The following is a 46,312-nucleotide window of genomic DNA, read 5'->3' as shown; positions in this document are numbered from 1 at the left end:
CAAAACTTTCTAAATATTCGGGCACAATAGTATTCCATTCCAGTTCTTCTTTTAATTTTTCCGATAAGGCTTCCGAAGCTTCTTTTTCTCCATGGATCATAAAAGTCATTTTAGGTTTACTGACAAATCCTTCTGCCCATTCCATCAACTCTTCCTGATCTGCATGTGCGGATAAACCTTCGATATAATGGATTTTGGCTTTTACAGGGATTTCCATGCCATACATTCTTGAGGTCTCTTCACCTTCAAGGAGTCTCCTCCCCCTGGTGCCTTCTGCCTGGTAGCCGACAAAGATGATGCTGTCCTGTTCATTGGGTAACCGGTGGTAAAGGTGATGAAGTATTCTGCCCCCTGTCGCCATACCGCTGGCAGAAATGATGATGGCATCCCCCCTCAGGTTGTTGAGGGACATTGAGGCCTCTTGACTTTTATAGTAGTGTAGGTTTTTGTGCAGAAAGGGGTTGGCATCTGCCTCATCAATTACAGGACCAAGCCTGTGGTACTGGTGAAAACGTTTATATAATTTGGTCACATCAATAGCCATTGGACTATCTACATAAATAGGGATATCCGGAATCTTGCCTTTTTGCTGCAAACGGTGTAGGTAATATAGAATCATTTGTGTCCTTCCCACCGCAAATGCCGGTATTACTGCTATTCCTCCGTTTCTATAGGTCTCTCTAATGGCACGCCCAAGCTCTTCTACAGGTTTTTGATCTTTCTGTGGTCTATTCCCATAGGTGGACTCCATAAATAAAACATCCGCAAAGGGAATACGGTTGGGCGAATGAAAAATAGGGTCATTGTACCTGCCCAAGTCTCCTGAGAACACCAGTTTTTTCTCCTGATTGGCTCCTCTTACTTTTACTTTCACAATGGCAGCCCCCAAAATATGGCCAGCATTATAAAAGGTGATAGAAATTCGGTCTTCTATCCTTAATTCGGTTTCCAATTCCACTGGCTCCAACAAGGGAAATACTTTTTCAGCATCTTCGGTAGTGTACAAAGGCAGTGGTTTTTCGTGTTTGGAATAACCTTTTTTCTGGGCATACTTTGCATCTTCTTCCTGGAGTTTGCCTGAATCAAGTAATAGAATTTTGACCAGCTCTTCTGTTGGGAAGGTGCAATATATCTTTCCCTTAAAGCCCTCTTTGACCAGTTTGGGCAAATAGCCGCTGTGGTCAATATGGGCATGTGTCAAGATAATGAAATTTATGGTGCTTGGATCAATTGGGAAATCTTCCCAGTTCCTGAGTCGGTAGTCCTTCAATCCCTGAAACAGTCCACAATCTATCATGAACTTCATTTGATCCATTTCTATAAGGTAACGTGAACCTGTCACTGTTTTGGCTCCCCCTAAAAATTTAACTTTTAGCTGCATATTATTTTGGGATATTGTTTTACTAAATGTACAAGATAATTAAAGGTAATCAAGCAAACATAGTTGGGAATTATTTTCTCTTCAACAATAATTGCCCGTCATAATTTACTGCACCTATTTTTTTGAACAAATAACATAAAAAAAGCTGCCACAAATTAAGCGGCAGCTTGGTAGTGTTGGTTTAGTTCATTTGTATTTACTTCATGAAATAGGCATCTCTGAACTTGGCCCTTGAAAGACTGTCTACTTCCGTGGTTTTCCCGTCGTTATTGCAATTCAAGCATAACAAGCCATTTTCATTGAAGACCCAATAGTTCCTACTACTTACGTCTCTACTTCTGTACCCTGCCTTATTTAAAGTATTACGTAAAATCGGCAAGATAGATTTGTCCATCACAAAAGGTTGGTTAAGCGGTATTTCCAGGATTAGAGAGAGATGCTGTCCTCTGAATTTTTCCAATTGATTAAGGTTGATCCCTCTTTCAAGTGTCAGTACAGAATCCGCCATTGAAAAACCATAAGGTATCGCAGCGGCATTATTAAGAGCATCTTCATATCCTTTTCCTCTGGATTTAAAGTCTTGGACAAGCATGATTTCCTTTCCATCTGTTCCTTCAAGTTGCAACTCAACCATTTCGTACATGTTTGAATTTTTGGCTTCACTAACTGCTTTCAATACCAAGGTGCCTTCATTGAACGCAATGGGTGTTTCCACTGTGTGCGTGGCTATCGTTTTAAACTGAGAAACGGTTTTGGGTATTTGGAATCCTGCGACACCGATGCTAAGTAACCATACTCCAAGTACCAATAGGCCAAATCTGCCATTGATGATACTTTTCTTAATGATTACACTGATACCCAGAAGCAGGATGACCAAGCCTGGAATCAATATGGCAAAAGTTATGGCTATGGCCAGGTATAAAGGCACCACATCCTTAATCCATTCAGTAGGGATATCGTATAACTGTACCATGGAACTATCCAGGGGTACTATTTGAAAATATACGCCGAGCAAGATAAGGGGTGTCATAAAAAGACTGACTCCGATAAAGCTGATGATCAAACCGAATATTACTCGGATTACAGCCAGCAAGAATAAACCAAATGGTCCCAGTGCTTCCCCCAATTTATTGAGGACTTTTCCCAAGAATCTAAATGGAGCGAGTAAAACTTTTTTTGTTTGACTTTCTTCTTTTATGGGCAAAGGATTCATGTTTTCTTTGATGGTACTTTCTATGTTATCCAAGGTTATCGCTCCGCCCTTCATTTGAATTCTTTCTGTGATGGATTTTGCCTGGGGAGTTATGATCCATAGGATGATATAGATGACAAAGCCTGCTCCTCCTGCAAAGATCAGTGCGATAAAGAGTAACCTTACCCACAAGACCTCAATGTTAAAGTAGGCTGCCAAGCCACTTGCTACACCACCTAAAGTCCTGTCATCTGGATTTCGGTAAAGTTTTTTAATATGCTTATCCTCGGGTTCATCATAGGAAACAGGCAAAATCACCCATAATATCACATAAGCTATCAATGCCCAAATCCCTAAGGAGAAAGAGAAATTGAAATTCCATGGAAGAAAGTCCCAAGCCGGACGACCAAAATTCAGCTTCCCGCTAAAGAGAAGCAATAGGGCTACCAATCGTGTCCAAAGAGGATCTATTGATAAGTAATGGGCCATTCCTGCACAAACCCCGCCTAAGATTTTTCTATTCTCCAGACGGGTGAGTTTTTTATACCCCTTGCCTTCCTGACCTGGAGGGGTGATGTATTTATAGAAGTCATTTTCCTGATCTACCTTTTCCTGCTGTACCTCTTCTGCCATTTCTTCAGCTTTGAAGTCTGCGATGGTCCCCATTTTTTCGATCAGCCGGGTTACATTTTCAGCAGTGATTACCTGTTTGTTGTTTTTGAGATTGCTCAGAAAAATCTCTGCAATCCGGTTTTCAATGTCTGAAATGATTTCTTGATTGTCTGAATAATGTGAGAAGTGTCTGTTGATGGCTTCCAGATACTTTTTCAAGCTAGCGTAACCATCCTCTTCAATGTGAAAAAGGATGCCGCTGATATTGATGCTTATGGTCTTTTTCATGTTATTTTTGCTTTGAAGTGATTTGTTGGGTGGATTGTACCAGTGAATCCCATGTTGCATTAAGTGTTTCCAGAAATTGCTTTCCTTCTTCAGTAATGGAATAGTATTTCCGAGGAGGTCCGGATTCTGATTCTACCCAACGGTAAGAAACCAGGGAAGCATTTTTCAATCTTTGAAGCAATGGATAGAGTGTTCCCTCTACGACTATCATTTTGGCTTCAGTAAGTTCTTCTATCATATCTGAGGCATATACTTCCCCCCTTTTGATGATATGCAAAATGCAGAACTCCAATAGGCCTTTCCGCATTTGAATCTGGGTGTTTGAAGCGTTCATAGTTAGTTTTTTTCTTATTTGTCTGCTTCTGCTGTGTAGCATAAGCTGTTGTTTTTATGTTTAGATAGAAAAACTATACCAAAGTGTGAAAAGCTACCTTGTATTACAAGCTAAATGGTGTAATAAGGGTACTGATTTTTTTATTTCCTTAGCATAAAACCATGATATCTTTCCAGATTCGCAGTTTTTTCAAAATAAGGGGTAAAATGATTTTTTTTGAGCACCATATACAATTTCAGATTTTGAAAAATTAGGATGTGATCTGAATGGACAGTTACTTGTCCGAAAGCGTACAGTTTGGGATTTGGAGAAGCGTTTATTTTTTCTCAATTTCGACAATAACTTAAGTATTTATTTTTACTTTGCATTGGTGAATTACGCGTAGTACATGTTCATTTTCAGGGTTTTTATCAGTTTTTTATTTTTTCTTCTAAGTGGATGGCTTAGTGCTCAAACTATAGCACCCAAATATTCCAATGAGTTTATGAATATCGGAATAGGGGCAAGGGCTTTGGCCATGGGAGGCGCTCAGGTATCTTCTGTGAGGGATGTGACTGCTTCTTATTGGAATCCTGCCGGTCTCATAGGGGTAAAGCATAAGCATGAGTTTTCTCTTATGCATGCCGAATATTTTGCAGGGATAGCGAAATTTGATTACTTAGGTTATACCACTGCCATTGATGCGGACAATCAGATTGGGGTTTCACTTATTCGTTTTGGGGTAGATGATATTCCAGATACCCGTTTTTTATATGATGCCAATGGGGTTTTGAATTATAATAACATCCAATTTTTCAATGCTGCGGATTATGCCTTATTGCTTTCCTATGCCCGGGATGTGAGCGATGCTTTTAAGCTAGGGGTAAATACAAAAATAATCCATAGAAATGTTGGTAAATTTGCCCAGGCTTGGGGATTTGGCTTGGATGTAGGTGGGATTTATTTGATGGATCAATGGCGTTTTGGTGTAATGCTCAGGGATGTGACGAGTACCTTTAATGCCTGGTTTCACAATGCAGAAATGGTCAGGGACATCTATGCACAAACAGACAATGTGATTCCCGTAAACTCTATAGAACTTACCCTTCCCCGTGCTATTTTTTCAGTCACAAGGGATGTGGAATTTGGGGAGGATATCCGGGTGCAGGGGGTGTTGGACCTTGACTTCACCTTTGATGGTAGGAGGAATACCATATTTAGGACCAATTTGGTGAGTTTTGATCCCCGGCTTGGTCTGGAAGGAGCTTACCGCAATTTAGTGTTTTTGCGGGTTGGTGGAAGTAATGTGCAGAGAATCAAAGACTTTGACAATACATTTTACATGTCCTGGAAACCAAGTTTTGGATTGGGTGTATTTCTGAATGAGAAATTTCAGATTGATTATGCTTTGACCGATATTGGGGGCGTGTCTCAGACACCTTATTCCCATGTGATCAGTGTAAAAGTGAGTTTGCAGGAGTATGATGGAAAGTTTAGGATAAACAAAGGTTGGAACAATTGATATGAACCGGCTGCTATTGACCATACTGATTCCCTTGATTTTGACCGGATTGGCCCAGGCTCAAAATAATTGGATTGATTATAACCTGCCTTATTACAAAATTCCGACGGTACAGGATGGCGTTCATCGTATTTCTTTTGCTGCCCTTTCCAGCGCAGGATTAAACCCCAATGCCATAGATCCAAGAAATATCAGGTTGTATCATAGGGGGGAAGAGGTATCTATTTTTGTGCAGGGAGAGGAAGATGGTCGCTTTGACCCCAATGACTTCATTGATTTTTATGGGAAGAGAAACGATGCAACGTTGGACAGAAAACTTTTTAGAAATCCCAATCACATTGGGAATATCATGTACAACCATCATAATGACAGTACTGCTTTTTTCCTGACAGTTACTCCCGGGACACCTGGAAAAAGGATGGGAAGCAGGCCACAGCCTGATGGTTCAGAGCCTATCTTGGCTCAATATCATACCCAGAACATGGAAGTTTATTTCCAGCAATATAATTTGGGCAGGTTGTATTTCCCTGGAGTCCGCTTGGCAGAATATGAGGAAGGACAAGGATGGATGAGTGCTCCTGTTACCAAAAGTGCGCCTAGAAATATTACCTTTTCTGATCTTGGGCAGATACCGGCTTCAGGCTCGGCTAAACTGGAAATAGGTTTGACCGGCAGGTCTGAAAACCCTCATGTCACTGCCGTACTTGCAGGGCCTACATTGGGCAGTGTTAGAGAATTGGCCAGGTTTGAATACCGGGACTTTAATGTCTTGAACAGGGAAATTGAACTCACAGCGGCAGATTTTGATCCATCCGGGAATATTACGATCAGGGTTACCTCCAATGGTCCGGAGGCAGTAGATAATATTTCTATCGCTTATGTAAGGATCACCTATCCTAAGACTGTACAGAATGGAGACAGGGATGCTGAGCTTTTTATAGTAGAGCCAGGTCAAGAAGCGTTGCAGTTGGGTAATATGCTTGCCAATTACGTAGCCTATGAGATTTCCGACACCAATAACCCTGTTAGAATACCCGTTCAAAAAAGTGGAAATACACTCCGCCTAAAAGCGGCAGCCAATAATTCCAGTAAAGTCTGGCTCGAAAATACCATGAATGTGCGTGCAGTCAGTGGCATCCAAAGAATTCGGTTTAGGGACCTTCTAAATCAACCGGCAGATTTTCTGATTATTTCACATAGAAGCCTGAGAAGACAATCTTCCATACACCCTGATCCGGTCAGGGCTTATGCACAATACCGTGCGTCCAATGAAGGGGGACGTTTTGATACCTTGACCGTTAATATCAGCGAGCTGTATGATCAATTTTCCTACGGTGAGAAGACGCCCCTGGCCATCTTTGAATTTATGAGGGCTTATTATCCGAAATTCCAACCTGAGCATTTATTGTTGATAGGGAGGTCTTTGGGTATGTACAGTACAGTAAGGCAGGATAGGGTTAACTTCTTTTACCGACAAGCTCCTGAGCGTTTTACTTTTCAGGATTTGATTCCCCCGGCAGGCTACCCTTATGCCGATAATAATTATGTGATCGGGCTGGACAGGAGCAACCCATTCGTGCCGGCTTTGGGTTTTGGAAGAATACCTGCCCGAACCCCTCAAGATGTGACGGATTATTTGGAAAAAATAAAAGAAAAAGACGCCTTAGGTGTATCTGAGGATTGGCAGAAAGATATTGTCCACCTCAGTGGCGGGATATCTTCCTTTGAATTGACCAGGTTTTTTAATTTTTTGAATGGGTTTAAAAACATTGCGGAAGGGCCCTTTTTAGGAGGAAATGTGAAAACCTACCGAAAGCGGTCCAATTCTACCGTTGAACTAATTGACATATCTTCAGATGTCAATCGGGGGCTTAGTTTAATTACATTTTTTGGTCATGCAGCTCCCACAGTGATTGATATTGAAATTGGGCTTGCTTCAGACCCCGCTCAGGGGTATAATAACAGGGGTAAATACCCCATGATTTTAATGAATGGTTGTGATGCGGGTAATTCCTTCGGCAACATCCGCACATTTGGGGAGGACTGGATTTTGACACCTTTTAAAGGCGCTTCCAATTTTCTGGCACATGCCAATATAGGCGTGGACATTTATCTGAGAAGGTACTCTGAGTCATTCTATAATAAAGCCTTTGCAGATTCCAGTATGATTTACCGCAGTGTTGGTGAAGTGAGGAAGGAAGCAGAAAAGCTTTTTTATCAAAGATTTGGGACATCGGTGGTCAACAGGTCCCATGCAGAGCAATTGGTTTTGTTAGGTGACCCGGCTGCTAGAATTTTTCCTGCTGACAGAGCAGATTATGCCATAAGAGAAGAAGATGTCAGTTTGGAAGGCTTGGACGGGGAAGAGCTCAATGCCAATGCAGAGTTTCTGAACTTGTCTTTTGCGTTAAGGAATTTGGGAAGGGTGGATCTGGATTCCGTGGAGTTTTCCGTCAACAGACGTCTGCCTGATGGCACATCAATTGATTATCCATTATCCAAGATTGCCCCTGTATTTAGGAGAGATACCATCGAATTTTTAGTACCGAATACGGGCATCAATGCCTTTGGGGAAAATCTTTTTACCATTACCATCAATCCCAGTAGGGTTATTCCCGAAATGACTTATTTAAACAACAGTGTCACTGTAAACAAATTTGTCCCTTTGAGTGGTACTTTAAATATCCTGCCCTATAATTTTGCTATTGTTAATGAAGAGAAAATCCCTTTGACGGCTCAGATATCCGGGAAATCACTAGAGCCAAGAAACTTAGTGTTTCAGATAGATACTGCGGCCAATTTTTCCTCAGCAAGAAGAAGAGAAATCAGGCTTACCACATCCAGTACAGCAACATGGGAAGTAGATCTTTTTCAGAATATTCAGCAGATGGATTCTGTTACTTTTTATTGGAGGACACGCTTTTTGGATCCAAGAGAAGGAGAAAATGATGGTTGGACAGTAAGCAGCTTTAGTTTCATTCAAAATGGACCTGAAGGTTGGACACAACGTGTCATGCCACAAATGGACAGCAATTTGCTGAGCAATTTAGAGATAGATCCTGTAAAAAGGGAATGGAAATTTAAAGATACCAGTCTGGATATCGAAGTGTTTACTTTTGGTAATGATGCGGATAGTTTGACCTTTAGGAATGCGCAGTTTATCCTCGATGGCGTTCCGCAGATCATTGACAGTTTTGTGGATGGAAGTGCCCGTTTGTGTCCAGATGGCTCATTGGGCCTTGTTGCATTTGATCAACGCTCCTTGACACCATACTTAGCCATACCCGTACCGGGATTTGATATTTTAGATGGAAGGAGTTGTGGCAAAGTTCCACAGGTCATTCAGAGTATTAGAAATGCCTGGATTGAAAGACCGGGCCTTAGTGTTGCAGATTATGTGGATGGTGTAAAAGAAGGAGATTATGTGGTATTGTTCACCATTGGGGCTGTTAATTTCAGACAGTGGTCTGATGTGCCTATCCAAAAACTCCGTGAACTGGGAGCCAATGAAGCGGTGCTCAGAAATTTACAAAATGGAGACCCCTACATTCTTTTTGGCAGGAAAGGTATGAGGCCAGGGGAATCCGTAGAAGTTGTTGCCAAGCGCGATATAGAATTGGAGACCAATCAGCAGGCCATCGATTTTGAAACTACCTTAGATGGATATTTTACGGCAGGCAGTATTTTGACGCCAAGAATTGGTCCCTCTTCCGAGTGGAAATTGTTTTTCAATGAATTAAGAAGCCGTGATTGGATCAATGAAGAGCTCACCCACTTTGATGTTTTCGGTGTGAAGGCTAATGGAGAAGAACAGGTGATTTTTTCAAATATTCAGGAAAATCAACTGGATATTTCCAGTGTCAACCCAAGCTTATATCCTTTCCTGAGACTTCGTTATGCCATGGAGGATGAAGAAGCCACTGCTCCTGCTCAATTGGCCAAGTGGCAGGTTAATTATACGGGTGTTCCGGAAGGTGTTTTGGTATTCAAAGGTAAAGAGGAACAGATCAATCTTCAGGAAGGCGAGGAGTCAACATTAGCGTTTGAATTTATAAACCTGGCAAGGTTTGATTTTCTAGACTCAATAGTTGTCGAGTGGACAGTAAGCAATAATACCAGAAGAAAAACTGAAAAATTCAGGAAGAAAATTCCTGCAGTAAAAGCTGGTGAATCCCATGAGTTTACCATTACATTTAACTCCATTGGTTGGGGAGGGAACAATAATTTTGAGGTATTTGCCAATCCAAGGATCATCATGGAGCAAACCTTCAGGAATAACCTGATTGATCTTGGCACCTATTTTATAGTCAATCCGGACAATACAACTTCCATCCTTGATGTAAACTTTGATGGTGTATATATCATGGATGGGGATATTGTATCGCCTACTGTGATGATAACTTCCATGCTAAAGAATGAGAAATCCCTGATATTGAAAAAAGATACTTTGGGAATGGAGTTGTTTCTGAGGAAGCATTGTGATGGGTGCCAGTTTGAGCGGAAAAATTTTTCCAGTCCAAAAATAAGTTGGTCGGAAGCTACCGCCAACAGCAGTTTTAGGGTGGAGCTCAGGCCTGGACCTCTAGAGGACGGTATCTATACGTTTAGGGTGGTGACCGAAGAGTTAGGTGTAGATAAACCCTATGAAATTACTTTTGAGGTAATCAATGAGGCTACCATTACCAATTTTTATCCCTATCCCAATCCTTTTAGTACCTCTGTACGCTTTGTATTCACTGTAACTGGGTCTGAGGTTCCCGATCAGATCAAAATTCAGATCATGACCGTTACAGGAAGAGTCGTAAGGGAAATATTACAGGATGAGCTCGGCCCCTTAAGAATTGGCAACAACATCACCGAATATGCTTGGGATGGGAGAGATGAGTTTGGCGATCAGTTGGCCAACGGGGTTTACATTTACCGGGTGCTTGTGAGGAAAAATGGAGCTTTTGTCGAGCCTAGGGCCACAGCAGGGGATAGGGCCTTTAGGCAAGGTTATGGAAAAATGTATTTGTTGAGATAAAAAAATAACCCGCCAGAAGGCGGGTTATTACTGGATTCAATTTTAAAATCAATTTTCTGATACATCAGAGGAATCTTCTTCAATTTCCTCTTCCAATACTGGAATTTCCTCTTCGGAAGCTTCTTCGATTGTGCTTTCAACTTCCTCAGAAGTCACTTCTTGAGTAGTTTTGGAGCCGCAAGATGCCATGAAGGCCGTTGCAGCGATTGCTAGTGCAAGGATGCTTTTTTTCATTTTTTAGATTGTTTTATGTCTCGTGGACAATTATAAATATCCATAAATTCTATGCCAATTTTTTCATTAGAACAATAAATTTTCACTTTTATTAAAAATAAATAATCAAATCAGCAAAAATATTGTCAATTTGAAAAACTTGATAGCTGTCAATGGTTGTCTGTTCTAAAAAACCTCCAAATCCCCCATATACTCAACAATAAAAGTCCTGCAAAAATCCAACCTTTACCAGTAATTCCTTCAGACTTGATCGCTTCATACATGCTTGAAACCATGGTGCCTGAAAGAAAGACCAGCGTCGTCCTCGGCAACATGCCAATGGTGCCGAAAATGACCAGCTTTTTCCAACCGGAGTGCATGAGTGCAAACAATAAATTGGAAAGTGCAAAGGGAATGATGGGGCTAAGTCTGACAAAGAAAATCAATTCTCCAATGCTGCCTTTTTTTTGATCAAGTAGTGCTTTGGCTTTGGGGTATTTTTCCAGTAGCAAATCCAAGCTGTCTTGTCCCAATCCTTTTCCCCAGCCATACCCTAAAAGCGTGGCCAATGTATAACCTAAAACAAGCCAGGGAAAGGCAGACCAACCCAAAAGAAATCCTGATAGGGCTGCCAGCATGGTAGTGGGCATCAAAGCAAAGCCCATCAAGGCAACTGCTGTAAGCAATGCCAGAGAACCAGTCAAGGGATCATAAAAATTCATTTCAGCTAGAAACTTACTGTTTGTCAAAGCTAGAGGGACAGCCAACATACTGCCCAATGCGGGCATGATGCTTACCCAAAGAATACCTGCAGCCATTTTGGGATTAATCCTGCTAGCTTCTTTGAATTCCTTGAAAATGCCTCTCTTTTTTTCCATCTTTGGGCTGATTTCCTGCAAAGGAAATAAATTTAACAGGATAAAACCCATAAATAAGTTATTATGAAATTCGGAACCAAAGCCATCCATGCGGGAATTGAACCAGATTCTTCTACAGGAGCCATTATGACCCCTATTTTTCAAACTTCCACTTATGTACAAAAGTCACCTGGGGACCATCAGGGGTATGAATATTCAAGAACCCACAATCCCACGAGGACAGCCCTACAGAATAATTTGGCGGCCCTGGAAAATGGAAAATTTGGTTTGTGTTTTTCTTCAGGACTAGGTGCCATCGATGCCATTATCAAATTGCTGAATCCCGGTGATGAGGTAATCAGTACCAATGATCTTTATGGGGGGTCTTACCGGATTTTCACGAAAGTTTTTCAGCGATACGGCATTAAATTTCATTTCATATCTATGGAAAATCCATCAGATATTGAAAATTATGTGAATGCCAATACCAAATTGATCTGGGCTGAGACGCCGACCAACCCTATGATGAATATCATAGACATTGAGCAAATCGGAAAGGTAGCCAAAAAGCATCAGCTATTATTTGCTGTTGATAATACTTTTGCTACACCTTTTCTCCAAAATCCATTGGACCTGGGCGCTGATATGGTGATGCATTCGGTAACCAAATATCTCGGTGGGCATTCTGATGTCGTGATGGGTGCAATTGTAGTCAACGACCAAACACTGGCAGACCAATTGGCATTTATTCAAAATGCCTGTGGGGCTACACCTGGGCCACAGGATTGCTTTTTGGTACTAAGAGGAATTAAAACCCTCCATTTAAGGATGGAACGTCATTGTCAAAACGGGAGAGAAATAGCCCATTTTTTAAAGTCACACCCTAAGGTGGATAAGGTATATTGGCCTGGTTTTGAAAGCCACCCCAATCACGAGGTGGCCAAGAAGCAAATGCGTGATTTTGGAGGGATGATCTCATTTACCATTAAGGGAGATCGGGTTGATGATGCCAAAACTGTTCTTGAAAACCTACATTATTTTTCACTGGCAGAATCATTAGGTGGTGTTGAATCACTGTGCGGACATCCTGCCAGTATGACACATGCCAGCATCCCTAAAGCAGAGCGTGAGAAAGTTGGTCTACTTGATTCTTTGATCCGCTTAAGTGTAGGCATTGAAGATGTGGAGGATTTGAAAGCAGATCTTGATGCTGCACTTGCAAAAGTATAAATTCGGATGTCCCCAAAAGAAGCAGCACCTCCCATTCAGCCCATTATAGATGTACTGATTCCAGCTTATAATGAAGAGGATTCGATTGGGAAGGTAGTACATGATGTGCCAGCAATGGTGCGTCACATTCTTGTAGTCAATAACTGTTCAACAGATGGTACGGCTTCCGTTGCCAAGGCTGCAGGTGCCATTGTGTTGGATGAGCCTCAAATGGGTTATGGTAAAGCCTGCCTAAAGGGAATGGCCTATCTTTCCTCGCTGCCAAAGCCGCCGGATATTTTGGTTTTTTTAGATGGGGATTATAGCGATTACCCTGAACAACTCCCTGATCTCATAGAACCGATTGTCAAAGAAGGCTATGACATGGTGATCGGATCACGGGCGAGAGGTAACAGGGAGAAAGGCGCAATGACCCTGCCTCAAGTTTTTGGAAACTGGTTAGCTACCACACTTTTGAGGTGGATTTATAAAGTTGAATATACTGATTTAGGGCCATTCAGAGCGATTAGGTGGGAAAGGTTGGTGGCTCTCGGAATGGTGGATCAGAATTATGGCTGGACAGTAGAAATGCAGATCAAAGCTGCAAAGGCAGGTTTAAAGACAACTGAGGTGCCCGTTGATTACAAAAAAAGAATTGGTGTTTCCAAGGTCAGTGGTACAGTGAAAGGAGTGTTTGGAGCGGGTTATAAGATTCTTTGGACGATCTGGAAATATTGGTAAGCAGGGAATACTCTAGTTTTTTTCTTAACTTTATAAAACATCCTCAAATGCATGAAACTAATTCCGACTTAATTCAACAATTTAAAGAAAGATATAAGCTGGATGATGCTTTGTTTTTTCCAGATATAGAGGATACTGGCACTCAGTCAAATCCATTTGATTTTTTTGGAGCAGTAATCCAAGGAAGTATGGAAATGAGTGAATTTGGTTTATATACATTGGAGAATACCTTTTGGTGGTTGAGATTTTGTCCGATGCCATTGAATCAGCAAAATCAGGCAGGAGGATTTATCTGAAAGAAAAAAATAGCGCCTATGAATAATCAGCTTATACTATTTTGTCTTGTTGTTTTAGGGATTTTCTCCTGTGGAAGACAAGAAAGACTGGAAGTGGATTTTGAATCTTGGGGGAATTATTGGTTTCAGGGGAAGGCTGAGATCAGCAGTTATGATCTGGTGCAGTATAGATATGGAGAAGCAAGAGAGGGGGAAGCGGTTCTTATCTTTGTGACTGAGGATTTTTCAAGGAAAAAACAAGTCAAGCTGGATCAGCCCAATGAAGCAGGCAGGGATAAGTTAAGTGTTTTGAAAATGAACCAAACCAGGGATTTCCTGACCGGTATTTATCCCTATCACATGATGCTTTCTGCCTTTACCCCAACCAAAGAAGCGAGCTTAGGGGTGAAGTTCAATTTAACCTCTCAGGAATGGTGCGGGCATACTTTTACACAACTGAATTTGAAAAGTGGACAGGATTACAAAGGAAGGCTATATTCTTATTTTGAAGAAGAAGGAGATCAGGAATTTTCTGTGTCAGGTTTGATAGAAGATGATATATGGAATTTGATCAGGATCAATCCCAATCAGGTTCCCACAGGTAATGTTAAAGTGCTGCCATCGATGATTTATCAAAGGTTCAGTCATAAGGAATTTAAGGCCGAAGAGGCATTTATCAGAATTATCGACATCAGCAGGGACAGGAACAGGATGGAGTTGACCTATAGTTCAGGTGAGAGGGTAGTTCATATTGATTTTGAGAAGGAATTTCCTTTTCAAATCATGGCGTGGGAAGAAATCCTGAATACCAAGGAAGGGCAAAAAGAAATTACTACTGCCAAAAGAAAAGGTTTTAAGCAGATTGATTACTGGAACAAAAACAGTTTGGAGGATGAATTCCTTAGGAGAGAATTAAGAATCAATGACTAAGCGTCGTTTTTCTTTTCACTGACCTTCTCAAGATCAAATAAGTCAGACAGGATATCTATCATTTTGTCTGCATCGTCACGTTGGCATGCAGCTCTCAATTGCACCACAGGTACTTTGAGGATTTTTTGCATCATGCTTTTGGTGATTTTATCAATGATAGCAATCTGTTTTTCATCTGCATTTTTCAGGAACCTGGCCATTTCTTCCTGACGGATTTGCTCTAAGGCGTTTTTCAATTTATTGATGGTTGGGGAAACCATCATTTCTTTTTTCCAATTGAAGAAATCATCAATGCTTTCTTCAATGATCTTTTCCACCTGTGGAATAGAAGCCAATCTTTTTTCCAATGTAGCTGATGCCTTACTCCTGATGTTATCCACATTATACAGCAGCACACCAGGTACATCTTCTATGGTGGTTTCAATGCTTCTAGGCACAGAAAGGTCCACAAAGAGCTTATAGCTTGGGATGTCCATGGATTTCACCAAGGCTTTGGTTATAAATGGCTCTGACTTCATGATGGAAGAAACAACCACATCGGCGCTTTTCATGGCTTCAAAGCATTCCTCAAAAGGGATGACATCAAACCCTAATTCATCAGCTAAAGCTTGGGCCTTTGCGAAAGTCCTATTGGTGATGGTTACTTTTGCCTCAGGGATATGCACCATGTTTTTGGCCACATCTTCTCCAATTTCGCCGACACCTATTAATAATACCCTTGGTTGAAAAGTATTTGATGTTAGCTCTTCGATCAACTCAACAGCTGCATAAGATACAGAAGCCGCCCCATCTCTGAATGCAGTTTCCTGTACCACCCTTTTGTTGGTGAAGAAAATGGTATGCATCAACCTGTGAAGGAAGGGACCCGCCATATCCAAATCAGCAGAGGCTTGATAGGCACGCTTTACCTGGTTGGCAATCTGCATATCTCCTACTACCTGTGCTTCCAAGCCCACTGATACTTTGAATAGGTGTTCAATCGCATCTTGATCATCAGACAGCACATTGAAATAATCAATGTAGTCCACCACATTAGTGAGACCTTTTTCTAACCCAATGAGTTTGATAACCTCTGTGCTGATATCAAGTTCATGAGAATAGTAGACTTCAGTCCTGTTACAGGTAGAAAGAATTAAAGTGTCTGTAATGCTGAAAAAATCCTTCAATTTGACCAAAAGCGAATGAATAGAGCTTTCATCTAATGCAATGACCTCCCGTATTTCTACAGGAGCATTTTTGTAAGATAAACTTATTGCTCTAAATCTATTTTGCATTCCAGGCTTCTTTAACGTACAAATTTAATTCAGTTTACGATTCAAAAGAAAATTTTCCCAATCGTATACTCAATTTAAAATCTGTCTAAATAATTTAAGGGTGTTTGTTGGTCATTTAAGGGCACGAATATCGGTAAACTTTGAAAAATTTTCAAATTGTATTAACTTATGAGTCATAGATAAGGTCTATGATGCAAAGCATCAATTTTTATAAACGGCATTTTTATGAAAAGAAATCTGTTTTTCCATCTTAAGGCTTATTTTGGTTTTTCAAGAAGGGAGTCAAAGGGTTTTATATTGGTGATACCTGCACTTGTTATCCTTTATTCCATTCCATCTTTGTATGATTGGTCCCTGCAAAAGCATAGTATTCATTTGTATGAGCATTATGAAAATAAACTGGATAGCCTTTTACAAAACGGCTGGGAGATATCAGAGTATGTGGGTGTACAAAGTTTGATTCAACAAGATTCCAGCAATAAAAAAAGGAATCTTCCAGCTTCCAGGACTGCAGTTCTCAACAAACTGGACTTTAATGAGGCAGATTCCATTGTTTTACAGATAGTGCCTGGAATTGGACAGACTATGGCCGGTAGGATTGTTAAATTCCGGGATAATATGGGAGGGCTACATGACCGTGAGCAACTTTTAGATGTGTATGGTATGAACCCTGAGCTAATGGAAAGAGTCTTTGAATATTTCACATTTAGACCTGGTATTCAGGAAAAAATCAACATTAACCACATGGAAGTTTCAGATTTAGCCCGGCATCCATACATCAGCTATGGAGCAGCTAAGGTAATAGTGGCTTACAGGGAACAGCATGGTCCTTATAAATCCCCAGAAGACCTTCTTGAGATTAAAATATTTAATGAAAATTGGCTGGAGCGCTTGCGTCCCTATTTGGTATTTTAAAAAAAATCAACGCAGCTTACCAATTTGATCAGGCCCGGCCTTGCCCAGAAGCTTACAAAGTATATTCGCAATTATCCGTTTATAATTCTTATTGGTAAAAGTGAAATTACTACCTGAAAATCTAGCATATTTGTGGCATGGCTGTGGACAGGTATACTTATTTGGATACAAGACTTAATTTTCCCGAGATGGAACATCAGCTTAGACAGGAGGATGGAAAATGGAGTGTTTTTGACCCGCTACGTAAGAAATTTTTGGTATTAACTCCCGAAGAATGGGTGAGGCAACATATGATACTTTTTTTGACCCAATTTAAAGGTTATCCAAGAAGTTTGTTTGCACTTGAAAAAGGCCTTCAATACAATAAGCTTCAAAAGCGATTTGATATTCTTATTTTAAACAGGGATGGAAATCCCTTTTTGCTCATTGAATGCAAAGCCCCTGAAGTACCGCTTTCTCAGAAAACTTTGGAACAGGTCTGTATGTATAACAAAAGCATTAATGCTGAATTTATTGGGATCAGTAATGGATTAAAACATGTGTTTTTCAAGCTGGACCGGATTAGTGCCCGTTATGAGCAATTACACGATCTCCCAAAATTTACATAATGAAAATTATGACTTTTGTCATGTATTTCCTTATATTTAGGATATAAGTTTGTAGTTAAATTAATACCAGCCCCTATGAAAGTTCAGCAAAAAAATACCCCTTGCCAACTCTGTATAAGCAGGAAATTTTCTTTGTTTGCAGATGTTTCTGAACCTCACTTATGTCAATTATCTGAATCAAAAAACCTGATTACCCATAAAAAAGGTCAGATTCTTTTTTATGAAGGTACCAAGCCACTGGGTGTTTTTTGTATCAGTGATGGCGTGGTAAAGGTTTATAAAACTGCATCCAACGGTAAGGAACAAATTATAAGGTTGGCTAAGAAGGGAGATTTTTTGGGTTATGCTTCTCTATTAGGAGAGGAAGCTTATTCCAACTCAGCTACCATTGTTGAAGATGCCAATATTTGCTTTGTGCCAAGAGAGAGTTTCCTCAAAGTGCTATCTGAAGATAATGCATTTCATCAGCGGGTTACCAAGGCATTATGCAACGATTTGGGAGTAATGGAAAGTAAGCTTACTGATGCTACCCAAAAGTCCATAAGGGAGCGTTTGGCTTTTACCTTATTAAAGCTTTCTGAAACCTATGGCATAGACGGAAAAGAAGGAGAGAAGATTGATATTGTATTGACAAGGGAAGAAATTGCCGGAATTGTTGGCACTGCCACTGAAACAGTCATCAGGTTGCTTTCTGAATTCAAAAAGGATGAATTGATAGATTTTGAGGGCAAGAAAATAATTGTTATTGATAAAAAAGGCTTGGCAAGACTGTCAGATTTTTATGGTTGAAAATCCAGGTTTTCTGTTTTTTTGATTTCTAGGTGAAAAATGAACAGCATTTACATGCAATCATTTTTTATTCTTTTTGGTTTAATATGTATGAAAATCACGCGATGCCTTTGGATAGTATTGTTTGTATTCGCCTACAAAACCTCTGATGCACAGAGTATGGCTTATAAAACATTACTGAAGGGGGTTTATGATAAAGAATTTCCTTTGGTAAATATTGATGATCAAGATGTCTTAGAGGCTGCTATATTCTTGGATACCAGAGAAAGAGAGGAATACGAAGTCAGTCATTTACAGAATGCACGGTGGGTGGGCTTCAATGAATTTGATTTGAAAAGGGTAAAAGACCTGGATAAGGATAAACCGATAGTAGTTTACTGTTCCATTGGAGCCAGAAGCCAAGAAATTGGTAAGAAACTTAAAGAAGCTGGTTTTCTTAGGGTTTATAATCTTTATGGAGGTATTTTTCATTGGGTCAATGAAGAATTACCCGTTTATACCAATGGACAGTCAACCCAAAAAGTCCATGCTTACAATCGGGCTTGGGGAATTTGGCTCTCTAAGGGTGAAAAAGTATATTGAGTTCCTTCCGAAAAAAAAATAGCCTCACACATGCACTCCCTTCTTGTCGTCTTTTCCATTTTACTCATCAATCTTGCTTGTGGTCGTTCAGACTTAGGTCAAAGTGGAACGGTCGCTCCTTCACATCGAGATTTTGATAAATTGCTTCAGGAATTTGTAAGCATAGATGGTAAAGTTGATTACAAAGGCTTTATGAGGGAAAAAAAGCAGTTGGATGATTATTTGAATGTATTAAGTAAAAATCCACCTGATCGCAAAGTCTGGACCAAAGAAGAGCAATTGGCTTATTGGATCAATGCTTACAATGCTTTTACGATCAAATTGATCATTGATCATTATCCCGTAAAAAGCATCAGGGACATCAAGCCTAAATACCCGGTTCCACTTCTCAACACAGTCTGGCACATAGAATTTTTTGAGATAGGAGGTAAGCCGGCATCATTGGATGAAATAGAGCATAAAATACTGAGAAAAGAATTTGATGAACCCAGGATACATTTTGCCATCAATTGTGCTTCATTTTCCTGTCCCGTCCTGTCCAATGAGGCATTTGTACCCGAAAGGCTTGAATTACAGTTGGAAAAGGCAGCGTTCAATTTTATCAATGACACCAAACGCAACAGCATCAGTGCTGAGAATATCAAGGTTTCTCAGATTTTTTCATGGTTTAAGGAAGATTTTACTCGCAAAGGGGATTTAATTGATTATCTTAACCAATATTCCAAAGTTAAAATCAACAAAAAGGCAAAAATAAGCCATCTTACCTACGATTGGTCACTCAATGAGTAAGCGTAAAATAGTAATAATTGGTAACGGCATTTCCGGAATTACCTGTGCCAGAAATATCAGGAAAAATGATGAACAGGCAGATATCTTGGTGATATCCGGAGAGACTAAATATTTTTATTCCCGAACAGCCCTCATGTATATCTACATGGGGCATATGAAATTTGAACATACAAAACCTTATGAGGACTGGTTTTGGGAAAAAAACCGGATAGACTTACTTCAGGCTTGGATAGAGCTGGTTGACTTTCAGCAAAAAAAGCTCATCTGTCACAATGGCGATACCATTCATTATGATCATCTTATCCTGGCTACCGGTTCTAAACCTGCTATCTTGGATTGGCCTGGTAAGCAGCTGAATGGTGTACAAGGGCTTTATTCTTATCAGGATTTAGAATTGATGGCAGAAAAAACCAAAGGCATAAAAAGTGCCGTGGTAGTAGGAGGAGGATTGATTGGAATAGAAATGGCAGAAATGCTGGCAAGCCGAAAAATCCATGTGACTTTTATTGTCAGGGAATCTAATTTTTGGGATAATGTACTCCCAAAAGAGGAAGCCATGCTCATCAATAAGCATATACGGGAACATGGGATTGACCTACGTCTGTCCACAGAACTGGATGAGATTTTGGACGATGGAAAAGGAAACGTAAAGGCAATCCGAACCAAGAATGGAGATACCGTTTCCTGTGAATTTGTTGGGATTACCATTGGCGTAATACCAAACATTGACTTTTTGAGGGACACAGACCTGGAATTAGGGAAAGGGATTTTGGTGGATACCTATTTCAGAACCAATTTAGCAAATGTTTATGCCATTGGAGACTGTGCTGAATTTAGAGATTCCATTGGTGAAAACAGGAAAAAAATTGAGCAAGTCTGGTATACAGGAAGGATGCATGGAGAGTCCTTGGCCCATAACCTTAGCAGCGCCCGAGTAATGCCATATCAACCTGGTGTATGGTTTAACTCAGCTAAATTTTTTGACATAGAGTATCAGACATATGGTAATGTTCCACCTCAGATAGAAGAAGACTCAGAGACATTTTATTGGGAAGATAAGTCTGGAAAGGTTGCCATTCGGTTCAATTATTTAAAGCATTCAGAATGTTTTCAGGGCGTAAATGCTTTTGGATGGAGGCTGCGACATGAGTTTTTTGATCGGGCAATTTCCGAAAAATGGACCATAGACCGGGTGATTGGGCAGTTGGACAAATCAAGTTTCAACCCGGAATTTTACAAACCTTACCACCGCTTGGTTCTAGACGCATACAATAAGACTAGAGGTAAGGCTGTCAAGTTCAGGAAAACTTCTTTCTTTCATAAACTAATAGGTTCAAGGGCATGAAAAAATTACAGGTATTAGGCTTAGGTCTCTTTATTGTGGGCCTATCCATATTCTCTTATCTTCCTTTCATAGGCCAATATCAGTTAGAAGAAACCATGGTCGAAGCAGAAGTTAAGTCCGAGCATCAAGAAGTCATGCTTAGCATATTGAGGCCTATGTTTGGGGAAACCTACCAAATTAATTTCCAGTTTATTTCGGACCTTAACCGCCTAATTGATGCCCATAATGATGATTTAAAAATCAGAGAGGCTTGGGATGAAGTAATATGGGATGATTATTCCTTTCCGCTTACCAAGGCTGCCGCAAATACACCTATTTCCGATTATCCTTTGGCTTATTTTTCCTTGTCTGTGCTTTTGGCCATTTTTGGGGCAATGCTTTACATTGTTCCGCTTTATCGCGGGGAGCCTGAAGGCATAAAAAATAATGGAATTTATTTTTCTTCCATGAAGTCCAGAGGACTCTTGGGTATCATTACAGGTACATACCTGATCCTGTTTTACGTGCTATTATATTGGTTCCCGGCCTACATCGCCAATTTGGTGATTATGGTCGATCCCCTGAGTAAGGCGCTGTCAGGTCAGGAGGCCAGTCAGTGGTTTTTATATGGCTTGCTTTACACCCTGGCCATTTTGGTTATGGGAATTCGGATGTTTAGAAAATATAAAGGCAATATGTATCAGACCATCAGGACAGCTTCAGTCATGTTTTTTCAATTGGCCTTTGCCTTTCTCATTCCGGAAATATTGATTTTGTTGAATAAACCATGGCATGATTTTAAAAATATCTGGCCTTTGGATTACTCTTTCTTTTACGATTATCGCTTGGAAGGCATGGTGAGCTCCGGTGCTTTAGGCATGTTTATGTTGGTTTGGGGGATTGTTCTCATTGTCATAGGTGTTCCCTTATTGACTTATTTTTATGGAAAGCGCTGGTACTGTTCTTGGGTTTGCGGTTGCGGTGGATTGGCAGAGACTTTGGGTGATCCATATAGGCAGCTGTCTGATAAAACTTTAAAAGCCTGGAAAGTAGAAAGGTATTTGGTTCATGGGGTTTTGGTTTTTGCTGTATTGATGACCGCGGTGACCCTGGCCAATTATTTCATGGAATTTGGCTTACTTGGTCAGGCTACTAATCAGCTTCATTCGATTTACGGTTTTGCCATTGGGGCGGCTTTTGCGGGCGTTGTGGGCACTGGCTTTTATCCTTTGATGGGCAATAGGGTTTGGTGTAGGTTTGGCTGTCCTCTGGCCGCTTACCTAGGAATCGTTCAGCGGTTCAAATCCAGGTTCAGGATTACCACGAATGGAGGACAGTGCATATCCTGTGGTAACTGTTCGACTTATTGTGAAATGGGAATTGATGTGCGCTGGTATGCACAAAGAGGGCAAAATATTGTCAGGGCATCTTGTGTGGGCTGTGGGGTTTGTTCAGCGGTTTGTCCGAGAGGTGTATTAAAGCTTGAGAATGGAACTGAGGATGGAAGGATCAATGATATGCCCATCATTATCGGAAATAAATCAGTCCAAGTAAAATCCTGATGTCAGTCATGTACTTTTTTCTGGTCATTTATCTTTTAGCCATGTGTTTTGTACTGTTTTACAGTTTTGCTCAGGCCCATCTTCTATTCCTTTTTTTCCAAAGTAAAAAAAGGATGAAGCCCCTTATTTTACCTGATCCTTTGGATTTGCCAAAAGTAACAGTTCAATTACCTGTTTATAATGAAAAGTATGTCATAGACCGCTTGATTGAAGCAGTAGCTGAATTGGAATATCCCAAAGATAAATTGGAAATTCAAATCCTTGATGACAGTACTGATGAGACATCCTTGATCATTCAGAAAAAAATAAAGGGTTTTCCAGAAATAGATTTTCAGTATATCCACAGAAAAGATAGGGCTGGGTTTAAGGCTGGCGCTTTAAAACATGGGTTGGCAAGCGCAAAAGGAGAATTGATTGCCATTTTTGATGCTGATTTTGTACCTGATACGACGTTTTTGATGAAGACAGTAGGTTTTTTTGTAGATGAAGAAGTAGGTTTGGTGCAAAGCAGATGGACGCACTTGAATGAAGGTTATTCGCTTTTGACCAGGCTTCAGGCTTTTGCGCTGGATGCACATTTTATGGTGGAGCAAATTGGCAGAAACGCTCAAGGGGCTTTTATCAATTTTAATGGTACAGGAGGAATTTGGCGGAGGGCTTGCATTTTAGATGCGGGCAATTGGGAGGATGATACCTTGACAGAGGATTTGGATTTGAGCTACAGGGCACAAAAAAAGGGTTGGGAATTTATTTATAGGCCTGATATAGAATCGCCTGCTGAACTTCCTCCGGTTATGTCCGCTATAAAATCCCAACAGTTTCGGTGGACAAAGGGAGGGGCAGAGTGTGCAAAAAAAACACTTGCTCAGTGTACTTAAAGGAAATTTTGGCTGGGCAAAAAAAGTTCATGCCACTGCCCATCTGCTGAATGCTGTCATTTTCATTGCAGTTTTATTGGTAAGTCTGAGCAGTATTCCCGTTTGGTTTGCTTTCTATAAGGGTATTATTTCCCATGATTTATTTCAAGCTGCTGCAATTTTCCTAGTTGGCTTTGTCATCATTGCCCTGGTTTATTTTTTCGGCAATATGGGGTTAACAGGTTTTTCTTGGAAAAAAGCCTTTAGGTACCTATGGGAACTCCCGTTGTTCTTATCGGTGTCCATGGGGCTAGCCCTTCATAATGGTCAAGCGGTTTGGGAAGGAATTACAGGCAAGAAATCCCCGTTCATAAGAACGCCCAAGTACAATTTAAAGTCTCAAAATACTTGGACAGAGAATGTTTATAACCAGCTACAAATACCACCTACAACTTATTTTGAAGTCCTTTTGGCAGTGATCTTTACACTGATTGTAGTCCTTTCGATTTATACAGGCACTTATGAAATGCTGGTTTTTCATGTGATGTTGGCTTTTGGCTATACACTCATTGCCTGGACATCCTTAAGAAGTTATGTGTTCAATAGATAGCTGAACAAAATCATTCCAGGATACGCTCAAAAAGTAGGTTACATTTACTTTCAATTTGTTTTGAAAAGTTTTTCCGATTGTTCTGCAAATTTGCCAAAAGATCCAGGTACTTTTTTGAAATATCCTCTTTATCAGTAAGGTACCCGCCTAAATGCTGCATGAAGAGATGGTTTTCGTACCACTTGAGCATTATTTTTTGGAGCTCACTCATCCTGTCATGAACTTCTTGGACAAAAACAGGATTGAAGCCAGACTCTATCCTGAGATTTTCAAGCGCGGTAATCACCCTAAGACCCTCATAGATATCCTTGAGGTTTTTGCTGTCCAGTTTCCCGTTATTTTCAATTTTAAAAAAACCTAATTCTTCATCAATGATCTGTGTGGTAGCCGTATTAATCATCAGGGGTTTTATCCCTTTGCTATAGTGGGATGCTTCTTGGTATAAATCTTCCCAGACTTTAAGTGGAGAGGAAACCACCAATTCATACACCTCGCTGTACAATTTGTTTTTTTCCGATTCCAGTATCTTTTGATATGAGTTAAAAGTATTGTTTTCCCGGGTTTTTATTTCCTCAAGCTGCCCCATGATCATTTTGAGGTGTTTGGTTTTCTTCAGGCCTTTGAAAATATGCTTGAAAGGAGAAAATAATCTAAATTTCAACTTATCTTCTTTGAAATGAATGCGAGACAACAAATCAATATATATCTCCAAAAATATAAGTCTGTTTTCCAGTTCAATGGCTTTCTTGCCACGATACTGTTTACTCAATGCATCAAAAGCTGCACGTGCTTCATCAAAATGATGTTGGAACAGCGAAAATATCGGGGAAATTTTTCCTTTCATGCTTAAGAAATCCGGACTAAAGTAGCGCCATAACCAAAGCGGCTTTTCTGTGTGTCCTGAAAATACTTAATATTTTCTAATTGGCTAAGATACTTATGGATTTCTTTTCTCAATACGCCGTTACCAATTCCATGGATGAATGTGATTTCGTCCATTCCACTGGCTATAGCATAATTAAGGTTTTTGTCAAAAGTCTCCATTTGAAGCATAAGCATTTCTGAGTTGCTCATAAACTCATAGTCTTTGGTCAATTTTTCAATGTGTAGGTCAATTTCTTTTGGTGGTTTTTGAAATTGAGGTTGACTTACCTTATGCTTTTCATTCAACTCTTCATTCAATTGTCTGATGTCAATTTCTTTAGCAGATTCGGAAATCCTAAACACATACCCTGCTTTGTTCAACACAGGAGCATTTCCTTTGCTTTTAAAAAAAGCAGAGGCTTTAAATTTGATTTTTCTTTCAAAGGAATGCTGACTTTTCTCTATCTTTTTGTGGATAGGAAAGAACTGCAACAAGAGTGGAGGCCATTCCTCAAAATTTTGAATAGACTTTTCAGCAATCTTTTTTGCTGTTTTTGATGCCAGAATTTCAGAAAAAATGGTCTGTCTATTATCCCCATATAACTCTGAAGCCATCACCAAATAATCCCTTTCATCTTGGTTGGAAAGGTATACACTGTGGTCTTTATCATTGAGGGGGATATAGCATAAGTAGACGCTTTTTTCATCAGGACCAGTATGGGTTGCCGTACTGATAATCCCAGTGCTTTCTTTTGCTTCAACTTGCCCAAAGTATTGGCCTTCAACAGCTGAAATCACTACAACTTCGCTTTTGAGAGCAGGTATCCTAAAGCCATCCTCAATTTCAACTTCAACCCTTCCACCGGAGGAAATTTTGGTGATAACCCCCTCTTCATTTCCATGTAATAACCTTACTCTATCTCCTATATTCATGCTTTCAATGCTTCTTTATAAGTGGCTATGGCCCTTTCTCTGGCAAATTTATGGGCGACCATAGGTTCAGGATAATCTTTAGTGCCATATTCAGGGACCCATTTTTTAATGTACTTGAGCTCTTTATCAAACTTTTCTGTTTGGGACTCCGGATTGAACACCCGGAAATAAGGCTGTGCATCTGTTCCTGTGCCAGCCGCCCATTGCCAGCCGCCATTATTGGAGGAAAGCTCAAAGTCCAATAATTTTTTAGCAAAATACGCTTCTCCCCACCTCCAGTCAATCAATAAATGTTTGGTAAGAAAACTGGCAACAATCATCCTAACCCGGTTATGCATGTATCCTGTGGCATTCAATTCCCTCATACCAGCATCAACTATGGGATAACCGGTTTTGCCTTCACACCATTTAATGAAGTCATCTTCATTCCTCCTCCACGGGATATTATCGTATTGAGGCTTGAAGGCTTTATCTACAACTTGTGGATTATGGTATAAGATCATCATGTAAAATTCTCGCCATATCAATTCATTGAGAAAGGTGGCGTTTAATCTGGCTGCTTCAAGTGCGAGTTTTCTCACACTGACTGTTCCAAATCTCAAGTGGATCCCTAATCTGGACGTCCCATTTATGGCTGGGAAGTTTCTGACTTTATCGTATTGTTGGATTAGGTTTTTGTCTATTTCAAGCAAAGGGATATTGACGTCACTTTCCTCAAAGCCCATACTTTCCAAACTAACGATTGGAAAAGGCTCTACTTGGACAAAGTTATTCTTTCTTTTGTCCAGCGTCACTATTTGTGGAGGGTTTTGGTTGAATTTTTCCAACCAAACCTTACTGTAAGGCGTGAATACCTTGTAAAAGTCACCACTTCCATTGACTACTTCACTTTTCTCAAAGATGACCTGGTCTTTAAAATCTAAAAACTGAACACCATGGCTTTTCAATAATGCGGCAACTTCTTTATCTCTTTCTTTTGCGTAAGGTTCATAGTCACGGTTTGTGTAGACATTTTCAATGTCATAGCTATCCAACAATTCCTTCCAAACCTCTAAAGGCTTGCCGTATTTCGTTAGGATTGAAGTCCCGAATCCTTGTAAATGCTTTTGCAGGATATCAATTTGGTGGTGAATAAAAGTTACCCGTGCGTCCTTTTTGTCCTCTAATTTATCTAGGATATCCCGGTCGAAAATAAATATGGGGAGAATGTTTTTTTCTTGGTTGTATGCATGATACAGCCCTGTATTGTCTTCTAACCGTAGGTCTCTTCTAAACCAAAATATGCTGACTTTTTTCATAATGAATACTATTGTACAGGTATTGAATGTCAGTTATGGCTAAATTGTTTATTCCTCATCTTCTTTTCTGAGAATTTTTACAGGCTGGTCTATCTGATAATCCAAGGGACTGACCCGCTTATCCAGGTTTTCCAGTGGAATCGGTTGCCATCCGTTTTCTTCTTCAAACTGATACCTTAAAAAATCATCTGTGTCATTGATCCTCAACCTTTCTTTTTCTTTGCTTCTTATTTTGTCCCATAATTCACCAAAGGAATTAAAAGATAGGTTTTGGGAAACGGATACACCATAAGTGGCCACATTTCTGGCCAATGATAGTGAGGTAAAGGTGTTGAAGTTGTTCCTGTTATATATTCTCATTCTGTACCTGCCATCTTCCGTCAGTAAATATTCGGCCTGCCAGTCTCCAGCAATGCTATTGAGATCGGCGTTGCCTTGTAGGTCTGTAAATCCCCCATCTCTACTGACCCGGAGCCTTCCATCTAAAAATGTGTAAGCTACCCGTAACTGGAATGTTTCCAATGCACTTTGATCCAAATTGGCCAAGTCAATGTCCACTTCAAGGTTTTGGTCTACCTGTGCAATAAAGCTGTTCAACTGAGAAGAAAGCAATTGGCTTAAGTTGGAAGTAGCAATATTGCCCACTCCTGAAAACTGTCCTTCGGGAGAAAGTGAGCGCATCATGATGACTGAAAAAACCTGTCTGTTTTTTTCTTGCTCGTCATTGGCAATCCTGTTTTGAAAAGCTGAAATATAGGTTTGTATATTTCCCTCGGTCGGGAATTCACTAAAATCAAAACTGAAACTGATTTCTGGGGATAGTAAATTTCCTTTAAGGTCCATAAGTACCCTTAGCGGAAATCTTCTTCGCATTTGGGGGTCTTCAATTCCTCCAGGTTGAATATTTTGCAGATTTTGTAGGGAAACGCTTTCCTGATAATAAGCCTTGATATCCATGGTGCCTTCATAAGGATCTCCGAACCACGAAATGCGTCCTCCAGGCTGAACAATGAATTCTCTGCGGATAATATTGTATAATGAAAAATTATATCTGGCTTCTGTAATTTCATAATTCCCCAACATCGAGAAATTACCTTGGGTGTCGATATTAAGGTTGAGCACGCCACGGCCCCTTCCCTGTATGATCTCACCTGTCCTTGGATCGATTTGAATTTCTACGTAGGCATCAGGAGTGACATCCAGGTTGAAGTTCATCCTTACATTATTGATGGCCAATTTTTCCACACTTTCCTCAAAAGTGATAACCCTGCTGGTATCCCTGACATTGATGATATTAATAAAATCTTCTTGGGCTTGAATACTGCTGCTTCCAAAGGGAATAAAAATCCTAGTATTGGGTTGTGAAGTAGCACGGGCTGTAATATCCAAGTTGTTGGCTGCCCCGAAAATATTCAGGGATCCACTGGCATAGGCAGTACCATAGAATAGGTCATTATCGCGGATGGTGGTATTCAGTACTTGGAATTTATCCAGGTTCGAACTGATGTCCAAGATGAAGTCTGAGAAATAATCATGGGAAATACCTCCGCGCATTCTCGCCAGGTTGCCATTCACATCACGTAATTGTAGTTCCCTGAAACTGATTTCATTGGTACCGAAGACGATGTTTCCGTCAACGGTGTAGAAGGTATTGAGGTAATTGATTAAAACAGTTCCCCCATTAAGTTGGCCTGTGCCTGTTACCACAGGAAAGTTTAGTGTTCCTTCTATATTCAGTTCTCCGGAAACCGTTCCGCCCATCTGCGTCAGGTAATCAGATAAAAATGGTTCCAGAATGGAAAGATTAGCTTCTTTTAAACTGGCTTTCAGTGCCAATTCCTCGTCTTCACTGCCCAAGTAACCATTAATGGCAATCACTTTTTCTCCATCTCTGAAATTGTTCAATCCCAGATTGATCAATTTGTCGGAGAAGTAAGTCGCCGCTTCGATGTTTCCAATTAAAAAGTTGTTGATGTAGACATCATCGATCTGGATCTGACCGTTTACTCCAAGTTTTTCATAGAAATTGCTGAGTCCAAATTGTCCGTTGGCAGCACCGGTAAATTCTCTGGTACTGAGTGTATTAAAGAAATCCAAGTTGAGCTGATGAATTTCAAGACCCAAAACATCATTCGGATTGTCAGAAATATTGCCGTTCAAGGAGATGAATTGATCTTGATAATAGAGTTTCAGGTTATTGAAAAGTAGGTTTTTTCCTGTAATGTAGATGAGATTATCGGGGTCGAATCTCCAAGTTTTGTCTAAAACTTTTAATTCAGAAGGGTCAAAAATGATGGTGGTGTGGTCAGGATATACAGTAATTTCATTTTTTATCCTGACATAACTTCCAGTCGCCAATTGGTCTTGTTGGTAGGTAAAATCAATATTGGTCTGATCCCATATGGCTTCCATGATCAGGTTGTTGAAGGTCAAACCGGAATTAAGCACTTGCTTTTTAGAGTAAACATAAAAAGAGGCCAAAACATCATCCTCATAGACCAATTTAGAGGTGTTGAAGTCCAGGTTGGTGTCAAATAAAAAGTTTCCATTGTAATAAATGGAGTCAATGCTGGAAAAAAAATTGAGAATGGTATTGTCAGGAGTTTGGTAAAAGGCTCCTTCGATCAAGGTGTTTTTGGAGATAGAAGCTTTTGGTTCAAAAAGGTTGATGATGGGGTTGATATCAATAAAGTTCATATTGATGTCAATGTTGTAGGGTTCGGATATGCGTCTTGCGATTTGTGTTTGAGGTTTTTCCGCATTGGTCAATATGGCCCAATATTCCTTGCCTAAAATTTCCACATCATTGATTAGCCTTTTTACTTCAAAGTTTCCGGAAATCCCAGCAACCAATAAATCCGAATTGAGTGAAATGACTCTGGTGTCATCTGTAAAGAGAGATTGAAAAAAGAAGTTGTCAATGTAAAAACTTCGGCTTTCATAAATGAGGTTTACATCGCTAAACCGGGCTATTCCCTCTATGTTGTCCAAGGTGATGCCCTTGGTGTCCATCTCAATTTTTCCACTGGCAAAAGATTCTTTTTCCAGGAATCCCAATGGCTGCAGGAAAGCGGTGTCCAGTTGAACATTTAGGCGTATGGAGTCTTTTCCATCACGGAGATCAAGAATACCTCTTGCTTCTCCTTTTAGGTTGGGGTCGTTGACCATCAGATTACCACTGAAAAGGTCCCGGCCGTATGTAGCATCTGTTTTTATGTTGGTATAATTGTAGCCGTTTACTCCGGCATTTTTTATATCGGCATCGACTTCAATCAGTGCATCAACAATAGTCAGTCCTCTGCCTTTGATGTTCCCGGTCAAATTGACTTTTTGGAATCTTTGCCTATCTTCCAATAACACCCCGATATCCAGGTTTCTCAATTCGACTTTTCCCGAGTAGGTGGGCTCATTATCAATGGTCCTGTAATTCAACCTTCCAATAATATTGCCGATGCCGGTTCTAAAATTACCATTTGCTGTAAAAAAATGAAGGTAGCCGGAGAAATCAGTGTCAAAGCGGATATCTCTGAATTTATTGATTTCTCTTTGTGCCTCTTTTGATATGTAGGGAGAAAGGTCTGAACTATTCAATACTGAATTCATCAGGGACATTTGGAAGAAGGTTTCATTCAGATTTGGGAGGCCATCGATTTTGAATCTGCCAAATAGCGCACTTCTCCTACCAAACCTGATCAACAATTGTTCAGAGCTGAGGTTGGCAACTGTACCTCTGATTTCACCGCTGAGAAAAATCCTGTCTTCAATATCTGGTAGCGCATCCGAAAAAAAACCTAAGTCTTGAATATTTAAGGCGGACTCATCCAATTTGGCAGTGATGCGTACTTCAGTTGTGAAGTTGGAAAGGGATTCAGTAGAGTCAAAGTCAAACCGCAGGTAATCTTTGATTTCTGTCTGATTGGACCTTAAAAACAGGTCGCTGAACTCCATGAAGTTTGGTGCATACGTAAAGTCCGTTTTCAGTTGGTGGAAAACCATCCCAGAGTTAGATTCTATCCCCCGGAGGTAATTTACCTTCATGCTGATCTTTGGACCTTCTGTTAAAAAATTATCTGCATCAGCGATTAGATCCCTGAATTTAAGGTTGTTGTAATCAAATCCGGATTGCACGGGTAAAGCAGCATAATTTAAAATGTCCAAAGAAGTTTCATCAAAAAATATATTATCAATAAGGAATTTTACAGGAGGTTTGTTAGGGTCTTTTTTACCGGGCAGCAAATTGTTCAAGCGACTGAAGAATTCCGATATGTTGATCTGGAATTCATCATCATGCGAGATCAGCCTGACGTTACCACCTTGCATTTTGATTTGGTCGAGTGAGGGGTTGACCCTGTCAAAAAGCCCCTGTAGGGAAAAATCAATGTAAACCTCTTCCAGGTCAATCATCAAGCTGTCCTGATGGTCATAGATGACCACATCATTTAAGGAAATGGCATCCCACCACCTGATTCTTACTTTGGAAATATTTGTGGAAAAGCCTGTATTATTGGAAATATAAGTCGTAGCCCAACCTATTACCTTGGTCTGTATACCAGGTATCTGCAAAAGGGTAGCCATGATTACTATACCAAGAATGAGGAAAAGTAATAACCTAAAGCTCACCCTAAAGGCTTTCAGCAAAATTTCCGTAACTTTCGGGTTCTTTTCCAAGGAACAAGCGTAATGAAGGTCAATATACTGGCAATAGAGTCATCTTGTGATGAAACGTCAGCAGCAGTAATTTCTGATGGCAAAATACTCAATAATATAATCGCCACGCAATCAGTACACGAAAAATATGGGGGCGTGGTTCCTGAGCTCGCCTCTCGGGCACATCAACAACACCTAATTCCGGTTGTAGCTGAGGCCATGAATGATTCTGGTATTTTGAAAAAGGATCTGCATGCCGTGGCCTTTACCAAAGGTCCAGGATTGATGGGGTCTCTAATGGTTGGGGTCTCCTTTGCCAAATCATTTGCTTATGCGCTGGGTATTCCACTGATTGAGGTCAACCATATGCAGGCGCATATATTGGCCCATTTCATTGATTCACCCCAGCCCAAGTTTCCATTTGTATGTTTGACGGTTAGTGGAGGGCATACACAGTTGGTTTTGGTAAAAGATTACCTGGATATGGAAATCATAGGGGAGACTACAGATGATGCAGTGGGGGAGGCTTTTGATAAAACTGCCAAATTGCTTGGTTTGCCTTATCCTGGCGGACCTTTAATAGATAAATATGCGAAAGAAGGCAATCCAAATGCTTATGAATTTCCCATATCAGATATCCCTGGGTTGAATTTTTCTTTTTCAGGTATCAAAACAGCCGTCTTGTATTTCCTCAGGGATCAGATCAAAGACAATCCCGGTTTTATAACCGAAAACTTAGCGGATATTTGTGCGTCAATTCAGCACACATTGGTCAAAACACTCTTGCAGAAGTTGAAGAAGGCAGCGCAAATGCATAATGTAAAGGAAATTGCCATTGCCGGAGGGGTATCTGCTAACTCAGGGCTAAGAGAAGCGTTAAAGATGATGGCTGACAAGCAAGGGTGGAAAATTTACATCCCCAAGTTTGAGTATTGTACGGATAACGCGGCCATGATCGCTATGGCAGCACATTTCAAATATCAAAAAGGGGAATTCTCCGGACTGGATGTGGTGCCCGAGGCGAGGATGAAGTTTTAGGGAGAAGGGAGAGGGTTGATTTCGGAAGTCGGATTTCGGAACCATTAAGGAGTTAAGGTTTTAAGGAATTCATTAAGGTAATTGCTTAAAATAGTGACAAAACAACCCCGATAGGGGTTTAATCCCTTTAGGTTATTTGCCCTGGGTGGGAGAGGCAAATTTGATATTCGGGAATCCCGACTCCAAGGGAAACGAACTCTAGAGAAGAAAATAAAGTAAGTGTCAAGTAAAATCAGGACGTGACAATTTAACAATAGGATTGAAAATGGACTGAATTTTAAAAATAGGATGGAGTAAAAATCAATGGGGAACGAGAAGAAGAAGTTTGACAAGATCATCAACATCAGAAATAAGAAGGCAAGTTTTGAATTTGAATTCTTAGATACTTTTGTGGCCGGGATTGTGCTTAGAGGAACCGAGATAAAATCCATCAGGGAAGGCAAGGTTTCTTTAACAGAGGCCTATTGTTATTTCAAAAGAGGTGAGCTTTTTATCAAACAGATGCATATCGCGCCCTACAGCATGGCATCAAGCTATAACCATGATGCAGTCAGAGAAAGAAAATTGCTTTTGAATAAGAAGGAATTGGATAAGCTTGAATCCAAATTTGAAGAAAAGGGCTTATCGATAATTCCTGTTCGTATTTTTATCAACGATAAAGGTTTGGCCAAGCTGGAAATAGCATTGGCAAGAGGCAAAAAGCTACACGATAAGCGGCAGGATATCAAGACTAAAGATGTAAAAAGAGAGCTGGATAGAATGCGTTTTTAAAAACAAATTTATTCAACAACAGGTTTTTCCGATCAAACATTATAAATTAGTAGATTATGGAAAAACGTGTTTTAGTCTTGAACCTGGACCATTCGCCCATATCGATCGTATCGGCACAGAAGGCTCTTGTTTTATCCATTTTAGACAAAGTAAGTTGTTTGAGTTATTACGAAAGTTTGGTAGTGAGGACAGTGACCATGGAGTTTAGGTATCCTGCGGTCATTCGTTTAAATGAGTATAAGAGTATTCCCTATAAGGGAGTGCTGTTAAATAGGGCCAATATTTTCCGAAGAGATGGACATGAGTGCCAGTATTGCGGTTCTGTTAAAAATCTTACCATCGACCACATTATTCCTAAATCCAAGGGCGGCAAGACCAATTGGATGAACCTGATTACGGCATGTAATCGATGTAATATATACAAAGGAGATAAAACGCCTGAACAAGTTGGTTTTAAATTAAGAACTGAGCCTTTTAGACCTTCACTTAGCTTTTTTATTGCAGAATATGCGGAGCGTCATGCAGAAGAATGGATGCCTTTTTTAGATTTCAGAACGGCATGAAATTCCATAAAGATTGAAATGAAATTTACGGTTCAGCTTGGGCCATTTTTAAATATAGGGCAATACATTGAGTTTGGGAGATAGGCTGAAATTGGTTGGTCTGAGAGATCTTCTTTTGCTGCCGGCAAAATAAAATGTAAACCAAATTTCATTTACTTCCTTAAACTTCTAAAAAAGAGCTAACTTTGTTGCGTCAGAATATCTCACACCAGACCCAATGAGTGACCAAATCAAACACGAATGTGGTATAGCGATGATCCGATTAAGAAAGGATCCTCAGTACTACATAGACAAATATGGCTCTCCACTGTATATACCAAACAGGCTTTATGTGTTGATGCAAAAGCAGATCAACAGGGGCCAGGATGGCGCAGGAGTGGCCAATATTAAAATCAACACCAGTCCTGGTACCCGATATATCAGCAGGTACCGGTCCATTGAGCCCCAGGCAGTAAATTTTATATTTGATAAAATCCAGAAAAAATATAAAAAGGCCAAAAAGCAAGGAGGAGAAAAGGGGGTATTAGATGCCCAATGGCTGAAGGAAAATATTGCTTTTACCGGAGAAGTTTGGTTAGGCCACCTGAGATATGGCACGCATGGTGAAAATAGCATTGAAACCTGCCATCCTTTTTTAAAGCAGAATAACTGGAGAAGCAGAAACTTGGTCATGGCAGGTAATTTCAACATGACCAATGTAGAGGAACTATTTGGAAGACTGGTGGAACTGGGTCAGCACCCCAAAGAAAAAACGGATACGGTTACGGTCATGGAAAAGATCGGACATTTTTTGGATGAAGAAAACCAGCGTATTTTTGACAAATACAAACACCAATATTCCAACGAACAGATTACTGCTGTCATCGAAAATGAACTGGATGTAGCCAGAATTTTAAGAAGGTCCTGCAGGGATTTTGATGGAGGATATGCCATGGCTGGATTGATTGGTAATGGCTCCAGCTTTGTGGTCAGGGATCCTTCGGGCATTAGGCCAGCTTATTACTATGCGGATGATGAAATCGTGGTGGTGGCTTCAGAAAAGCCGGCCATCAAGTCTGCATTTAACATTGATTATAAAGAAATTAAGGAGATACAGCCAGGGCACGCATTGGTCATCAATAAAGACGGCTCCTATGCAGAGCATGAAATTTTACCGGCAAGAGAGAAAAAGTCCTGTAGTTTTGAGCGGATCTATTTTTCCCGAGGTACCGATCCCGGAATTTATAGGGAGAGGAAAATGTTGGGTAGGGCCTTGGTGCCACAGATCCTTCAGGCAATTGATTTTGATCTTAAAAATACCGTATTCTCTTATATCCCCAATACGGCAGAGACCGCATTTCTGGGAATGATTGAAGGCTTGGAAGATTACCTGGCTGCAAAACGAAAGGAAGTATTATTGGAGGGGAAGCCTCATTTGGAAGACCCTGAGTCTTTGCTGAGCTTTAGACCAAGGGTGGAAAAACTGGTCAGTAAAGACGTGAAGTTAAGAACTTTTATTACCAATGACTCCGATAGGGATGCCATGGTGGCCAATGTGTACGACACCACTTATGAAGTGGTCAGGTCAGGAATTGATACCTTGGTGGTGATTGATGACAGTATTGTAAGAGGGACCACCCTTGAAAAAAGCATCCTTACCACATTAGATAAGCTTAATCCAAAAAGAATTGTCATAGCATCTTCGGCACCACAGATCAGGTTCCCGGATTGCTATGGCATAGATATGTCCAAAATGAAGGAATTCATAGCCTTTAGGGCAACCTTGGAGCTATTGAAAGAAAGAGGGATGTCTTATCTTTTGGAGGAGGTGTATGAAAAGTGTAACACGCAGCAGATTTTGACCGAGAATTATGTGAAGTTGCTGTATGCACCTTTTTCTGATCAGGAAATTTCAGATAAAATTGCTGATATTATCACGACATCCGAAATTAAAGCGGAGGTGAAGGTGATTTATCAAACAGTAGAAAATCTACATAAGTGTATTCCTGAGCATTTGGGAGACTGGTATTTTACAGGTGACTTTCCCACCTCCGGAGGAATGCGGGTTGTAAACCGTGCATTTGCCAATTTTATGGAAGGAAAGACCGTAAGGGCTTATTGATATAATGTACCAAGTACCAAGTACAATGTACCAAGCAGGTACCAAATGTCATGTACAAAGTATTAAAATTTGAATGCCTGAAAAAGGTGGACTAAAAAAACGTCAACCGTAAGAAAAAGCAAGCATCGAACATGGAAATAAATACAGCACTTTTAAAAGAAATTTGTGAGTTGGCAGGAGCCCCAGGCTATGAGAAACGAGTTCGGGATTTCGTGATAGAAGCAGTCGGGCCTTATGTTGATGAGGTTCGGACCGATAATTTGGGCAATGTGATTGCTGTAAAAAAGTCCAAAAACAATCCTGAAGCCCAAAAAGTTATGGTGGCCGCGCATATGGATGAGATTGGCTTTATCGTCACACATATTGATGACAATGGTTTTGTAAGGTTCCATACCTTAGGTGGTTTTGACCCCAAAACGCTTACCGCACAACGTGTAATCATCCATGGGAAAAAGGATTTACTGGGCGTGATGGGCAGCAAACCCATCCATGTGATGAGCCCTGAAGAAAAGACCAAGCTCCCCAAAACCACGGATTTTTTTATTGATTTGGGAATGACCAAGGAAGAGGTTCAAAAATACATCTCGATAGGGGATCCGATCACCAGGGACAGGGAGTTGGTGGAGATGGGAGATTGTGTCAACTGTAAATCAATTGATAACCGTGTAGCCGTTTTTATTTTGTTGGAAACATTAAAGCTGCTGAAAGAACCTGCCTATGATGTGTATGCCACTTTTACCGTACAGGAAGAAGTAGGGTTGAGAGGTGCCAATGTGGCTGCTCATGGTATCAATCCTGACTTCGGTATTGCTTTGGATACCACAATCGCTTTTGACGTGCCCGGCGCTCAGCCCCACGAAAAGATTACTGAATTGGGCAAAGGTACAGCCATAAAAATCATGGATGCTTCTACGATCTGTGATTACAGGATGGTCGCTTTTATGAAGCAGACTGCGGATAATCACCGCATCAAATGGCAGCCTGAAATTTTAACAGCAGGTGGTACTGATACAGCCGGTGTACAACGAATGGGCAAACAAGGGGCTATCGCCGGAGCGATTTCCATTCCGACCAGGCACTTGCATCAGGTGATTGAAATGGCGCATAAAGAAGATATTGCCCATAGCATACTTTTATTGAAAGCCTGCCTGGAAGACATGGCAGGGTATGACTGGGGGCATTGATTTTTTTGGTTGAAGGGAAAAGTTATCCCCAAGCAGATGGTTTACTAATGCCAAAGACTTCCCCTTGTCATTCCGACCAGAGGAGCCTGTACCGCAGCATTGCGGGAAGAAATCTCAAAACCCTAAACCGAAGCCCTTAGATTTCTCAGTCGTTCCTCCTTCGAAATGACAAGGATATGCTTATTTAAATAGCTGGCCTTTTGCTGATGGACGGCTTTGTTTCAATGATGATTCAAAAACGTTATCCTTCCTAAGCGGGGTAACTATAAGCAAAGACTTTTCTTTGTCATTTCGACCAGAGGGAGAAATCTAATTATAATTTAAAGAGAAATCTTCTCAATTTTCAACAACTTCTTTATTAAGAAAATCCCAGTTTGGATTGTTTTCACTGATCAATTTTTCCTTTTTCTCCCTTCTCCATTTTTTGATTTCCTTTTCCCTGGCAATTGCATCCCTTACATATTGATACGATTCCCAGTGCAAAAGGAATTTACATTTGTATTTTGCTGTAAAGCCTTCGGGGTTGTATTTGTCAGTATGCTCCGATAATCTTCTTGACAAGTCATTTGTCATCCCAACGTAGAGCACTGTTTTGTTCTGATTTGTTAAGATGTAGACAAAATATTCATGCCTTCTCATAAAAATGGAATCTTAAAAGTTATACCTAAAAATAGTAAAAATTTTTTTTGAATAGACCTCTCCTCGCTCAGATGGGTTGATAAAAGCAAAGACTTCCCCTTGTCGTTTAGATCCGCCGTGGCGGAGAGAAATCTTCTTTGTTTTAGACCTCTCCTTCGTCGAGGTGACAAAGGAGAGGCTTATTTGAGTAGCTGGCCTTTTGCTGGTGGATGGCTTGATTCTAGTTTTATTAAAAAGAATTGTCCTTATAAAAACATTCTTCTACAAAACCTGTTATTACATCGCGTGCGATATAAATAAAACACCTATGCAAAAATTATTTGAAACATCCGCCTATGCGGTTGGCGGAAGAAACGGAAGGGTAAAATCCACAGATGGCGTTTTGGACCTGGAAGTACGGTTGCCCAAAGTATTTGGAGGGGTAGGCGGTAACTATACCAATCCCGAACAGTTGTTTGCGGCCGGCTATGCAGCCTGCTTCGACAATGCCCTCAATTACATTGCCAAAAGCCAGCGATTGGCCATTTCCTCCAAAGTGACTGCCCATGTAGCCCTGATACAGGGAACGCCTACAGCTTGGGACCTGGATGTGACTCTGGATGTAGAGATCAATGGCTTGGAAGAAGCTGAAGCCAAAAAATTGCTCGATCTGGCTCATGAAAGTTGCCCTTACTCCAGGGCCATTAAAGGAAATGTAGATGTAAAAATTAACCTGATCTGATTATGGCAACTACCTTTTATGATTTCAAAGCCAAAACCCTTCAGGGCAAAGAGTTGTCCATGGAGGAGTTCAAAGGAAAAACCATCCTTGTGGTCAATACTGCCAGCCAATGTGGTCTGACACCCCAATATGAGGGCCTGGAAAAGCTTTATGAAAAATACAAAGACAAAGGGCTGGTGATTTTGGGGTTTCCCTGCAATCAGTTTGGCAATCAGGAACCCGGAGATGAAAAATCCATTTCGGAAGGCTGTGTCCTCAACTATGGCGTGACTTTCCCCATGTTTGCCAAAGTAGATGTGAATGGGGGTACCGCGCATCCTATTTTCAAATACCTGAAAGGTAAGTTGGGAGGTATTTTGGGTTCAAGGATCAAGTGGAACTTTACCAAGTTTCTGATCGATGATAAAGGAAGGCCGGTTAAGCGTTTCTCCCCGATAACCAAGCCTGATGCCATTGATGCCTATTTAAGTAAGAAATTAGGCTAAAGGAATGTTGTTATTTCATCCTACCCTTCAAAACCATGGAACAGCTGAAACTTGAAAACCAGATTTGTTTTCCCTTTTATGCCATCTCCAGGTTGATCACCAGGGCCTATCAGCCCTATTTGGAAAAATTGGGCATTACTTACCCACAGTACCTTGTCCTTTTGGTGCTTTGGGAAAAAGATGGTTTGGCGGTTCAGGATATATCCGAAAAGCTTATCCTGAATACCAATACAGTTACGCCTTTGTTGAAAAGAATGGAAACCATGGACCTGATCAAAAGGGAAAAGGCGAAGGAGGATGAAAGGAAAGTGATGATCCACCTGACCCGGGAGGGGAAAGCATTACAAGCTGCGGGGGCATCAGTCCCATTAAAACTGCTGGAAAATATGGGAGATATGGCAGTTGATTTAGATGAATTGCTTGGTATGCGGGATAAAATCCAGGAATGGATAGGATGTATGGGGAATAAATGAAATGCAGGAAATAGTTCTTTGTATTATTCATATTCTTAGTGGGTCGGATATTTATGGATATTGGATATTGTCAGATATTGGAGCCATACAAAATGGTAGGCTTGCTTCTTCCGGCAAAAGTTTATTTTAAGGTTTTAGTCAAAAATCTTTACGTTCAAGTATAAAATTTTCTCTATGAATCCTTTGGATCAATCCCTTACGCTTCCTTGCGGGGCGGTCATCAAAAACAGAATTTTCAAATCGGCCATGAGTGAAGGTTTGGGGGAGAAAGGAGGTTCTCCCAAACCTGCCCTGTCCAAATTGTACCGTATTTGGGCAGAGGGAGGCATAGGTTTATGTGTTACTGGAAATGTAATGATCGACAGCAGGGCTTTGGGGGAACCCGGTAATGTGGTTGTTGAAGATCAGCGTCACTTGGAAGCCTTGCAAACTTGGGCAGCAGCCGCCAAGGTGAATGGAACGCATTGTTGGGTGCAACTCAACCATCCCGGTAAGCAGGCACCCAAAGGGCTGAACAAAGAAAATGTGTCCCCATCAGCCATTCCCTTTCGAAAGGATATGCAGGCCTTTTTTGATACGCCAAGGGAACTGAAAGAAGATGAAATTTGGGACATAGTAAAGAGGTTTGGAAAGGCATCTGAAGTCGTCAAAAAAGCCGGTTTTTCAGGTGTACAGATTCATGGGGCACATGGCTATTTGGTCAGTCAGTTTTTATCTCCCAAGCACAACCAAAGAACTGATGACTGGGGAGGCAGTCCCGAAAAACGCAGGAAATTTGTCAGGGAGGTTTACAAGGCCATTAGGGAGGCTGTTGGGAAGGATTTTCCAGTGGGTATCAAGTTGAACTCTGCAGACTTTCAAAGGGGAGGCTTTACGGAAGAAGAATCCTTAGAGACCATACAACTTTTGACAGACTTGGGAATTGACCTGATTGAAGTTTCGGGAGGTACCTATGAAGCCCCGGCCATGGTGGGCAGCAAAGCCAGTCAGAGCACTTTGGAAAGAGAGGCTTACTTTATGGATTTTGCGGTCAAGGTCCGCAAAGCAGTCGATGTTCCCTTAGTCCTTACCGGAGGTTTTAAAAGCTATCAGGGGATGAAAGCTGCCATTGCATCAGGAGATGTGGATATGGTGGGTTTGGCCCGCTTATTGGCCATTGAGCCTGATGCTGCACATCAACTTTTGGTGGGGAAAGACCCCCTGCATAAGATCGAAAAAGTGAAAACCGGTTTTGGTCCCATAGACCGGATGAGTGTGATGGAGACGGTTTGGTACAGGGAGCAGTTGGAGCGGATCGGGGAATGTAAGGGTCCTAAGCCCAATTTGTCTGCTTTTTGGGTATTTTTGAAGTATGTATTCAGATTTGTATTTAAAAGGAAAGGGGTACTCAGGGAGCGGGCGACTTGATAATAGGGAATAGGTTGATTTTCAATTTTCTCCGATGATTCTTAGTAAGATATTGGTAGAAATTGGGATATGGATGGATATTATTTAGCAGGCCGATTCAATTGATCCTGAATCTTTTTTTGGAGGCGTTGGGCGATCACATGCTTGGGGTCTAGGCTTAGGGTTTTGTCGATGAGCATGGCAGCTACCTCATATTCCCCCTTTTCAAATGCAATATATCCATAGGTAAAAGGAATGATGGGTAAATCGGGATTGTCAAGACGTTTTTCCAGTTGAAGGGCGGTTTTGAGGGCTTGTTCAAATTGCTTGGTTTCTGCCATTAATTGGGCTTGGTAACTCACGAGAAAAGGGATCAATTCCAGGCGCTCTTTTTGGTGTTTTTCCAAACTGTCCAAACCTGCTTGTGCGCCGTAAATTCCATGAATCACCTCAATGTACTCTGCATGCACATACCGTTCATGAGGATAATGCTTCAGAAATTCCGAGAAATTTTGTTCTGAGGTCTGGTAAAATGCCTTGACTTTTTCCGGCGTAATCGGAATGCCCCTGTCCTTGGCATCGATGATTTCCAAACTTGCGAGATACACCTCCAACAACCCTTTTTCCCAGTCATTCAATTTTTCTTTTTGTTGCTTGAGTTTAGTGAAAATGGCAGCCCTTTCTTCCGGATCATGACTGATCCTGCCCACTTGGCTCCAGCCCAAAAGGAATTCCGGGTCTATGGCTACCGCCGATCTGAAAGCATCTTCTGCTTTTTGCCACTCGCCTTTGTCCAGAATGTACTCCCAGCCTTGTTCATAATACCTCAAAGCTTCGGCATTGTTGGTGCCATAAGTGAAATTTTTTTCCTGGCCATAGCTGAATTGGCTCAAAAAGGTCAGTAGTAGAAAACTGGATAATGCTTTTATCATTTCAGGTAAATTTAAACCGAATTCCAAGATTTTGAAAGCACTAGCATAAGCTTAGTTTAGTTATGGGTTTTTCTAGTAAGTATTTATTTTTTTACCACCTAGCGACAAAGAAAACATGGTTTGATGCGCTTTAAAGCAGTGGAGTTTAGCCAAGAGAATTCGCTTGCGCTATTTGTCCTATGATTCTATCCCGCATGCGGGACAAGTTGTGGCAAAATTAATGGCGTACCGGTGGGATTTTGGGTAAACTTTTGGACCACATAGTGACATAGCCAACATAGTTTTACCATTTCTGATATCGTTTTTGGTTTTGGACCGGCCTGGCTCTGATGACCGTATTATGTGCTGGATTCTTGCTATGTATTCTATGTTTCTATGTGGTTTAAATTAATTTGGAAATTAAGGGAGCTCCAATTGACGGGCTTGATCTTCCAACCTTTTATTCATCACCAAAAACCAAAGCGGAGGTACCAAAGCCATCAGCATGCTGCCGGGATATCCGGTAGGCAATTGCGGACTTTCCTCCATGTGCCGAAGGATTTGGTATTTTCTTGATGCCAAATAGTGATGGTCTGAATGTCTGGTCAGTTCAAAAAGCACAATCCTGCCCATTTCATGGTCAGAATTCCAGGAATGCTTGGGAAGCACCCGCTCAGGCCTTCCGCTGGGCAGCATTTTCCTTCTCAAACCATAGTGTTCGATGTAATTGATGGTTTCCAATAGCAACACCCCGATCAAGGCAATGGCCAAGGCATATGGCAGCATGCCCCAACCGAATATTCCGACAACTACCAGCAGATAAGCCGTTTGGTAAACTGTAAAGCGGATCATTTCATTTTCCCAGGAAAAAAGAGAAAGCCCTTTTTTGCGCAAGCGATCATTTTCCAATTGCCAGGCGCTGATGTATTGTCCAATAATAGAACGGAAGAAAAAGGCATAAACCCATTCATTTTTTCTGGCGGTAGCTGGGTCCTTGTCTGTAGAGACATGCTTGTGGTGACCCCTGTTGTGTTCGATGAAAAAGTGTTGGTAAAGCACAGTCAGTAAACCTGCCTTTGCCAAAAACTGCTCCCATTTATTGGCCCGATGTCCCAATTCGTGTGCCACATTGATACCCAATGCCCCTAAGACTACACCTATACTGAAAGTCAGCCCCAGCCATTCGTAAGTGGCCAAACCACCTGTTTGTATGGTTTTAAAATAGAAAAAAACCAGAACAAAACAGATGGGGGCACAGAGGTAAAGGAGTAGGTCAAAAAAGCGGTTGGACAACCTGCTTTTTTCTTCCCTTTCGGAATAGTTTTCTGTGGAGGCTGGAATAAGCGCATCAAGCAGTGGGAATATGCCAAAGGCCAAAATCACCGTGGCCCAGGACCACCATCCCTGCCATAACAAGGCCAGTACTGCGGACAGCGGTATGGAGTAGGCGAGTAGGTATTTGAGGTCTTTCATTTTGGGTTATTCATCAAATGATCAAGGTATTGAAAACTTCAATACAATATACGAAAAACAATTTATCCGATTAATTAAACGGATAAGTTAAGGGTTAGACTTAGAAATTATTTTGCCTGCTTTTATTTTTAGCTAAGTTTTAAGTTATTTAAGAAAAATTATAGAGCTAAATAAATTTTTAAGCTAAAAAATAAATTCGTAATGAGAGCGTTTTTGTTGCTATTATTTCTAAGTTTCTTTATGAGGTTACCTTCCTTTAGTCAAAATTTTGAAGGGACATATCTTGGAAGCTTGATAGGTTCTCATGATTTGATACTAATTGAAAAAGATAACAAGCATTATAAAGTTACTTTACATACAGGAGAGAATACATCAATTCTGAGTGTTGGAATGAAAAAATCCAATGGATTGTCTTTTGAAATCCCTTTAAATGATGGAGAAGAACTTGAGGTATTTGCAAAAAGAGAAGGAGACATGCTCACTTTAGAATTCGTATTGGAACAGGAGAAGCATAAGGTAAGTTTTTCTTCTTTAAATAAATCCTCAGTAGGTTTAAAATCATCATCCATTAAGGAAGAAATTGATAAAAGATTGATTGGAACTTGGAAAGAAAAGCAGACTTATAATCTAGATGGTTCTTTGAATAAAGCGCTTGATAATTCATCCAAAAACTATAAAGTAGTCTATACAAAAGATGGTCGGTATATCCATGATTCGAGGTTTTTTAGAGATCTTGATAGAAAAAATGGAGGTGAATTTCAATTTACTGATATACCTATCTTTTATTATTCTACTATTTCAAATAAAAAATTAAACCTTAAAGTCCCTTCGATAAATACGAGTGAACAAGTTACCTATGAGATATTTGGAGATTCACTAATTGTTTATGAAAGAATGCATAAGACTGTTTTTTTGAGAGAGAAGTAATAGGCTTTCTAATTGAATTCATCTTTCCCCACTTTGTATTCAAATTACTAAGCAACTTCATATTACAGGTCAATTATTAAGAGATTAGAGGCTTTTTTTTGAACCACAAGTTGTCCCGAAGTTCGGGAAAAGAAACAAAAGTCAATATGCCTTTAAACGGTTTACTACCATTCTTTTGTGACTATTGTGTCCTTTTGTGGTTTTTTGTACTCTTTCCGACATCCACCAGGACATGCGACAAAGAACTATAATGTTCCATCTAACATACCTGTAATAGGGATCAAAATATAAATTTCAATTTAACCGAACTGAGTAGATTTTTAACATTTTCTCTTTGTCACTTTTTGTCTTGATACAAAAAGTAACCAAAAAGATCAAGAATTTCGAATCCTTCCCCCCACAAGGCCAACACCGGCCCGGACGAAATTCATTCCTCCCCGCCCTATTAAGACGATTTCGTTCTCAATATCGCGATTTTTACCAAACACTTTTTGTCAAGAATATTATGATAGTAACTAAATATTTTTTTAAATGATGTCTAAGAACCCGAATTTAATCTTTTCAATTTTTATGGCGGTAAAATTGTCTTAGCACCTCGATTTTTGCTGGTTCCTGGGCAATGGACTCCGCAGAAAACATCATGATTCCTGAAGCGGGGCTTTTGGACCCTTCCATCAACACCTGATGGAATTCCTCCGGACTGACCGTCCCAGGACTGTTATGGGCCTGTACTATGGGCCAGATGTCCACAAACTCGAACTGGTTCAAGTCTTCAGACCCGCCTGTCCAAACAGGCTTGGACCCTTCAGACTTGGACCATTCTTCAGACTTGGACCTGTCTTTAGACCCTAAAACCTCCCCCAACCAACTCACATATTCCCCTACCCAGGATGTAGGCCTTTCCTTCATGCTGTGAAAAAGCATAGGAGATAGCACATCTGCCCTTTGGGCAAAAGCCATAGGGTCAATGCCTAAGGTATTGTACAAAGCCGAATCATAATCAGCGGGGTACCAGGAACAATAAAATACGCCCAGCTTGGCCTGAGGCTGTTCTGCTTTGACAATCTTGCCCATATCTTCTACCCAGCCATTTAAAATATCCGCCCTCCATTTTCTCCAGGCCTTGTCTTCATGGCTAAGGATCCAATCCGCTTTTTCAGCGATACTTTCCCCTGGGATTTCTTGGTTGATTCCCTCCCCAAAAATAGCAGTACAGCGCTCGCAGAAACAGGTTTCGGGTAAAATCGGGTCCTTGGTTTCAAACTGTGCATGCCAATGCACATAATCCAAAAAGATTCCGTCAACGGCATACTCCTTCAAAATCTCCCAAAGCTGTTGGGAACGGAATTCCTTGAAACCGGGATGGGTAGGGCATACACCCATAAACCAGTCTGCCGGAGGAGAAGGTTGGCCTTTTTCATCAATGGGCCAGGCATCGGGATGTGCTTCGACATAGCCCTTGCCATTGAGTGTGGGGAATTCCACGTACACCGCTGCCTCCTGTTCTTTTGCGGTGGTAAAAAAAGTTGGGTTGAGTGAAATGCTCCTGACAAAAACCGCATTGATCCCAAGGGAATCAAAGCGGTAACCCATATCCAGTAAGGCGGCTGGATGGCCATAGACGCCTTTAATAAAGTCTTTTTCAGGTTCATTTTCTGCTTTTTTGGAACAGGATATAAAAAGGAAAGCTGAAAGGATCAACAGATAGGTTCTCATGGTTATTATTGGCTAAGGTGAATATAAGATAAGTTGTTTTTTCAAAAGCCTGTGCAAAATCATTTGTTTTTTGAATTGCAAGCCCGAAATTACTCTGGTATTACAAGGCCCTGCGTGCCAATGTCCGGGCCAATTTTGCTTTTTAAATACCCAATCGGATAGGGAAGCGGGAACAAAACTTAGCCATGTGAAGAAGGCAAAAGGGTATTTGGAATTGATGTTTCAATCCCTATCCCAATAATCCCATTTCATTAGTTTGGAATTTGATTAAGTTCTTTAAAATCGTAAATTTTAGGTTGAAATAGCGTGATGGAGG

General features: G+C 40.7%; 39 protein-coding genes. 25 read left to right on the top strand and 14 right to left on the bottom strand.

Translation table 11 applies throughout. From position 1 onward, the window contains the following. The 3 genes from B879_RS10935 to B879_RS10925 all read right to left on the bottom strand — a co-directional run. The coding region (locus B879_RS10935; protein WP_040400487.1) for an MBL fold metallo-hydrolase RNA specificity domain-containing protein at positions 1 to 1,381 on the bottom strand (1,381 nt) is incomplete at its 3' end. A gap of 196 nt (positions 1,382 to 1,577) precedes the next feature. Further along, positions 1,578 to 3,473: a PspC domain-containing protein gene (locus B879_RS10930; protein WP_009185243.1), complete on the bottom strand. Its 1,896-nt coding sequence runs from the start codon at positions 3,471 to 3,473 to the stop codon at positions 1,578 to 1,580. 1 nt (position 3,474) lies between these two features. After that, on the bottom strand, positions 3,475 to 3,807 hold the full coding sequence (locus B879_RS10925; protein WP_040400493.1) for a PadR family transcriptional regulator: 333 nt from the start codon (positions 3,805 to 3,807) through the stop codon (positions 3,475 to 3,477). Between the two features lie 388 nt (positions 3,808 to 4,195). On the opposite strand from B879_RS10925, the gene B879_RS10920 reads away from it, so the two are divergent. Next, positions 4,196 to 5,308: a putative type IX sorting system protein PorV2 gene (locus B879_RS10920; RefSeq protein ID WP_009185241.1), complete on the top strand. Its 1,113-nt coding sequence runs from the start codon at positions 4,196 to 4,198 to the stop codon at positions 5,306 to 5,308. A 1-nt stretch (position 5,309) separates the two neighbouring features. After that, positions 5,310 to 10,331, top strand: coding sequence for a putative type IX secretion system sortase PorU2 (gene porU2 / locus B879_RS10915; RefSeq protein ID WP_009185240.1), 5,022 nt, complete (start codon positions 5,310 to 5,312; stop codon positions 10,329 to 10,331). A 48-nt stretch (positions 10,332 to 10,379) separates the two neighbouring features. Here porU2 and B879_RS10910 read toward each other — a convergent pair whose 3' ends face one another. Together B879_RS10910 and B879_RS10905 are read right to left on the bottom strand one after the other, a co-directional pair. Continuing rightward, positions 10,380 to 10,565 carry a hypothetical protein gene (locus tag B879_RS10910; protein ID WP_009185239.1) on the bottom strand — a complete coding sequence of 62 codons (186 nt, stop codon included), beginning with the start codon at positions 10,563 to 10,565 and terminating at the stop codon, positions 10,380 to 10,382. A 149-nt stretch (positions 10,566 to 10,714) separates the two neighbouring features. Continuing rightward, complete coding sequence (locus tag B879_RS10905) at positions 10,715 to 11,422, bottom strand: TVP38/TMEM64 family protein (protein ID WP_040400491.1); 708 nt, start codon at positions 11,420 to 11,422, stop codon at positions 10,715 to 10,717. Positions 11,423 to 11,485: 63 nt separating this feature from the next. Here B879_RS10905 and B879_RS10900 point away from each other — a divergent pair, with 63 nt between their 5' ends. From B879_RS10900 to B879_RS10885, 4 genes are read left to right on the top strand one after another with little or no spacing between them, the layout of a single operon-like run. Next, positions 11,486 to 12,631 carry a cystathionine gamma-synthase gene (locus tag B879_RS10900; RefSeq protein ID WP_009185237.1) on the top strand — a complete coding sequence of 382 codons (1,146 nt, stop codon included), beginning with the start codon at positions 11,486 to 11,488 and terminating at the stop codon, positions 12,629 to 12,631. Positions 12,632 to 12,637: 6 nt separating this feature from the next. After that, on the top strand, positions 12,638 to 13,351 hold the full coding sequence (locus tag B879_RS10895) for a glycosyltransferase family 2 protein (RefSeq protein WP_009185236.1): 714 nt from the start codon (positions 12,638 to 12,640) through the stop codon (positions 13,349 to 13,351). Between the two features lie 47 nt (positions 13,352 to 13,398). Then, positions 13,399 to 13,647 carry a hypothetical protein gene (locus B879_RS10890; RefSeq protein ID WP_009185235.1) on the top strand — a complete coding sequence of 83 codons (249 nt, stop codon included), beginning with the start codon at positions 13,399 to 13,401 and terminating at the stop codon, positions 13,645 to 13,647. A gap of 18 nt (positions 13,648 to 13,665) precedes the next feature. Beyond that, positions 13,666 to 14,556 (top strand): hypothetical protein, encoded by an 891-nt coding sequence (locus B879_RS10885; protein WP_009185234.1) that lies wholly within the window; start codon positions 13,666 to 13,668, stop codon positions 14,554 to 14,556. Here B879_RS10885 and hemA read toward each other — a convergent pair. Beyond that, positions 14,553 to 15,830, bottom strand: a complete 1,278-nt coding sequence (hemA, locus tag B879_RS10880) for a glutamyl-tRNA reductase (protein WP_009185233.1) — start codon at positions 15,828 to 15,830, stop codon at positions 14,553 to 14,555. The two genes, B879_RS10885 and hemA, sit on opposite strands and share 4 nt — an antisense overlap. 225 nt (positions 15,831 to 16,055) lie before the next feature. On the opposite strand from hemA, the gene B879_RS10875 reads away from it, so the two are divergent. The 9 genes from B879_RS10875 (at position 16,056) to B879_RS23515 (ending at position 23,866) form a co-directional block, all read left to right on the top strand. After that, the gene (locus B879_RS10875; protein ID WP_009185232.1) at positions 16,056 to 16,745 is read left to right on the top strand and encodes a ComEA family DNA-binding protein; all 690 of its coding nucleotides are present in this window, start codon (positions 16,056 to 16,058) and stop codon (positions 16,743 to 16,745) included. A gap of 188 nt (positions 16,746 to 16,933) precedes the next feature. After that, positions 16,934 to 17,353 (top strand): type I restriction enzyme HsdR N-terminal domain-containing protein, encoded by a 420-nt coding sequence (locus B879_RS10870; protein ID WP_238542121.1) that lies wholly within the window; start codon positions 16,934 to 16,936, stop codon positions 17,351 to 17,353. Positions 17,354 to 17,428: 75 nt separating this feature from the next. After that, on the top strand, positions 17,429 to 18,142 hold the full coding sequence (locus tag B879_RS10865; RefSeq protein ID WP_009185230.1) for a Crp/Fnr family transcriptional regulator: 714 nt from the start codon (positions 17,429 to 17,431) through the stop codon (positions 18,140 to 18,142). 90 nt (positions 18,143 to 18,232) lie between these two features. After that, positions 18,233 to 18,724 (top strand): rhodanese-like domain-containing protein, encoded by a 492-nt coding sequence (locus B879_RS10860; RefSeq protein WP_009185229.1) that lies wholly within the window; start codon positions 18,233 to 18,235, stop codon positions 18,722 to 18,724. Between the two features lie 30 nt (positions 18,725 to 18,754). Continuing rightward, on the top strand, positions 18,755 to 19,513 hold the full coding sequence (locus tag B879_RS10855; RefSeq protein WP_009185228.1) for a DUF547 domain-containing protein: 759 nt from the start codon (positions 18,755 to 18,757) through the stop codon (positions 19,511 to 19,513). Then, the gene (locus B879_RS10850; protein ID WP_009185227.1) at positions 19,506 to 20,858 is read left to right on the top strand and encodes an NAD(P)/FAD-dependent oxidoreductase; all 1,353 of its coding nucleotides are present in this window, start codon (positions 19,506 to 19,508) and stop codon (positions 20,856 to 20,858) included. The genes B879_RS10855 and B879_RS10850 overlap by 8 nt, the downstream gene beginning before the upstream one ends. Continuing rightward, the gene (locus tag B879_RS10845; protein WP_009185226.1) at positions 20,855 to 22,399 is read left to right on the top strand and encodes a 4Fe-4S binding protein; all 1,545 of its coding nucleotides are present in this window, start codon (positions 20,855 to 20,857) and stop codon (positions 22,397 to 22,399) included. The genes B879_RS10850 and B879_RS10845 overlap by 4 nt, the downstream gene beginning before the upstream one ends. A gap of 113 nt (positions 22,400 to 22,512) precedes the next feature. Beyond that, positions 22,513 to 23,277: a cellulose synthase family protein gene (locus B879_RS23520; protein WP_306413696.1), complete on the top strand. Its 765-nt coding sequence runs from the start codon at positions 22,513 to 22,515 to the stop codon at positions 23,275 to 23,277. Continuing rightward, entirely contained in the window at positions 23,261 to 23,866 is a 606-nt protein-coding gene (locus B879_RS23515; RefSeq protein WP_009185224.1) for a hypothetical protein, read from the top strand. The genes B879_RS23520 and B879_RS23515 overlap by 17 nt, the downstream gene beginning before the upstream one ends. A 10-nt stretch (positions 23,867 to 23,876) precedes the next feature. Here the strand turns inward: B879_RS23515 and B879_RS10835 are convergent, their stop codons facing one another. Genes B879_RS10835 through B879_RS10820 form a run of 4 tightly spaced genes read right to left on the bottom strand, consistent with a single transcriptional unit; the run spans position 23,877 to position 31,536 of the window. Next, complete coding sequence (locus tag B879_RS10835; RefSeq protein WP_009185223.1) at positions 23,877 to 24,710, bottom strand: hypothetical protein; 834 nt, start codon at positions 24,708 to 24,710, stop codon at positions 23,877 to 23,879. Between the two features lie 2 nt (positions 24,711 to 24,712). Then, positions 24,713 to 25,663 carry a Smr/MutS family protein gene (locus B879_RS10830; RefSeq protein ID WP_009185222.1) on the bottom strand — a complete coding sequence of 317 codons (951 nt, stop codon included), beginning with the start codon at positions 25,661 to 25,663 and terminating at the stop codon, positions 24,713 to 24,715. Then, positions 25,660 to 26,961, bottom strand: coding sequence for a cryptochrome/photolyase family protein (locus tag B879_RS10825; RefSeq protein WP_009185221.1), 1,302 nt, complete (start codon positions 26,959 to 26,961; stop codon positions 25,660 to 25,662). Before B879_RS10825 ends, B879_RS10830 begins: the two co-directional genes overlap by 4 nt. A gap of 48 nt (positions 26,962 to 27,009) precedes the next feature. After that, positions 27,010 to 31,536, bottom strand: coding sequence for a translocation/assembly module TamB domain-containing protein (locus B879_RS10820; protein ID WP_009185220.1), 4,527 nt, complete (start codon positions 31,534 to 31,536; stop codon positions 27,010 to 27,012). Positions 31,537 to 31,641: 105 nt separating this feature from the next. Between B879_RS10820 and tsaD the strand changes: the two genes are divergently transcribed. From tsaD to B879_RS10795, 5 genes are all read left to right on the top strand, one after another. After that, positions 31,642 to 32,646: a tRNA (adenosine(37)-N6)-threonylcarbamoyltransferase complex transferase subunit TsaD gene (gene tsaD, locus B879_RS10815; RefSeq protein ID WP_009185219.1), complete on the top strand. Its 1,005-nt coding sequence runs from the start codon at positions 31,642 to 31,644 to the stop codon at positions 32,644 to 32,646. 303 nt (positions 32,647 to 32,949) lie between these two features. Further along, positions 32,950 to 33,417, top strand: a complete 468-nt coding sequence (smpB, locus tag B879_RS10810) for an SsrA-binding protein SmpB (protein WP_009185218.1) — start codon at positions 32,950 to 32,952, stop codon at positions 33,415 to 33,417. A 56-nt stretch (positions 33,418 to 33,473) separates the two neighbouring features. Then, positions 33,474 to 33,980 carry an HNH endonuclease gene (locus B879_RS10805; RefSeq protein WP_009185217.1) on the top strand — a complete coding sequence of 169 codons (507 nt, stop codon included), beginning with the start codon at positions 33,474 to 33,476 and terminating at the stop codon, positions 33,978 to 33,980. A gap of 217 nt (positions 33,981 to 34,197) precedes the next feature. Then, positions 34,198 to 36,081, top strand: a complete 1,884-nt coding sequence (locus B879_RS10800; protein ID WP_009185216.1) for an amidophosphoribosyltransferase — start codon at positions 34,198 to 34,200, stop codon at positions 36,079 to 36,081. A gap of 131 nt (positions 36,082 to 36,212) precedes the next feature. Beyond that, on the top strand, positions 36,213 to 37,265 hold the full coding sequence (locus B879_RS10795) for a M42 family metallopeptidase (RefSeq protein ID WP_009185215.1): 1,053 nt from the start codon (positions 36,213 to 36,215) through the stop codon (positions 37,263 to 37,265). A gap of 336 nt (positions 37,266 to 37,601) precedes the next feature. On the opposite strand, the gene B879_RS10790 is transcribed toward B879_RS10795, so the two are convergent. After that, on the bottom strand, positions 37,602 to 37,904 hold the full coding sequence (locus tag B879_RS10790) for a GIY-YIG nuclease family protein (RefSeq protein ID WP_009185214.1): 303 nt from the start codon (positions 37,902 to 37,904) through the stop codon (positions 37,602 to 37,604). Between the two features lie 307 nt (positions 37,905 to 38,211). Between B879_RS10790 and B879_RS10785 the strand changes: the two genes are divergently transcribed. The 4 genes from B879_RS10785 to B879_RS10770 all read left to right on the top strand — a co-directional run bounded on the left by B879_RS10785 (position 38,212) and on the right by B879_RS10770 (position 40,990). Then, entirely contained in the window at positions 38,212 to 38,625 is a 414-nt protein-coding gene (locus B879_RS10785) for an organic hydroperoxide resistance protein (RefSeq protein ID WP_009185213.1), read from the top strand. A 2-nt stretch (positions 38,626 to 38,627) separates the two neighbouring features. Next, entirely contained in the window at positions 38,628 to 39,110 is a 483-nt protein-coding gene (locus tag B879_RS10780; RefSeq protein ID WP_009185212.1) for a glutathione peroxidase, read from the top strand. 35 nt (positions 39,111 to 39,145) lie between these two features. Then, complete coding sequence (locus tag B879_RS10775; RefSeq protein WP_009185211.1) at positions 39,146 to 39,583, top strand: MarR family winged helix-turn-helix transcriptional regulator; 438 nt, start codon at positions 39,146 to 39,148, stop codon at positions 39,581 to 39,583. Between the two features lie 174 nt (positions 39,584 to 39,757). Then, entirely contained in the window at positions 39,758 to 40,990 is a 1,233-nt protein-coding gene (locus tag B879_RS10770) for an NADH:flavin oxidoreductase/NADH oxidase family protein (protein WP_009185210.1), read from the top strand. A gap of 80 nt (positions 40,991 to 41,070) precedes the next feature. On the opposite strand, the gene B879_RS10765 is transcribed toward B879_RS10770, so the two are convergent. Next, positions 41,071 to 41,901 carry a tetratricopeptide repeat protein gene (locus B879_RS10765; protein ID WP_009185209.1) on the bottom strand — a complete coding sequence of 277 codons (831 nt, stop codon included), beginning with the start codon at positions 41,899 to 41,901 and terminating at the stop codon, positions 41,071 to 41,073. A 399-nt stretch (positions 41,902 to 42,300) separates the two neighbouring features. Next, positions 42,301 to 43,353, bottom strand: coding sequence for an alkane 1-monooxygenase (locus B879_RS10760; RefSeq protein WP_009185208.1), 1,053 nt, complete (start codon positions 43,351 to 43,353; stop codon positions 42,301 to 42,303). A 201-nt stretch (positions 43,354 to 43,554) separates the two neighbouring features. Here B879_RS10760 and B879_RS10755 point away from each other — a divergent pair, with 201 nt between their 5' ends. Continuing rightward, on the top strand, positions 43,555 to 44,280 hold the full coding sequence (locus tag B879_RS10755; protein WP_009185207.1) for a hypothetical protein: 726 nt from the start codon (positions 43,555 to 43,557) through the stop codon (positions 44,278 to 44,280). 561 nt (positions 44,281 to 44,841) lie between these two features. Here B879_RS10755 and B879_RS10750 read toward each other — a convergent pair. Further along, positions 44,842 to 45,996: an alpha-amylase family protein gene (locus B879_RS10750; protein WP_009185206.1), complete on the bottom strand. Its 1,155-nt coding sequence runs from the start codon at positions 45,994 to 45,996 to the stop codon at positions 44,842 to 44,844. Between the last annotated feature and the right edge of the window lie 316 nt (positions 45,997 to 46,312).

The sequence above is a fragment of the Cecembia lonarensis LW9 genome, from assembly GCF_000298295.1.
Taxonomy (GTDB): domain Bacteria; phylum Bacteroidota; class Bacteroidia; order Cytophagales; family Cyclobacteriaceae; genus Cecembia; species Cecembia lonarensis.
Note: the sequence above shows the minus strand (reverse complement) of the source record. Positions and strands in the feature narration are given on the sequence as shown.

Coding starts and splice junctions, on each gene's coding strand:
- B879_RS10930 (WP_009185243.1), bottom strand. CDS start 3,473: ATGAAAAAGACCATAAGCATCAATATCAGCGGCATCCTTTTTCACATT.
- B879_RS10925 (WP_040400493.1), bottom strand. CDS start 3,807: ATGAACGCTTCAAACACCCAGATTCAAATGCGGAAAGGCCTATTGGAG.
- B879_RS10920 (WP_009185241.1), top strand. CDS start 4,196: ATGTTCATTTTCAGGGTTTTTATCAGTTTTTTATTTTTTCTTCTAAGT.
- porU2 (WP_009185240.1), top strand. CDS start 5,310: ATGAACCGGCTGCTATTGACCATACTGATTCCCTTGATTTTGACCGGA.
- B879_RS10910 (WP_009185239.1), bottom strand. CDS start 10,565: ATGAAAAAAAGCATCCTTGCACTAGCAATCGCTGCAACGGCCTTCATG.
- B879_RS10905 (WP_040400491.1), bottom strand. CDS start 11,422: ATGGAAAAAAAGAGAGGCATTTTCAAGGAATTCAAAGAAGCTAGCAGG.
- B879_RS10900 (WP_009185237.1), top strand. CDS start 11,486: ATGAAATTCGGAACCAAAGCCATCCATGCGGGAATTGAACCAGATTCT.
- B879_RS10895 (WP_009185236.1), top strand. CDS start 12,638: ATGTCCCCAAAAGAAGCAGCACCTCCCATTCAGCCCATTATAGATGTA.
- B879_RS10890 (WP_009185235.1), top strand. CDS start 13,399: ATGCATGAAACTAATTCCGACTTAATTCAACAATTTAAAGAAAGATAT.
- B879_RS10885 (WP_009185234.1), top strand. CDS start 13,666: ATGAATAATCAGCTTATACTATTTTGTCTTGTTGTTTTAGGGATTTTC.
- hemA (WP_009185233.1), bottom strand. CDS start 15,830: ATGCAAAATAGATTTAGAGCAATAAGTTTATCTTACAAAAATGCTCCT.
- B879_RS10875 (WP_009185232.1), top strand. CDS start 16,056: ATGAAAAGAAATCTGTTTTTCCATCTTAAGGCTTATTTTGGTTTTTCA.
- B879_RS10870 (WP_238542121.1), top strand. CDS start 16,934: ATGGAACATCAGCTTAGACAGGAGGATGGAAAATGGAGTGTTTTTGAC.
- B879_RS10865 (WP_009185230.1), top strand. CDS start 17,429: ATGAAAGTTCAGCAAAAAAATACCCCTTGCCAACTCTGTATAAGCAGG.
- B879_RS10860 (WP_009185229.1), top strand. CDS start 18,233: ATGAAAATCACGCGATGCCTTTGGATAGTATTGTTTGTATTCGCCTAC.
- B879_RS10855 (WP_009185228.1), top strand. CDS start 18,755: ATGCACTCCCTTCTTGTCGTCTTTTCCATTTTACTCATCAATCTTGCT.
- B879_RS10850 (WP_009185227.1), top strand. CDS start 19,506: ATGAGTAAGCGTAAAATAGTAATAATTGGTAACGGCATTTCCGGAATT.
- B879_RS10845 (WP_009185226.1), top strand. CDS start 20,855: ATGAAAAAATTACAGGTATTAGGCTTAGGTCTCTTTATTGTGGGCCTA.
- B879_RS23520 (WP_306413696.1), top strand. CDS start 22,513: ATGAAGCCCCTTATTTTACCTGATCCTTTGGATTTGCCAAAAGTAACA.
- B879_RS10835 (WP_009185223.1), bottom strand. CDS start 24,710: ATGAAAGGAAAAATTTCCCCGATATTTTCGCTGTTCCAACATCATTTT.
- B879_RS10830 (WP_009185222.1), bottom strand. CDS start 25,663: ATGAATATAGGAGATAGAGTAAGGTTATTACATGGAAATGAAGAGGGG.
- B879_RS10825 (WP_009185221.1), bottom strand. CDS start 26,961: ATGAAAAAAGTCAGCATATTTTGGTTTAGAAGAGACCTACGGTTAGAA.
- B879_RS10820 (WP_009185220.1), bottom strand. CDS start 31,536: ATGGCTACCCTTTTGCAGATACCTGGTATACAGACCAAGGTAATAGGT.
- tsaD (WP_009185219.1), top strand. CDS start 31,642: ATGAAGGTCAATATACTGGCAATAGAGTCATCTTGTGATGAAACGTCA.
- smpB (WP_009185218.1), top strand. CDS start 32,950: ATGGGGAACGAGAAGAAGAAGTTTGACAAGATCATCAACATCAGAAAT.
- B879_RS10805 (WP_009185217.1), top strand. CDS start 33,474: ATGGAAAAACGTGTTTTAGTCTTGAACCTGGACCATTCGCCCATATCG.
- B879_RS10800 (WP_009185216.1), top strand. CDS start 34,198: ATGAGTGACCAAATCAAACACGAATGTGGTATAGCGATGATCCGATTA.
- B879_RS10795 (WP_009185215.1), top strand. CDS start 36,213: ATGGAAATAAATACAGCACTTTTAAAAGAAATTTGTGAGTTGGCAGGA.
- B879_RS10790 (WP_009185214.1), bottom strand. CDS start 37,904: ATGAGAAGGCATGAATATTTTGTCTACATCTTAACAAATCAGAACAAA.
- B879_RS10785 (WP_009185213.1), top strand. CDS start 38,212: ATGCAAAAATTATTTGAAACATCCGCCTATGCGGTTGGCGGAAGAAAC.
- B879_RS10780 (WP_009185212.1), top strand. CDS start 38,628: ATGGCAACTACCTTTTATGATTTCAAAGCCAAAACCCTTCAGGGCAAA.
- B879_RS10775 (WP_009185211.1), top strand. CDS start 39,146: ATGGAACAGCTGAAACTTGAAAACCAGATTTGTTTTCCCTTTTATGCC.
- B879_RS10770 (WP_009185210.1), top strand. CDS start 39,758: ATGAATCCTTTGGATCAATCCCTTACGCTTCCTTGCGGGGCGGTCATC.
- B879_RS10765 (WP_009185209.1), bottom strand. CDS start 41,901: ATGATAAAAGCATTATCCAGTTTTCTACTACTGACCTTTTTGAGCCAA.
- B879_RS10760 (WP_009185208.1), bottom strand. CDS start 43,353: ATGAAAGACCTCAAATACCTACTCGCCTACTCCATACCGCTGTCCGCA.
- B879_RS10755 (WP_009185207.1), top strand. CDS start 43,555: ATGAGAGCGTTTTTGTTGCTATTATTTCTAAGTTTCTTTATGAGGTTA.
- B879_RS10750 (WP_009185206.1), bottom strand. CDS start 45,996: ATGAGAACCTATCTGTTGATCCTTTCAGCTTTCCTTTTTATATCCTGT.